Origin of the sequence: Mesorhizobium sp. CCNWLY176 (assembly GCF_037153935.1) — a bacterium.
GTDB classification, from domain to species: Bacteria; Pseudomonadota; Alphaproteobacteria; order Rhizobiales; family Rhizobiaceae; genus Mesorhizobium_M; species Mesorhizobium_M zhangyense.
Genome location: NZ_JBBBDZ010000001.1, coordinates 104524 through 161041, shown reverse-complemented (window position 1 = coordinate 161041; position 56518 = coordinate 104524). Strand labels below are relative to the sequence as shown.

Annotated in this window: 57 protein-coding genes and 1 pseudogene; 22 read left to right on the top strand and 36 right to left on the bottom strand. The window is 61.5% G+C overall.

Going from position 1 to position 56518, the window contains the following annotated elements; genetic code table 11:
- Positions 1 to 126: 126 nt before the first annotated feature.
- Positions 127 to 1833 (top strand): winged helix-turn-helix domain-containing protein, encoded by a 1707-nt coding sequence (locus tag WBQ96_RS00770; protein WP_336547101.1) that lies wholly within the window; start codon positions 127 to 129, stop codon positions 1831 to 1833.
- Between the two features lie 13 nt (positions 1834 to 1846).
- Here the strand turns inward: WBQ96_RS00770 and WBQ96_RS00765 are convergent, their stop codons facing one another.
- The 6 genes from WBQ96_RS00765 to WBQ96_RS00740 are packed head-to-tail and all read right to left on the bottom strand — an operon-like array spanning position 1847 to position 8265.
- A complete protein-coding gene (locus WBQ96_RS00765; protein ID WP_336547103.1) occupies positions 1847 to 2488 on the bottom strand; it encodes a dihydroxyacetone kinase family protein in 642 nt (213 codons plus the stop codon).
- Positions 2489 to 2500: 12 nt separating this feature from the next.
- Complete coding sequence (locus WBQ96_RS00760) at positions 2501 to 3502, bottom strand: dihydroxyacetone kinase subunit DhaK (RefSeq protein WP_336547105.1); 1002 nt, start codon at positions 3500 to 3502, stop codon at positions 2501 to 2503.
- 22 nt (positions 3503 to 3524) lie between these two features.
- Complete coding sequence (locus WBQ96_RS00755; protein ID WP_336547107.1) at positions 3525 to 4553, bottom strand: ABC transporter permease; 1029 nt, start codon at positions 4551 to 4553, stop codon at positions 3525 to 3527.
- Complete coding sequence (locus WBQ96_RS00750; RefSeq protein WP_442920787.1) at positions 4550 to 6139, bottom strand: sugar ABC transporter ATP-binding protein; 1590 nt, start codon at positions 6137 to 6139, stop codon at positions 4550 to 4552. The genes WBQ96_RS00755 and WBQ96_RS00750 overlap by 4 nt, the downstream gene beginning before the upstream one ends.
- Positions 6140 to 6198: 59 nt before the next feature.
- On the bottom strand, positions 6199 to 7209 hold the full coding sequence (locus WBQ96_RS00745) for a substrate-binding domain-containing protein (protein WP_165117554.1): 1011 nt from the start codon (positions 7207 to 7209) through the stop codon (positions 6199 to 6201).
- 24 nt (positions 7210 to 7233) lie between these two features.
- Entirely contained in the window at positions 7234 to 8265 is a 1032-nt protein-coding gene (locus WBQ96_RS00740) for an ABC transporter permease (RefSeq protein WP_165117556.1), read from the bottom strand.
- 197 nt (positions 8266 to 8462) lie between these two features.
- Between WBQ96_RS00740 and WBQ96_RS00735 the strand changes: the two genes are divergently transcribed.
- The 16 genes from WBQ96_RS00735 to rpiB all read left to right on the top strand — a co-directional run bounded on the left by WBQ96_RS00735 (position 8463) and on the right by rpiB (position 24419).
- Positions 8463 to 9551, top strand: a complete 1089-nt coding sequence (locus WBQ96_RS00735; protein ID WP_336547110.1) for a LacI family DNA-binding transcriptional regulator — start codon at positions 8463 to 8465, stop codon at positions 9549 to 9551.
- A 162-nt stretch (positions 9552 to 9713) separates the two neighbouring features.
- Entirely contained in the window at positions 9714 to 10775 is a 1062-nt protein-coding gene (locus WBQ96_RS00730) for an aldo/keto reductase (RefSeq protein WP_336547111.1), read from the top strand.
- Positions 10776 to 11368: 593 nt separating this feature from the next.
- Positions 11369 to 12250 carry a glycine betaine ABC transporter substrate-binding protein gene (locus WBQ96_RS00725; RefSeq protein WP_165117562.1) on the top strand — a complete coding sequence of 294 codons (882 nt, stop codon included), beginning with the start codon at positions 11369 to 11371 and terminating at the stop codon, positions 12248 to 12250.
- A 112-nt stretch (positions 12251 to 12362) separates the two neighbouring features.
- Complete coding sequence (locus tag WBQ96_RS00720; RefSeq protein ID WP_336547113.1) at positions 12363 to 12986, top strand: ABC transporter permease; 624 nt, start codon at positions 12363 to 12365, stop codon at positions 12984 to 12986.
- Positions 12987 to 12988: 2 nt separating this feature from the next.
- Positions 12989 to 13630 (top strand): ABC transporter permease, encoded by a 642-nt coding sequence (locus WBQ96_RS00715; protein WP_336547115.1) that lies wholly within the window; start codon positions 12989 to 12991, stop codon positions 13628 to 13630.
- Positions 13627 to 14556 (top strand): ABC transporter ATP-binding protein, encoded by a 930-nt coding sequence (locus WBQ96_RS00710; protein ID WP_336547116.1) that lies wholly within the window; start codon positions 13627 to 13629, stop codon positions 14554 to 14556. Before WBQ96_RS00715 ends, WBQ96_RS00710 begins: the two co-directional genes overlap by 4 nt.
- Positions 14557 to 14586: 30 nt before the next feature.
- Positions 14587 to 15561, top strand: a complete 975-nt coding sequence (locus WBQ96_RS00705) for an LLM class flavin-dependent oxidoreductase (RefSeq protein ID WP_442920788.1) — start codon at positions 14587 to 14589, stop codon at positions 15559 to 15561.
- Entirely contained in the window at positions 15558 to 16823 is a 1266-nt protein-coding gene (locus WBQ96_RS00700) for an LLM class flavin-dependent oxidoreductase (RefSeq protein WP_336547117.1), read from the top strand. Before WBQ96_RS00705 ends, WBQ96_RS00700 begins: the two co-directional genes overlap by 4 nt.
- Positions 16823 to 17611: a 2-keto-4-pentenoate hydratase gene (locus WBQ96_RS00695; RefSeq protein ID WP_336547118.1), complete on the top strand. Its 789-nt coding sequence runs from the start codon at positions 16823 to 16825 to the stop codon at positions 17609 to 17611. Before WBQ96_RS00700 ends, WBQ96_RS00695 begins: the two co-directional genes overlap by 1 nt.
- A gap of 71 nt (positions 17612 to 17682) precedes the next feature.
- Entirely contained in the window at positions 17683 to 18687 is a 1005-nt protein-coding gene (locus tag WBQ96_RS00690) for an ornithine cyclodeaminase family protein (RefSeq protein WP_165117574.1), read from the top strand.
- Positions 18684 to 20240: an HAL/PAL/TAL family ammonia-lyase gene (locus tag WBQ96_RS00685; protein WP_165117577.1), complete on the top strand. Its 1557-nt coding sequence runs from the start codon at positions 18684 to 18686 to the stop codon at positions 20238 to 20240. The genes WBQ96_RS00690 and WBQ96_RS00685 overlap by 4 nt, the downstream gene beginning before the upstream one ends.
- A gap of 118 nt (positions 20241 to 20358) precedes the next feature.
- Positions 20359 to 21090: a FadR/GntR family transcriptional regulator gene (locus WBQ96_RS00680; RefSeq protein WP_336547122.1), complete on the top strand. Its 732-nt coding sequence runs from the start codon at positions 20359 to 20361 to the stop codon at positions 21088 to 21090.
- A gap of 34 nt (positions 21091 to 21124) precedes the next feature.
- Positions 21125 to 22114 carry a TRAP transporter substrate-binding protein gene (locus WBQ96_RS00675; protein ID WP_336547124.1) on the top strand — a complete coding sequence of 330 codons (990 nt, stop codon included), beginning with the start codon at positions 21125 to 21127 and terminating at the stop codon, positions 22112 to 22114.
- Between the two features lie 74 nt (positions 22115 to 22188).
- Entirely contained in the window at positions 22189 to 22656 is a 468-nt protein-coding gene (locus WBQ96_RS00670) for a TRAP transporter small permease (RefSeq protein WP_336547126.1), read from the top strand.
- 11 nt (positions 22657 to 22667) lie between these two features.
- Positions 22668 to 23945: a TRAP transporter large permease gene (locus WBQ96_RS00665; protein ID WP_336547128.1), complete on the top strand. Its 1278-nt coding sequence runs from the start codon at positions 22668 to 22670 to the stop codon at positions 23943 to 23945.
- A gap of 24 nt (positions 23946 to 23969) precedes the next feature.
- Positions 23970 to 24419, top strand: a complete 450-nt coding sequence (gene rpiB / locus WBQ96_RS00660; protein WP_336547130.1) for a ribose 5-phosphate isomerase B — start codon at positions 23970 to 23972, stop codon at positions 24417 to 24419.
- A gap of 26 nt (positions 24420 to 24445) precedes the next feature.
- Here the strand turns inward: rpiB and WBQ96_RS00655 are convergent.
- Positions 24446 to 24634, bottom strand: a pseudogene (locus WBQ96_RS00655) (hypothetical protein); the annotation flags it as partial.
- Positions 24635 to 24710: 76 nt separating this feature from the next.
- On the opposite strand from WBQ96_RS00655, the gene WBQ96_RS00650 reads away from it, so the two are divergent.
- From WBQ96_RS00650 to WBQ96_RS00640, 3 genes are all read left to right on the top strand, one after another.
- Entirely contained in the window at positions 24711 to 24917 is a 207-nt protein-coding gene (locus WBQ96_RS00650) for a ParD-like family protein (protein WP_165117589.1), read from the top strand.
- A 1-nt stretch (position 24918) separates the two neighbouring features.
- Complete coding sequence (gene map, locus WBQ96_RS00645; RefSeq protein ID WP_336547132.1) at positions 24919 to 25698, top strand: type I methionyl aminopeptidase; 780 nt, start codon at positions 24919 to 24921, stop codon at positions 25696 to 25698.
- A 125-nt stretch (positions 25699 to 25823) separates the two neighbouring features.
- Entirely contained in the window at positions 25824 to 26057 is a 234-nt protein-coding gene (locus tag WBQ96_RS00640; RefSeq protein ID WP_337035851.1) for a hypothetical protein, read from the top strand.
- A 113-nt stretch (positions 26058 to 26170) separates the two neighbouring features.
- Here the strand turns inward: WBQ96_RS00640 and WBQ96_RS00635 are convergent, their stop codons facing one another.
- From WBQ96_RS00635 to WBQ96_RS00540, 20 genes are all read right to left on the bottom strand, one after another.
- Positions 26171 to 26479 (bottom strand): ABC transporter ATP-binding protein, encoded by a 309-nt coding sequence (locus WBQ96_RS00635; RefSeq protein WP_336547136.1) that lies wholly within the window; start codon positions 26477 to 26479, stop codon positions 26171 to 26173.
- Positions 26412 to 27140, bottom strand: a complete 729-nt coding sequence (locus WBQ96_RS00630; RefSeq protein ID WP_336547138.1) for an ATP-binding cassette domain-containing protein — start codon at positions 27138 to 27140, stop codon at positions 26412 to 26414. Before WBQ96_RS00630 ends, WBQ96_RS00635 begins: the two co-directional genes overlap by 68 nt.
- On the bottom strand, positions 27059 to 27628 hold the full coding sequence (locus WBQ96_RS00625) for an ATP-binding cassette domain-containing protein (RefSeq protein ID WP_336547140.1): 570 nt from the start codon (positions 27626 to 27628) through the stop codon (positions 27059 to 27061). The genes WBQ96_RS00630 and WBQ96_RS00625 overlap by 82 nt, the downstream gene beginning before the upstream one ends.
- 278 nt (positions 27629 to 27906) lie before the next feature.
- Positions 27907 to 28299, bottom strand: a complete 393-nt coding sequence (locus tag WBQ96_RS00620; protein ID WP_336547142.1) for a hypothetical protein — start codon at positions 28297 to 28299, stop codon at positions 27907 to 27909.
- Between the two features lie 40 nt (positions 28300 to 28339).
- Complete coding sequence (gene msuE / locus WBQ96_RS00615) at positions 28340 to 28903, bottom strand: FMN reductase (protein WP_336547144.1); 564 nt, start codon at positions 28901 to 28903, stop codon at positions 28340 to 28342.
- A gap of 154 nt (positions 28904 to 29057) precedes the next feature.
- The gene (locus tag WBQ96_RS00610) at positions 29058 to 29864 is read right to left on the bottom strand and encodes a 3-methyl-2-oxobutanoate hydroxymethyltransferase (RefSeq protein ID WP_336547146.1); all 807 of its coding nucleotides are present in this window, start codon (positions 29862 to 29864) and stop codon (positions 29058 to 29060) included.
- A 7-nt stretch (positions 29865 to 29871) separates the two neighbouring features.
- Complete coding sequence (locus tag WBQ96_RS00605) at positions 29872 to 31104, bottom strand: NAD(P)/FAD-dependent oxidoreductase (RefSeq protein WP_336547148.1); 1233 nt, start codon at positions 31102 to 31104, stop codon at positions 29872 to 29874.
- Positions 31105 to 31187: 83 nt separating this feature from the next.
- Positions 31188 to 31502, bottom strand: coding sequence for a MocE family 2Fe-2S type ferredoxin (locus WBQ96_RS00600; protein WP_091910889.1), 315 nt, complete (start codon positions 31500 to 31502; stop codon positions 31188 to 31190).
- Between the two features lie 58 nt (positions 31503 to 31560).
- Positions 31561 to 32658 carry a fatty acid desaturase family protein gene (locus WBQ96_RS00595; protein WP_165117604.1) on the bottom strand — a complete coding sequence of 366 codons (1098 nt, stop codon included), beginning with the start codon at positions 32656 to 32658 and terminating at the stop codon, positions 31561 to 31563.
- 106 nt (positions 32659 to 32764) lie between these two features.
- Complete coding sequence (locus WBQ96_RS00590) at positions 32765 to 33946, bottom strand: aldose 1-epimerase family protein (RefSeq protein ID WP_165117606.1); 1182 nt, start codon at positions 33944 to 33946, stop codon at positions 32765 to 32767.
- Positions 33946 to 34728: an ATP-binding cassette domain-containing protein gene (locus WBQ96_RS00585; RefSeq protein WP_165117608.1), complete on the bottom strand. Its 783-nt coding sequence runs from the start codon at positions 34726 to 34728 to the stop codon at positions 33946 to 33948. The genes WBQ96_RS00590 and WBQ96_RS00585 overlap by 1 nt, the downstream gene beginning before the upstream one ends.
- Positions 34725 to 35720 (bottom strand): ABC transporter permease, encoded by a 996-nt coding sequence (locus WBQ96_RS00580; RefSeq protein WP_336547152.1) that lies wholly within the window; start codon positions 35718 to 35720, stop codon positions 34725 to 34727. The genes WBQ96_RS00585 and WBQ96_RS00580 overlap by 4 nt, the downstream gene beginning before the upstream one ends.
- 31 nt (positions 35721 to 35751) lie before the next feature.
- Positions 35752 to 36687 (bottom strand): sugar ABC transporter substrate-binding protein, encoded by a 936-nt coding sequence (locus tag WBQ96_RS00575; RefSeq protein ID WP_336547154.1) that lies wholly within the window; start codon positions 36685 to 36687, stop codon positions 35752 to 35754.
- Positions 36688 to 36699: 12 nt separating this feature from the next.
- The gene (locus WBQ96_RS00570) at positions 36700 to 37614 is read right to left on the bottom strand and encodes a sugar phosphate isomerase/epimerase family protein (protein ID WP_165117614.1); all 915 of its coding nucleotides are present in this window, start codon (positions 37612 to 37614) and stop codon (positions 36700 to 36702) included.
- Between the two features lie 23 nt (positions 37615 to 37637).
- The gene (locus WBQ96_RS00565; RefSeq protein ID WP_336547155.1) at positions 37638 to 38744 is read right to left on the bottom strand and encodes a Gfo/Idh/MocA family protein; all 1107 of its coding nucleotides are present in this window, start codon (positions 38742 to 38744) and stop codon (positions 37638 to 37640) included.
- Between the two features lie 35 nt (positions 38745 to 38779).
- Positions 38780 to 39841, bottom strand: a complete 1062-nt coding sequence (locus WBQ96_RS00560; protein ID WP_165117618.1) for an ABC transporter ATP-binding protein — start codon at positions 39839 to 39841, stop codon at positions 38780 to 38782.
- Positions 39834 to 40931, bottom strand: a complete 1098-nt coding sequence (locus WBQ96_RS00555) for an ABC transporter ATP-binding protein (protein WP_336547156.1) — start codon at positions 40929 to 40931, stop codon at positions 39834 to 39836. The genes WBQ96_RS00560 and WBQ96_RS00555 overlap by 8 nt, the downstream gene beginning before the upstream one ends.
- Positions 40928 to 41887 (bottom strand): carbohydrate ABC transporter permease, encoded by a 960-nt coding sequence (locus tag WBQ96_RS00550; RefSeq protein ID WP_336547157.1) that lies wholly within the window; start codon positions 41885 to 41887, stop codon positions 40928 to 40930. Before WBQ96_RS00550 ends, WBQ96_RS00555 begins: the two co-directional genes overlap by 4 nt.
- Complete coding sequence (locus WBQ96_RS00545) at positions 41884 to 42744, bottom strand: carbohydrate ABC transporter permease (RefSeq protein ID WP_165117639.1); 861 nt, start codon at positions 42742 to 42744, stop codon at positions 41884 to 41886. The genes WBQ96_RS00550 and WBQ96_RS00545 overlap by 4 nt, the downstream gene beginning before the upstream one ends.
- A gap of 80 nt (positions 42745 to 42824) precedes the next feature.
- Positions 42825 to 44432, bottom strand: coding sequence for an extracellular solute-binding protein (locus tag WBQ96_RS00540; RefSeq protein ID WP_165117641.1), 1608 nt, complete (start codon positions 44430 to 44432; stop codon positions 42825 to 42827).
- Between the two features lie 319 nt (positions 44433 to 44751).
- Between WBQ96_RS00540 and WBQ96_RS00535 the strand changes: the two genes are divergently transcribed.
- Positions 44752 to 45774, top strand: a complete 1023-nt coding sequence (locus WBQ96_RS00535; protein WP_165117643.1) for a LacI family DNA-binding transcriptional regulator — start codon at positions 44752 to 44754, stop codon at positions 45772 to 45774.
- Between the two features lie 272 nt (positions 45775 to 46046).
- Here WBQ96_RS00535 and WBQ96_RS00530 read toward each other — a convergent pair whose 3' ends face one another.
- The 9 genes from WBQ96_RS00530 to WBQ96_RS00490 all read right to left on the bottom strand — a co-directional run bounded on the left by WBQ96_RS00530 (position 46047) and on the right by WBQ96_RS00490 (position 55065).
- Positions 46047 to 46982 (bottom strand): LysR substrate-binding domain-containing protein, encoded by a 936-nt coding sequence (locus WBQ96_RS00530; RefSeq protein WP_165117646.1) that lies wholly within the window; start codon positions 46980 to 46982, stop codon positions 46047 to 46049.
- Positions 46983 to 47031: 49 nt separating this feature from the next.
- The gene (locus WBQ96_RS00525; protein ID WP_165117648.1) at positions 47032 to 48522 is read right to left on the bottom strand and encodes an aldehyde dehydrogenase; all 1491 of its coding nucleotides are present in this window, start codon (positions 48520 to 48522) and stop codon (positions 47032 to 47034) included.
- A 21-nt stretch (positions 48523 to 48543) separates the two neighbouring features.
- On the bottom strand, positions 48544 to 49215 hold the full coding sequence (locus WBQ96_RS00520) for a DUF1028 domain-containing protein (RefSeq protein ID WP_336547158.1): 672 nt from the start codon (positions 49213 to 49215) through the stop codon (positions 48544 to 48546).
- 5 nt (positions 49216 to 49220) lie between these two features.
- On the bottom strand, positions 49221 to 49637 hold the full coding sequence (locus WBQ96_RS00515) for a RidA family protein (protein WP_165117652.1): 417 nt from the start codon (positions 49635 to 49637) through the stop codon (positions 49221 to 49223).
- Positions 49638 to 49840: 203 nt separating this feature from the next.
- Positions 49841 to 51115: a flavin-containing monooxygenase gene (locus WBQ96_RS00510; RefSeq protein WP_165117654.1), complete on the bottom strand. Its 1275-nt coding sequence runs from the start codon at positions 51113 to 51115 to the stop codon at positions 49841 to 49843.
- A 376-nt stretch (positions 51116 to 51491) separates the two neighbouring features.
- The gene (locus WBQ96_RS00505) at positions 51492 to 52193 is read right to left on the bottom strand and encodes an ABC transporter ATP-binding protein (RefSeq protein ID WP_165117656.1); all 702 of its coding nucleotides are present in this window, start codon (positions 52191 to 52193) and stop codon (positions 51492 to 51494) included.
- Positions 52186 to 52971, bottom strand: a complete 786-nt coding sequence (locus WBQ96_RS00500) for an ABC transporter ATP-binding protein (protein WP_165117658.1) — start codon at positions 52969 to 52971, stop codon at positions 52186 to 52188. The genes WBQ96_RS00505 and WBQ96_RS00500 overlap by 8 nt, the downstream gene beginning before the upstream one ends.
- Entirely contained in the window at positions 52971 to 54146 is a 1176-nt protein-coding gene (locus tag WBQ96_RS00495; protein ID WP_336547159.1) for a branched-chain amino acid ABC transporter permease, read from the bottom strand. The genes WBQ96_RS00500 and WBQ96_RS00495 overlap by 1 nt, the downstream gene beginning before the upstream one ends.
- A gap of 1 nt (position 54147) precedes the next feature.
- Entirely contained in the window at positions 54148 to 55065 is a 918-nt protein-coding gene (locus tag WBQ96_RS00490) for a branched-chain amino acid ABC transporter permease (RefSeq protein ID WP_165117662.1), read from the bottom strand.
- Between the two features lie 194 nt (positions 55066 to 55259).
- Here WBQ96_RS00490 and WBQ96_RS00485 point away from each other — a divergent pair, with 194 nt between their 5' ends.
- Entirely contained in the window at positions 55260 to 56390 is a 1131-nt protein-coding gene (locus WBQ96_RS00485) for a branched-chain amino acid ABC transporter substrate-binding protein (protein ID WP_165117663.1), read from the top strand.
- Positions 56391 to 56518 lie beyond the last annotated feature (128 nt).

The following is a 56518-nucleotide window of genomic DNA, read 5'->3' as shown; positions in this document are numbered from 1 at the left end:
ACTACCCAAAGTAGCAATCTCGACACGTCATCTCATGAAAGGGCGCAAGGTGTCCTGAAGGGGCAATGATGACATTCTGAAGTTTTTCTGATATTTGCACCGTCCCTAATATGGGGTGGGGATACAGTGCTCCGGTTTGCCGGCTTTGAGCTTGACCAGCAGCGTGCCGAGCTGCGTGGTCCCGATGGCGAGCCTATACGGCTGCGGCCGAAGCCTTTTGCCATGCTGCATTTGCTCGCCACCAATGCCCGGCGCGTCGTCAGCAAGCAGGAGCTGATGGAAGCGGTCTGGCCGAACATTCATGTCGGCGAAGACAGCCTGTTCCAGTGCATCCGCGAGATCCGCTCCGCCCTCGGAGACGATCAGCGACAACTGCTCAAGGTGATCTCCGGCCGAGGCTATCTGTTTGAGGCCGAGGTGTCGGGCAGGCCGAGCGCCATTTCGGACCAGAAAGAGCCGACGCTTGTCGTCGAGGACAGTGAAGGAATAACAGGCGCGGCTTCCGAGCCAGAGCCAGTCGGGCAAAGACAACGATATCGTTTCGGCCTGCGCAGTCCGGCGGCAGTCGCCACAGGGACAGCGCTTTGCGCCATCATCGGATTTGCCATCTGGATCCTAGCGCCAAACCTCTTGTTCAAGCGCGAAGCACCGACAATCGCGATGCTGCCGATAGTCGTCGCCAGTGACGATCGTCTGGCGACCGTAATCGCCAATAGTGTAACCGAACACCTCATCAACGGCCTGGCCAAGATCGACAATATCCGCGTGGTAGCGCCGCGATCGGGCGCACCGGCGGCCAACCCCTCACCAACGCCCTCTTCCACGCAATCGGACTTCGTATTGCAGGGCGAACTACAGAAAGGCCCGCAATCCTGGGTCTTGCAGGCGCGCGTGATCGAAGCTGCTACCGGCGAGGTCCAGTCGGTCGCCACAGCGTCGATAGACGTCAACGAGCCTGACGCACAATTGCTGCAATCGCGGCTTGCGGCAGGGGTCGGCGACACGCTGACGCGTCGCCTCAATGCGCTTCTGGAAGCTGGTACCACGGCTGGCGGCAACGCCAAAGTCGTCATCGAACAGGCGATGGCTTCCATCAACCAAACCTCGCGAGAACGTTTTCTGGCATCGCAAACGATGCTGGAAAACGCGCTTGCCGGCGAACCCGACAATATCGATCTGCAAGTCGCGCTTGCCGCACTTCAGACGCGCGGGATTCAGATGGTCTGGTACGGTCCGGTCGAGAATGCCGTGGCAGAGAGCAATGCCAGATCGCTGCTGGAGAGCGCATTGCAGGCCAGGCCGCGATACATTCCCGTGCTGGAAGCATACTGCCGCTTTCTCAGCGCAACCAACCACTTCATAGACAGCCTGGTCGCCTGCGCGGAGGTTCTGGATTTCGCGCCATGGAATGGATCGGCTCTTTACCAGTTGGGTCTCACGCAGATCCAACTGGGGCGCTTCGAGGACGCGCTGGCAACCTTCAAGCAGGCCGATCGGTTCGACACACCGGTGGTCTCGCGCTGGACCTGGCTGCTTGGCATAGGATGGGCCAACCTGCTACTGGGCCACAACGAAGAAGCGGTGCGCTGGCTGGAACGCTCGATCGCCATCACGCCGGCATCGGGGAGGCCCTACATGCTGTTGGCCTCGGCCTATCAGCGCCTCGGCCGACCTGGCGAGGCAAGCGCGGCCATGGCGAAAGCCCTGGAATTGCGGCCCGGTTCGACGGCACTCAACGTTGCATCACCGACCGATAATGTCAGCCCGATTTTTCTTGAGGCTAGCAAGCAACTCCAGCAGACGATGATCGAGGCCGGATTACCGGAACGCTAGAGCCACCTGGCCGCTAGGCCTCCGCGACAAACTCCGCCATCCGCCTGACCAGGAAATAACCAACGGTCGCTCCCGCATCCTGCAGGCCGATCGTCTTCTGCTGGAAGGCCGCCGCCTTGCCATGCTGCGCCAGCATGGACTCCGTCGCCTTAAGCGCCTGCTCGGCCGCGGCAGCCGCCGCAGCCAGCGCCTCGGCGAGCGGCGCGGCGCTTTCGGCCTGTGCCTCGAGGGCCACGGCAATCGGGTCAAGGACATCGAGCAATGTCTTGTCGCCGACCTTGGCCTTGCCGCGCTCGGCGACGCCATCACGAAAGGCGCGCCAGAAGGCGGCGACTTCAGTTGCCCCGAGTGCCTCCTTTCCGTCGACCGCCTTGCTTGCGCGTAAAAATCCGGTCGCGGTCAGGGTTCCCATCGTGGACGGCGCCGTGCGGGCCATGGTGGCGCCCGCGGTCCGAAGCAGCTTTGCGATACCCGCCACCTCGCCTTCCCCGTGGAGTGCCTCGGCAGCTGCGGCGAAAGACTTGCTCATGGTGATGCCGAGGTCGCTATCGCCGACCTTGCCGTCGAGCGCTATGAGAAACTCCCGCTGCTCGGCGAACAGCGTTTTCCATGCGTCGAAAAGCCGGATGATATCGGAAGGCGTGATCTTATCCATGATTGGCCTGCCTCAGTCCGCGACATGCTTGAAGAAGGGTGTATTCGCGGGTGCTGCGACCAGCCGGTCCAATTCCTCGTCGAGATGCAGGATCGAGACGGAAGCTCCGGCCATCTCCATGGAAGTGGCAAATTCGCCGACCCAGACGTGCTTCGCCTTGACGCCGCGCGCTTCCAGAAGCTGTGAGACACGACGGAAGAGGATGTAGAGCTCTTCCATCGGCGTGCCGCCGAGACCGTTGACGAGAACGGCTACGTCGTCACCGTTCCTGTAGTCCTGCTCGGCAAAGATACGCTCCATCATCTCGTCGATGACCTGATCGGCAGGGGCGAGCTTCTTGCGGATGATTCCGGGTTCGCCGTGAATGCCCATGCCGATCTCCATCTCGTCTTCGCCGATGGAAAAGGTCGCGTGGCCGATTTCCGGCACGACACAGCTGGAAAGGGCGACGCCCATGGTCCGGGTTCTCAGGCGCGCCTTGTCTGCCAGGCGGGTCACCTCGTCAAGCGACAGCCCCTCGGCTGCGGCGGCTCCCGCAGCCTTGTAGACGAAGAATATGCCGGCGACGCCACGGCGCTTGTGCTCTTCGCCGACGACGGAAGAGGCGACGTCGTCATTGCCGATGACCTGCTTGACCTGAATGCCGTCGAGATCGGCCAGTTCGGCGGCCATATCGAAATTGATGATGTCGCCGCTGTAATTGCCGAAGATGTAGAGAACGCCGGCACCCTGATCGATATGCTTGGTCACCTGGTACATCTGCTCGGCGCTGGGCGACTGGAAGACGCCACCGACCGCAGCGCCGTCGAGCATGCCGTCGCCGACATAGCCGAGGAACAATGGAAGATGGCCGGAGCCACCGCCGGTTGCGATCCCGACCTTGCCGGCCTTGAGCTTGCTGGTCACGAGGCAGCGCTTGTCGTCGGCCACATAGGTGACGGCTGGATGCGCCTTGTATATGCCCTCCAGCATCTCGTCGGCGAAATCGACCGGGTCGTTCAAAAACTTCTTCATAGGTTCCTCTTTGGGTAAGGGCTTATTTCTTGCGCTGGCGCGTGACGAAGAAGGCGGCGGCAAGCAGGATGAAGCTGCCCACGACCAGCCGCTGCCACGTGCTGGGAATACCGACCATGACCAGCACGCTGTTGATGACGACGATCAGAAGCACGCCGAGGATGGTGCCGAGCACCGTGCCGGTGCCGCCGGTTATCCGCGCACCGCCGAGCACGACCGCGGCAATCACGTTGATTTCCGTTCCTACCAGATCGAAGGGGTTGGCCTGCCGGTTTGCGCAGACATGGATAATGCCGGCAAGACCAGCCAGTGCACCGGCATAGCCGAACAGGAAGACGTGCACGGTGCGCAAATTGTAGCCGAGACGGCTTGCTATGTTGGCGTCGCCCCCGACCGCGAAGATCGCCCGCCCCATCAGCGTTCGGTTCAGAATCCACCAGGTCACGAGCGCCGCAATCGGCAGGATCAGGAAATAGACAGGCAGCGTGACGAGCGCGCCATTGGCGGATTCAAACTGGAAGAGCGGCATGCGGCCAAAGGCGCCCATCTGCGGCGGCAGCGACATGATCCACACCGTTCCGATGAAAGAAAGCAGGAAACCGCGGAACAGATATTGCGTGCCGATCGTGACGATCAGCGACGGAACCTTCAGGTGATGAACCAGCAGGCCATTGATGATGCCGAGAAGCGCACCGCCGGCGACTGCGATCAGCATGATTACCGCCATCGGCATGCCGGGGAAATGATTAAGCACCAGCACCGTCAGCGAATACATGGTGAAGGCGGCAATCGCCGTGAACGAGACGTCGATACCGCCGGCGGCCAATATGATGAAGACGCCGAGTGCGAAGAGCCCCATGACAACGCTTGCGCGGCCGATGTCGATGAGCGTCGAGGGCTGCAGGAAGGCAGGATTGACGATCGCGACGATCACGCAGATCGCGACCAGCAGCAGGAAAGTAATCGTTTCCGGCCTTCTGCGTACGAGGTCTCCCAGGCTGAAGGACCGGGATGTGTTTTCGGCGAGCCCGTCGATCCGTGAAGTGCTCATTGGACGGCCTCCAGTTCCGAGGTCAGCATGGCCTTGTAAACCTGGTCCTCGGTCGCCCGCTCTGCTTCGAATTCAGCGACGACACGGCCACTGTTCATGACCAGTATGCGATCGGCGTTCTGCAGCAACTCCGGCAGGTCGTCGCTGACGATGACAAGACCCATGCCGGCTTCGGCGAGAGACTGGATCGCACGATAGATCATGTCCTTGGAGCCGACGTCGACGCCAACCGTCGGACCGTGCAGCACGAGGAGTTTCGGCGCTATGCTGAGCCAGCGGCCGATCAGCACGCGCTGCTGGTTGCCTCCGGAAAGAGCCCCGACCGGCAGGTCGAGATCCTTCGTGTTGAGGCGCATCTCTTCGGAAAGGCGCGCGGCAATGGCACGGCCCTTGCTCTTGTCGATGATGCCGAACGCGTTGCTGAGTTTGGTCAGGATCAGCGCGATCTCGTTCTCGAAGATCGACTTGTCGAGGAAAAGCCCTTCGGCGAGACGATCCTCCGGAACATAGCCGATGCCGTGGCCAATCGCGTCCGCAGGGCGGCGGATCGCAACCTTGCGCCCATCAAGCGAGATGGTGCCGCCGCTGGCGGGCTCGATACCGGTGATGGCCATGGCAAGTTCGTTGCGGCCTGAATCCGCAAGCCCGGTGATCCCTAGGATTTCGCCCTTGCGGACCTTGAAGCTGATATCGTGCACGCCGGGCGCCACGAGGCCGGACGCTGCGAAGAGTTCGGCCTCCGCCGGCGTGCCCGTCCGGTAGCGTTCGGAACCGATCGACCGGCCGGTCATCAGCTCGGTGAGTTCCTTTTTGGTATATTGCTCGATCAACCCCTGGGCCACGCATTGGCCGTCGCGAAAAACGACGGCATGGCCGCCGATGCGGTAGCACTCATCGAGCTTGTGGGTCACGAACAGGACGGCGACGTTTTCAGAGCGGAGGCGCTCGACGACCTTAATGAGATTGTCGACCTCCCGCCGGGTGAGCGACGTTGTCGGTTCATCCATGATGACGAGCTTCGCCCGGGTGGCGATAGCGCGGGCGATGGCGACAAGCTGGCGCGTGGCAAGCGGCAGGTCGGAAACAGTGGTGCCAAGGAAAGCGCGGTCGGTCGGCAGGCTGACCATGGCAAGCGCCCTTTCGGCGGTCTGCCTGAGGCGGGAGCGGTCGAAGAGGCGGGCGAGGCGTCCATTCGCGCTGACGAGTTGCTCGTTCAGCGCAACGTTTTCGGCAACGGTCAGGTTAGGCAGGAGCGAGAGGTCCTGGTAGACGGTCTCGATACCTGCTGCCAGCGACTGGATCGGCGAAAGCGAAGAAAAGGTCTGGCCATCCAGCACGATCTCTCCATCGCTCGGCTCCAGCGCTCCGGACATGATCTTGATAACCGTGCTCTTGCCGCAGCCGTTCTCGCCCAGCAGGTGGTAGGCCTCGCCGAGGTCAAGCGTCAGGGATATGCCGCGAAGGGCATGCACACCACCGAACCGCTTGTGGATGTTCCTGAGCTCCAGGAACCGGCCGGAGGCTTGTTCGCTGTATTCTTTTGCCGACACGTCGGGATCCTTCGTGAATTGACAGCGCCACGCCATACGAGGCGCTGACGGCCGGAGTGCTTGTCGAAAGCACCCCGGCCGGCTTGGAAGAGCGACTAGAACAGGTAGTCCTTGTAGGTAGCCTTGTCGGCCAGGACCATACCATTGCCGATGATCAGCAGGCCCTCACCCGCACCCTTTTTCACCGCTACCTTGTTGTAGCCTTCGACACCGAGGTCCATGCCGTCCGTGAGTTCCTTCTTTTCGATAAGGAGCTTGGCGACAGCGTTCATGGCCATGCCGGCCTTCTGGGGATCCCAGAAGCCGATCGCCGTGATGGCACCGGTTTCGAGCAGGTCGGCCGAGGGGTTCGGCAGGCCGGTACCAACCAGGCAAATCTTGCCCGACAGGCCGGCTTCGTCGATCGCGCGGCCGACGCCGAGCACGTCATTGCCAGCGGAAGTCTGGAAGCCCTTGATGTCCGGATGCTTGCGCAGGATCTCCTTGGCCTTCTCATAGGTGCCGTTGGCATCGTCGAAGGATTCATTGTTCGGATCGACGAGCTGCATGCCGGAGTATTTCTTGGCGTTCTCCTCGCCAGCACCGACCCACTGCATGTGCGTACGGCTGCCGAGCGAACCGACGAAGGTCGTCCACTTGCCTTCGTTGTTCATGCATTTTGCGAGGCGTTCGTTGAGCGCTGCGCCATAGTCGGCATTGTCGAAGGCCTCGACGTCGGCCTGGGTATTGATCTGGTTGTCAGCCTCATGCGTCACCACCACGATGCCGCGCTCCATGGCACGCTTGAGCGTGCCTTCCAGAACGGCCGGATCCATCGGCACGACGGCAAGTGCGCTGACGCCCTTCGCAACGAGATCCTGGATGATCTGAAGCTGCTGCGCGGAATCGGCAGTTGCCGGACCGCTCTGGCTTGCGACGACATCCGGGTTCGCCTCGGCGAAAGCCTGGACGCCGGTGCTCATGCGGTCGAACCACGGAATGCCACTGATCTTCACCACAGTGGCGATGACAGGTTTATCTTGCGCCAGGAGCGTGCCGATCGAACCGGTAAGCATCGCTGCCGCAACCGCGGTGCCTGCCAGAAACTTCTTGGATAGCGTTTTCATTCTCTCCTCCACATTAGATCTCCCTCAGTTGTCTTGCTTCGGCGCGTGAGGGACAGGCACCGAAGAAACCGTTTGGCGAATGCCAGGGAACAGGAAGCCCGTGAGGTCGTATCGACCTACCGCCAGGAACGTCAGAAGCAGCAGGCCCCAGGCGAAGTCGCGCACGAAATTCGAGAGTCCGCCGAAGTTGAGAAGGCTGGACATCAGCTGCAGCGCCACCGCGCTCAGCACCACGCAGACCACCCGTCCGTAACCACCCTCGGGCTTCACGCCGGCCATGACGGCGATGAGGATCGCGATAAGCAGATATGAGCTGCCATAGTCGAACTTCACATTGACGTTGCGCGCAGCGATGATGATGCCTGCAAGTCCGGAAAGCAGGCCGCTGATCGCATAGGTTGCGACCAGAACGCCGGTCTTCGGGAAGCCGGCATAGACCGCGGCTTTAGGATTGGTGCCCATCAGCATCAACCACAGCCCATAGGGCGTAAACTTCAGGACAGCCGCAATCAGGCCAGCCACGATCACGAAGAGGAGGAAGCTGATCGGCACTGCGAGGAACATGTCGTTGCCGATGCTGGAAAGCAGTGCCGGACTGCCGACCATCACGGCCTTTCCGCCTGAGACGACGATCGCGAGCCCCATGAACGCCATCTGTGTGCCGAGCGTGCACAGGATGGGGGTGATGTTCAGCTTCGAGATCAGAAGACCGTTGATCACACCCCCGAGAAAGCCGATCGCCAATGCGCCGAAGATGAACGCCAGGCTGAAGGCCGTCTCGCTTTCCCCACTCGAAATGAAGGCCGAGACTATCACTGCCGAAAGGACGCCGGAGAGATTCGCAAGCGCAATGCCGGAAAGGTCGATACCGCCATTGCCCGCGCACATGGCAAGCATGACGCCGATCGCCAGCAGACCAATTTCCGGCAGTTGGCTCGCCATGGACTGGAGATTGAACAGCGAAAGAAAGGAGCCGCCGGAAATGGCGGCGCCAAGAACCAGCAGCAGGCCATTGATCGCAACGAGCATGACCAGCTGCCCGCCGGCTTTCTGCATGGTCTCCTCCCATGTTTAGTAAACAAGTGCGAGCTTTAGTAAAGAGTTAGCAAAGCAATTTAGCCAGCGCAAGCCCGTTATCGTTGAAACCTTCTTGTGAACGGGTCGGTTTTGGCCTACCTCTCGCGAGCCGGAGCGAATACGTTTACTAAACTTCCTCGCAGCCGCAGCATAAATTGGGGGCCATTCGGGTACGCATGAAGGGCAAGAAAACACGGACGATCCGGGACATTGCAGGTGCGGCAGGTGTATCGCCGGCCACGGTTTCGCTTGTCCTGAACGGAAAGGGCGACATTTCCGGCGTCACGCGGGCCCGTGTGCTCGAGGCGGTCGCAAGCCTCAACTACGTGCCGCGCGTATCGAAGAGCGGCTCGGAGCCGGGGGCGACGCTGCGCTTCCTGAAAATTGCCAAGCATGGCCATACCGTGAACCGGGATCACAGCGTTTTCATCTCCGATTACATCGACGGCATGTCGGCCGAGGCCACGCGGCGTAACTACACGCTCGAAGTCGTGAGCTTCGAGGGGCAGCCGATCAGCACCGTGGCGGAGTCGCTTGCCGGCGCGCCCATAGCCGGCGTCATTGCGCTTGGCACGGAACTCACCGAGGCCGACATCCGGCTGATCCAGGGGCTCGGCCTGCCGACCGTGTTCATCGACACGTTCTATCAGGTGGTCGACGCCAACTTCGTCGACATGAACAACGAGGATGCAGTGCACAAGGTGCTCGCCCGCTTTCAAAAGCAGGGTTACGAGCGCATCGGCTTCGTCGCCTCGCATGTCGACACGACCAATTTCCGGCTCAGGCGCGACGCCTTCTTCACCAACATGGCGCGGCTCGGCCTCAAGGTGCGCGAGGCTGACGTGCTATCGGTGGAGTCGACCTATGACGGCGCCTATGTCGATACCCGCGCGTTGCTCGAGGACGGCCTTGACCTTGCCGAATGCTATTTCTGCACCAACGACATTATTGCCTACGGTTTCATTCGGGCACTCAAGGAGCACGGCGTCGCGATCCCCGACGACCTCTCGATCATCGGCTTCGACAATCTGCCGCAAAGCGCGACCATGGAGCCCGGGCTGTCGACGATCGAAGTCTCCAAGCGCAAGATAGGCTATCTCGCCGTGACGATGCTCGACGACCTGATCAGCGCCGCAGAGCCACAGCCACCGGTGAAAATCCTGGTCGGCGCCGATCTGGTGCTGCGTGCAAGCCACGAGCGGGGCGCGACCCATCCCATCGGCCGCCGCGCCCCGAAAATTGCGGCAAAGCTGCCTGCGGACTGAGGTCCAGGCGGCGGAACGAGGAGGCGTTCCCATACCGCAGATCGCATTCATCCACACCACAGCCGATCTAGCCACGCGCTTGCGCCCACTCGCGGCGGAAAGCCCTGCCCGGCTGAACCATCACGACAGACGACAATCAAACTATTCTCGGGAGTCAGAACCATGGAATACAGGACGCTGGGACGCTCGGGCCTCAAGGTCTCGGCCATTGCGATGGGCACCTTCTCGTTCGGCGGCGTCGGGGGTTTTTCCAAGGTCGCCAGCCAGGGCGTGAATGAGGCCAGGCGGCTTGTCGACACTTGCATCGAAGGCGGCGTGAACCTCTTCGATACCGCCAACATGTATTCGCTGGGCCGTTCGGAGGAGATCCTCGGGGAAGCACTGGGAGAAAAACGCAACCGCGTTCTCATTTCGTCCAAGGCACGCATGCGCATCGGCGACGGGCCGAATGACGAGGGCGTCTCGCGCTACCATCTGATACGCGAATGCGAACTGAGCCTGAAGCGGCTCCGGACCGACCACATCGACATCTATTTCATGCATGAATGGGATGGGCTGACGCCGGTAGACGAAATGCTCTCGGCGCTCGATACATTGATGCAGCAAGGCAAGATCCGCTACATCGGCTGCTCGAACTATTCGGGCTGGCACATCATGAAGGCGCTGGGCGCGTCTGAAGCAAAGAACCTGCCGCGCTTCGTTACCCAGCAAATCCACTACACGCTCGAGGCGCGCGAGGCGGAATACGAACTCCTGCCGATCTCGGTGGACCAGGGTCTCGGCGTCATGGTCTGGAGCCCGCTGGCCGCAGGCTTGCTTTCGGGCGCCTTCGGCCGCAACAGGACGCCCGCCGACTCGCGCCAGGCCGCCGGCTGGACCGAACCACCGATCCGCGATGAGGAGCGGCTCTGGACGATTGTCGACGTATTGGAAGAGATCGCCAGAGATCGTGGCGTGTCGGTTGCCCAGGTCTCGCTTGCCTGGACGCTCTCGCGTCCGGCAATCTCCAGCCTCGTGGTCGGTGGCCTGAGCGAACAGCAGTTCAAGGAGAATATCGCAGCCGTCGACCTGAAGCTCGGTGAAGAGGAACTCAAAAGGCTCAATCTGGCGAGCCGCCCTGCCTACATCTATCCGTACTGGCACCAGCACAACTTCGCCCGAGATCGCTTCTGCCAAGGCGACTGGGCGCTCCATGCAAGTTATGAGGATGTTGGAATGGTTTGACCGGGCGGCTGGTGCGCGCCGGAAGAGCCCGCGCCAGCGACGATGAGGTCATACTTCCGCTGCCACGGGTGTTGGCTCCACTCCTCGATCAATCATGCGGCCGCTGGTGGTCGCTTTCACTGACGCCGACCAGGCTCGGCAGACCGTTCGGAGTGCCCTGCGAATCTGGTCTTTCCTTTTGCTAGCGAGCCCGAAACTTTCCGCCCTGAGCGGCAAATCAAAAAGCTCAAGCTGCTCAAGCGGCAGATGCAAGGCGGCGAAAAACTCTCACTGTTAGAAGCCCGCGGCATCGGAACACCTTCAACATCATCAAATGCGTCAGAGCCCTTATTCCACGCCGAAACACAGGTTCGGCGGAGCTCTCGTTTCGATGGCAGGAAACCGACGCTGGACGGATTGCGATATGTATAGGCATAATGCTTCAGGTACAGACATTCTGCTTAAATGGTAGGCAAAATTCAGCAAATATTTTCCCGTTACCACAACTAAATAGGAAAAATCGACTATCAGATGTCGCATTTTCCTTATAATTTACTAGTGCACTTGGGATTTTATCATCTGCAGGCAACCCTTCCAACTCCTCGGAGACAGTCATGATTTTCAACTTACTGAAAGCCGCCGGGCTCGGCGCCCTGGCCTCTCTCGCCATCACGTCTTCGAGCTTCGCGGACGCCGTCAAGATCGGCAGCAAGAACTTTACCGAACAGTTCGTCGTCGCTGAAATCTATGCCCAGGCACTCGAGAAGGCTGGCATCGAGGTCGAGCGTCGCCTCAACCTCGGCGCAACGCTTATCGCGCATGGCGCGCTGACCAATGGCGACATCGATCTCTATCCCGAATACACCGGCACAGCACTTGCCGCGGTGGTCAAGGGCGACCTGTCCGGCAGTGCCGACAAGATCTACGGCGAGGTCAAGGACTACTACGAAAAGAACCTCAAGCTGACGCTGCTCGATCCGACCAAGATCAACAACGGCTACGCCATCATCCTGCTTCCCGAGACGGCGGAAAAGTACAAGCTGAAGACGCTGACCGACCTTGGACCGGCATCCAAAGACCTCACCTTCGGCGCTGAAGGCACGTTCGGTGAACGCAAGGACGGGCTGCCGGGACTGGAAAAGGTCTATGGGATCAAGTTCAAGGAGTTCGTCAAATTCGCCAAGCTCGGCATCCGCTACAGCGCGCTGACCAGCAAGCAGATCGACGTCTCCTTCGGCTTCACCACCGACTGGCAGATCGCCGACAGCAAGCTGGCCGTGCTCGATGACGACAAGGCGCTTTTCCCGCCCTACTACCTCGTTCCGGTCGTGCGGCAGGATGCGCTGGAAAAGAACCCCAAGATCGCCGAGGTGCTGAACAAGATCAGCCCGCTTCTCAACAATGAGAACATGCGCGAACTGAATGCCGCCGTGGAACGCGACCGCAAGGAGCCTGCCGAAGTTGCGACCGAATTTCTGGCAGCCAACGGCATCTGAAGACTTCCGGGCCATGGCGAGATAGGATTCCCGCCGGCCAAATCATCAGACCCGGGCGCGATGACGGCCTATCCGTCTCCATCGCGCCCGGTTTTCATCAGCGGGCGGACTTGTGACCTGGGCACCTAAGCACATACCCGAAATACTGGCGGCGGCAGGGCAGCATCTCGTGCTTTCGCTGCTTTCGGTGCTTATCGGCGGCATCATCGCGGTGGCGCTGGGCATCGTGTGCGCGCGCCGGCCGCGGCTCTATGCGTTTGCCCTTACGATTACCGGCATTATCTTCGTCATTCCGAGCCTTGCGCTGTTTGCGCTGATGATCCCGTTCCTGGGACTTGGTATGAAGCCGGCCCTGGTTGGGCTTTCGTCCTATTGCCTGCTCATTCTGCTGCGCAATGTGGTGACGGGCCTGCGTGGCGTTCCCGAAGACATTCTCGATGCCGCCGACGGCATGGGCTATGGGCCGTGGCAGCGGCTCATCCGCATCGAACTGCCTTTGGCGCTGCCTTTGATCCTCTCGGGCATCCGCATCGCACTCGTCACCGTCATCGGCATTGCGACGGTGGCAGCCTTCATCGATGCTGGTGGCTTGGGCACCATCATCCTGATGGGAATAGACCAGAATTATCCCGAAAAGATCCTCGTCGGCGGGCTCCTGACGGCATTCATCGCGACCTTCTTCGATGTCCTGCTGAGTCGGACCGAGAAGGCTATCGTTCGCTGGCGGGGCGACTGACGATGATCCAGCAGGCTTTCAACTGGGTCCTGGAGCATCCGGACGAATTCAATCGCGCGCTTTGGCAGCACCTGTTGATGTCGGGCGCGTCAATGGCCTTTGCCTTGTGCATCGGCATCCCGCTGGCGATCGTCATACTCGGCCGCGAGAGGCTGGCCTTCATCGCGATCAATACGGTCAACGCGATCCGCACCCTGCCGAGCCTGGCTATCCTGGCAATCATGATGCCGCTGCTTGGCATCGGCCTCTGGCCGTCGATCGTCGCGCTGACCTTCCTCGCCTTGCCGCCGATCCTGCTCAATGCGCACGTCGGCCTGCGCAATGTCGATGCCGACGCAGTCGAGGCGGCGATCGGCATGGGCATGAGCCGCTGGCAATTGCTGCGGCGAATCCAGGTTCCGCTTGCAGCCCCCGCGATGTTTGCCGGCGCGCGCACAGCCGCCGTGCAGGTGCTGGCCGGCGCAACGCTCGCGCCATTCATCGGCGGCGGCGGTCTTGGCGACTTCATCGCCGTCGGTGTCGCCGGGATGGACATGTCGCGGCTGCTTGTCGGCGCCGTCCCGATCGCGTTGCTGGCGCTCGCGACCGAATTCCTGCTCGGCCGCACCGAGAAAGTCCTGTTCGGAGAAAGAACGGCCGCATGATCACGATGGAACACGTCACCAAACGCTATGGCGAAGGCGCGGCCGCTTCCGTCGACGATCTCAGCATCGAGATCCCCGAGGGCGTGACCGTGGCGCTGGTCGGGCCGTCCGGTTGCGGCAAGACCACGACAATGCGGATGATCAACCGCCTGATCGACCCGACAGAAGGGCGGATCGTCGTCAATGGCGCCGATGTCCGTTCCGTCGATCCGGTGATCTTCCGCCGTCATATCGGCTACGTCATCCAGCAGGTCGGCCTGTTCCCGCATATGACGATCGCGCAGAATGTCGGCGCGGTGCCGAAGCTGCTTGGCTGGTCCGCCGACAGGATAGCAAAACGCAACGACGAACTGATGCAACTGGTAGGCCTCGACCCGGAAATGCTGCGCCGCTATCCACGCCAGCTTTCCGGCGGCCAGCGCCAGCGCGTCGGCGTTGCGCGTGCGCTCGCGGCCGACCCGCCGGTGCTTCTGATGGACGAACCCTTCGGCGCCATCGACCCGATCGCCCGCGCGCGACTGCAGGAAGAGTTCCGGCAGATCCTGCGCCGCGTCAGGAAGACCGTCGTCCTCGTCACCCACGATCTCGATGAGGCGATCAGGCTTGGCGACAGGCTGGCGATCATGCGCGACGGCAAGATCGTGCAGTATGATACGCCCGATGCCATCCTCTCGCATCCGGCAGATGAATTCGTGGAGAACTTCGTCGGCGTCGACCGCGCCTTGAAGCGGCTCAGCCTGTTTACCGTCGAGACGGCCATGACCAAAGGTGCACCGAAGGGCAAAGCCGGCAAGGTTGCAGCGGGCACGAACCTGCGCGATGCGCTGGCGCTGATGGCGGCGGACAACAGCGAGGTGCTGGCGGTGACCGACGCCTCGGGCGCCGTGCTCGGACAGCTGAAACGCGACGCGATCTTCGCGGTCTGAGCCGGAATTCGGGAGGAGGAACAAGCGCCGATGAGCCGCGAACGGACAATGCATCTCGGTATTTCTTTCTCCCCCGGAAGCGGTTCTGCCGCAGCCGCCGGACTGGATTTCGGCCTGCTCGCGCAACTGGTCCGAAAGGCCGAGGCGAACGCGCTCGACATGGTGGTGTTTGCCGATGCCGCGCCCTTCGAGGCTACGACGCTGGTGGCGGCGCTCGCCACGGTGACCAGCAGGATCGGGCTAGTTGCCGCAGCGTCGACAGTCGCGCATCAGCCCTACAATCTCGCGCGCCGTTTTGCCTCGCTCGACGTCATCAGCCATGGCCGCGCCGGCTGGAAAGTCTCCATGGCGCAAAACCTGCTCGAGGCGCCGAATTTCAGCCGCTCGGACGGTTTTTCTCCCGACGACTTTCGCCGGCGGACAGAGGAATACATCGATATCGTCCGGGGCCTGTGGAAAGGCTGGGACACTGATGCGCTGCTCTTCGACAAGGCGGGCGGGCGTTTCCACGATCCAGAAAGAATGCACCTGCTCGATCACAAGGGCGAATTCTTTTCAGTCCGCGGGCCTCTGAATGTCGCGCGGTCTCCGCAGGATACGCCCGCGCTGGTGATGTCCAGCCTGTCGGCGTCGGACTTGGGCATTGCCGCCCGCACGGCCGATGTCGTGCTGACGGACGAAGTATCACCCGAAAGCGCCAAGCTGTTCCATGACGATCTGACTGCCCGCGCCGCAGCATGCCGACGCGAGCCCGATGCGGTGAAGATATTCGTCACGCTGGAGCCGTCAGCCACGCCGGCCGAAACCGCCGACCGGCTCGAAGCGCAATTCCGGACGGGCGACTGTGACGGCTTCAACATCGTCCTGCCGCCGCAGGTTGCCGCTCTCGACGATTTCGTCGGCCATGTCCTGCCGGAGCTGCGGCAGCGCGGGCTCGCCCGGCACGACTATGCCGGCGCTACGTTGCGCGCAAATCTTGGCCTTGCCGGGGGAGGCGCATCATGACAGCCGATCGCAGGCAGATGAAACTCGGCGCCTTTCTGTGGGCGACCGGACATCACATCGCCGCGTGGCGTCACCCCAAGTCGCATATCATGGCTGGCATAGACATCGATCATTACATCCAGCTTGCACGCACGGCGGAGGCCGCCAAATTCGATCTCATCTTCTGCGAGGATGCCGCCGGCCTGCGCGAGGCCAATGTCGCGATCGCCAGCCAGACCTCGCGCTCGATCGGCTTCGAACCCATCAGCCTGCTCGCAGCCCTTGCAGCCCAGACCAGCCATATCGGTCTCGTCGCAACGGCCTCGACCAGCTACAACGAACCCTACGGTCTGGCCCGCACCTTCTCCTCGCTCGACCAGATCAGCGGCGGCCGCTCCGGCTGGAATCTCGTAACATCGGCCAGCCACATAGAAGCGGCGAATTTCGGCTCGACCGGCCTGCGCCCGCATTCCGACCGTTATGAACGCGCTCGCGAATTCGCAACCGTGGTTGCCGGCCTGTGGCATGGTGACGGTAATGCGCTCAACCATGACGGCCGGAATTTTTCGGTGCGTGACCCGCTGGACCTGCCGCGCTCGCCGCAGGGAGCGCCGGTGATGGTGCAGGCCGGGGCCTCGGATGAAGGCCGCGATCTCGCCGCCCGCACCGCCGATGTGGTGTTCACCGCCGCACAGACCTTCGAGGAGGCGAAGGCCTTCTACGACGATCTCAAGACGCGTCTGGTTGCCTGCGGGCGCGAACCGGACGACATCAAGATCATGCCCGGCGTCGCGCCCGTGGTGGCGGCAACCGAAGCGGAGGCCCGCGCCAAGGTTGACGAGTTGCAGGAGCTGATCCCCGACGATGTCGGCGTGGCGCTCCTGTCCAGCTATCTCAGCACCGACCTGTCGGGCTATCCTGTCGACGGCCCGCTGCCTGAGCTACCGGCCACCGAGGGAATGCAGAGCCGGCAAGCCCTTGTCGTCGAACAGTCGCGCCGCGACAATCTCTCGATAAGGGATCTGGCGCGCCACTTTGCCGGCACACGCGGGCACTGGCGCGTGGTTGGAACACCGGCCCAGATCGCGGATGAGCTCCAGGCACGGTTTGAAGGCGGCGCGGCCGATGGCTTTAATGTCATGCCGTCCTACTTCCCCGGAGAGCTGGATGCCTTCGCCACGCTCGTCGTGCCGGAATTGCAGCGCCGCGGCCTGTTTCGGCTGGACTACGACGGACGCACGCTGCGTGAACATCTTGGCCTGAAAAAACCGGTACGGAAATAATGACAAGTTCCACGAGTATTGCTTCTCTCTCGAGCGCTATCGCCGGCGAAATCCTCGAAAAGCGCACCTTCGACCGGCATGTCGGCTCGATCGGCACCGATCTCGGCCTAGCCTATGAGGTGCAGCACGAAGTCGTGCAGCAGCTTCATGCAATCAAACCGAACCGTAAGATCGGCGGTTACAAGATCGCCTTCAACAAGGCGTCGTCGCTGCAATATTATGGGCTCAACGAGCCTTGTATCGCACCGGTTTTCGCCGACCTGATCGTGCCGAGCGGCGCGATGCTCGATGGCGCCAATTACCGCGACCTTATCATCGAACCGGAACTCATCCTCACCCTTTCGCGCGATCTGCCGGCAAGGCAATGCAGTCGCGACGAAATCCTGGCCAGTCTGGAACTCGTGCGGCCCGGCTTCGAATTGTTGGACCCGCGCAATGCTTTCGCGCTCGACCCGACTGCGGCGCAAGCGGTGGCTCAGGGCATATACAATGTCGGCGCGGTCATCGGCGGTCCGGGCATCGCGATCGAAAGTCTCGATCTGGCGACGCTGACGACAAGCGTATCAATCGACGGGAAAGTAGTCGCCGAGGCAACGGGTGCTGCGCCGCAGGACCCGTTGGAGGTTGTCGCCTGGATGACGCGCGTTTTGGCCGACAGAGGTGAACAGCTGCGGGCCGGAATGTCGGTCCTGTGTGGAACGCATCTGCCGACCCGCTCCGTCGCCGCGCCCTCCGAGGTCTCCGTCTCCATGACCAGCGTCGGACACGCGTCGTTCAGGTTGCGGTAGTCCGCGGCGATATATTCCCGGCTGGGGTGACGCGAGCCGCGATGCCGGGTTCGATTTTTCAAGGAGTGCCCATGCAGCCGATCTACCTGACCTACCTGAACCGGCACGATATCGAGGCGGCAGCACTTTCGGACGCCGAAATACTGGCGGCCATCGAGGCGAGCCTTGGCATGCAGGGACGCGGCGAAACGGTGATCGAGCCTCGCGTGCATCTGGAGCCGAAGGCCGGCGTCGAGGGCCACTTCAACGTCCTGCGCGGCTGGATCGGCGGCGAGATCGATGCGGCGGGTGTGAAGGTGGTCGGCGATTTCGTCGACAACTACAAGCAGGGCCTGCCGTCGGAATTCGGGATCTTGAACCTGTTCGATCCGCGCACCGGCATGCCCACCGCCATCATGGATGCCAGCGGCATCACCGACATGCGCACCGGAGCGGTGACTGCGGTCGGTGCCAAATACCTCGCCCGCAAGGGATCGAAGACGCTCGGTCACATCGGTGCACGCGGCACGGCCTATTGGAACGTCAGACTGCTGGACAGCCTGTTCGATTTCGAAACGATCCGCGTCCATTCGCGCCGGCCCGAAAGCCGCAACGCCTTTGCCGAGAAGCTCAGCCGCGACCTCGGCAAGGAGGTCATCGCCACCGACGACTGGCGCTCCTGCGTCGAGGACGCGGATATCGTGGTGGAGGCCTCACGGCTCAGCGCGCCGCAACCCATGCTGAAGACCGAATGGATCAAGCCGGGCGCATTCGTCGTGCCTTATGGCACGATGAGCGCGGTGGAGCTTTCGCTGACCGATATCATGTCCAAGATGGTCGTCGACGATTGGGGTCAGTGCAAGGGTGGCAAGTTCGGGTCGCTGCGCGCTCATGTCGAGGCAGGCAAACTGTCGGAAGCGACGCTCCATGCCGAACTCGGGCAGATCGTGGCCGGTCTCAAGCCCGGGCGCGAGAAAGATGCCGAGACCATCCTGTTCTGGCATCGCGGCCTGTCGCTGTCCGATATCGCGCTCGGCCATGCCATTTTGAAGAAAGCCGCCGGTATGGGCGCCGGCCACAGGTTGCGCTACGCATGAGCGTGCCCGATTTCCATCTTGGCGCCCGCCCGCTGAGCATCGCGGATGTGGTGAACGCCGCGCACACGCCGCTGCGGGTCGTGCTGAGCCCAGAAATCCGCGCCCGCATGCAGGCTTCGCGCGCGGTGGTCGACGATCATCTGGCGCGCAATATCCCGGTCTACGGGCTCAACACGGGTCTTGGCGGCAATGTCGGGCATCGCATCACGCAGGACGAGATACCGGCGTTTCAGGAGCAGATGGTGCGCGGCCGCATCGCCGGTGTCGGCGACCCGCTGCCCATCGAGACCTGCCGGGCCGCTCTGTTCTGCCGCATCGCCACGCTGGCGCAGGGTGGAGCCGGAGTGTCGCCGCATGTCCATGATCTGATGATCGCGATGCTGGAGCGGGACGTCGTTCCGGTCATTCCATCGCGCGGGTCGCTCGGCACCGGCGATCTGGTCCTCATGATGAGTGTCGCTGCGGTGCTGATCGGGCGAGGTCGCGCCTATTTCCGCGGGAGAGTCCTTTCCGGCGCGGAAGCCTTGAAAGCGGCTGGGCTCGCGCCGGTCAAACTCGGCTCCAAGGATGGCCTCGCCGTCGGCAATGCCTCGTCTGTCACCTGCGCCATGGCAGCCCTTTCCCTCGAGGCGGTGCGCGCGCTGTTGACTGTCCATATCGCGACAGCCGCCTTTGCCTGCGAAGGCTATGCCGCCAATGCGCTGATCTTCCACCCGCGCCTGGTGGCGGCGCGACCGGCCAACGGCCAGCAACAGGCGGCAACGCTGTTCCGCAAAGCCATGGAAGGCAGCAGCCAGACGCAGGCTGCGGCCTCGCGGCAGATACAGGACGCCATCTCCTTCCGCACGCTGCCGCAAATAACTGGAACGGTCCTCGGTGCTTTCGAGGCCGCGCGCGATGCCGTCGAAATCGAGCTGAATGCGGTTGCGGATAATCCGCTGGTTCTGCCTGAAACCGGCGAGATCCATTCCTCCGCCAATTTCCACACGCCCTCCATAGCGCTGGCGTTCGACACACTGGCCATCGCGCTTGTGCATCTCGCCACCGCCTCGGCGCAGCGGTCGATCAAGCTGATGACCGGGCGGCTTTCAGGTTTGCCGAACTATCTGTCGCCGGTCGGCGGCGCGGCCGCCGGTTTCGTTCCCATGCAGAAGTCTATCGCGGCACTCCACGCGGAAATCCGGCTGAAGGCGCAGCCCGCCAGTCTAGATGCAATCGTCGTTTCCGACACCGTCGAGGACCTCGCGCCGCAGACCACTCTCACCATCCGCAAACTCGACGAGCAGATCGAACTTGTCCGCTGGCTGGTCTCGATCGAGGCGCTTCTGTCAGCTCAGGCTTGCGACCTGCGCGTGGCGGCGGAACCGGAACGCAAACTCGGAGATGCCGGCAGTCTCCTTCACAAGATGGTGCGCGCGGTGGCGGCAGAACTGGTGGAAGACCACGAGACCGGCCCCGATGCCGCAGCGGTCCATGACATGCTGTGGAAGAGGGATACGATAAAGGCGATCGACGCCCTGTTTTCCGGCATTCCCTCAATCATATCCGCGTAAGCGGGAAAACTTAGGCGATCTGCGCCGAGATGCCCAACGAGACATAGCCTCTATTGACAACATGCAATGCGTTTGATTGAAGTGGTCTTACCACTGTCATTCCAGTTGAATGTGACCCATGCTTGCTCAAAGTGAAGACCTGTCCGGCGCTGAGAAGGTATTTGCCTTCTTCCGTAATGCGCTGCTCGACGGGACCCTAAAAACAGGAGAGCGATTGCTGGGCGAGCGTGAACTGGCGCTCAAATTGGGAGTGTCCCGTCCCATGCTGCGCGAGGCCCTGCGCTCGCTGTCCATGCTGGGTTTCCTCGATATTCAGCATGGCCGCGGCGCTTTCGTGCGCCACGCGGACATCTCCGTGCTTTCGGATTTTTTCACTTTCAGTCTGGCGCAGCAGCCCGACATTCTCGATGACGTAATGCAGGCGCGCATCGCCATCGAATGCCAGGCAATCAGGCTTGCATGCGACCGGGCGAGCGAGACCGATCTCAAGGGTATCGGCTCCAAGCTGACCCGACTGATGGACACGCTGCATGACCCTGCCGAGGGCGGCGCGGCTGACTTCGCTTTCCACCAGGCGATAGTCGACGCCAGCCACAGCGAGGCTCTGAACACGCTCTACCGCGCGATTGGCGACCTCCTGCGCCGCAGCCACATACAGCGCCGCGAGGTGACTGCCTCCGAGCCCGGCATCATCGACTACCTGGTCGACGCACACCGCGAGGTCTTCCTGTCCATCGTCGACAGGGACCCTGATGCAGCCGACCGGAAGCTTCGTGAGCATTTCGCCATCGGCGACGCATTCCGTCGTCGCAGCCTGATCTCGGCCTTCTCGAGGAGGCCGCCGACTTAACCAAAAGCATGAAACCAATGGGAGGAGTTACAACATGCTGCACAACAGAATTCTAAGTGTATTGGCTGGCGTGACCATCGCGCTCGCCGCCACGACCGCCACGCAAGCCGCCGAATTACGTTATGCCCATGTCGGCGCGGAAGGCGATATCCAGACGGTATATGCCGCGCAGGCGGCACAGGGCATTGCGGCCGCCACCAACGGCGACGTCACCGTTACCGTCTATCCGGCCAGCCAGCTCGGCGGTGTGGCCGAGATGGTGGACGGTGTCCGCATAGGCTCCATATCGATGGGCCATCATGACTTCGCTTCGCTAGCCCGCCTCGTACCTGAGGTGGCGGTTTTCAACGCACCGTTTATCTATCGCGACGGCGCGCATGCGCTTGCGGCAACCGATCCGGACACATCGCCTGCGCTCCAGGCGATAAACGAGAAACTTGTGGCGCAGGGTATCCGCATCATAGGCCGCATCTATCGCGGCGACCGGCACATCTCTTCGAACTTCGCCGTCAAGACGCCGGAAGATCTCGCCGGCAGGCCTTTCAGGGCCGTGCCGCTCGAGCTTTGGGTCTCCATGGTCAAGGGTTTCGGCGCCATTCCGACCCCCGTTGAGGTCGCGGAACTGCCGACTGCGCTGATGACGGGTGTGGTCGTCGGCCAGGAGAACCCACTGACCATGATCGCTTCCAACAACCTCAATGAGGTCCAATCGCATCTGTCCATGACAGGCCATATGCGTGCCGTGCTTGCCGTCTTCGTCAATGAGGATGTCTGGCAAGGACTTGGCGAGGAACAGCGCGCAGCCATCACGAAGGTTCTCGATGATGAGGCCGAAAAGTCACTGAAGATGGCAACCGAGTCCGAGGCCAAGCTGGTCGAAGATCTCAAGGGCCGCGGCATGACCGTCATCACCGAAGCAGACGGCCTCGACGTAGCCGCCTTTCGTGAAAAGGTCGGCGCGCAGATCAGCCAGGACTTTCCAAACTTCACGCCGCTCATCGAACAGATCGCAACGGTCAAGTAACACGGTCGCACCGCAAGGACGCGGCTCCTCGCCGCGTCCTGCCTGCCGTTTTCAGAAATCTTGGGAGATACGAGATGCGCGTGCCAGAACGTATCCTGACGGTCATCGTTGTTGCCGTCATGGCGGGGCTGATAATCGTTCCGACCGCTCAGGTCATCATGCGCGGGGTGTTTACGCTGCCCTTCATCGGCGCTGAGGAACTGACGCGCTTTCTGCTCATTTGCCTTGTTTTCCTCGCCTATCCGCTGGTGATCGAGCACGGCGAGAACATCGTAATGGGAGAATTCAAGGCGGCGATGCCCAGAAAGCTGCGTGCGGTGGTGAACTTCACGATCTCCATCAGCGCTGTTGCGATCACCGGTTTCATCGCCTGGGTGACTGCGGCAAATATTTCCAGGAACCTCGCAAACGCGACGCCAACACTGGGCATCCCCTTCTGGATATTCCTGGGCGCGACACTGTTCGGCTTCGCAGGAGCCGCTCTGGTCCACCTCGTCCATCTGCGGAAACCACCGCAGGCCGACACGAACATCGCGATCTGAGGACGATTGACATGGGCTTTCTCGTCGTCATCGCCTTTCTCGCGCTTTTCATGCTAGGCTTCCCCGTTGTCTACGCCATTCTGTTGCCCTCGATCGCCTACATCCTCATCGAAGGGCTGCCGCTGGGACTGCTGGCCCAACGCATCACCTATGCGCTCGACTCCTTTCCGCTAGTCGCCGTCCCCCTCTTCATCTTCGTCGGCAACCTGATGAACCTCTCGGGCATAACGGATCGTATCTTCCGTTTCGCCTACACGCTGGTCGGGCGGGTGCCGGGCGGTCTTGCCCAGGTGAACGTCTTCGGAAGCCTCGTCTTCTCCGGCATGTCCGGTGCGGCACTTGCCGATATCGGCGGGCTCGGCCGTATCGAGATCGACGCCATGAAGAAACGCGGTTTCGATCCGTCCTTTGCCGGTGCGGTAACCGCAGCCTCCGCCACGCTGGGACCGATCTTCCCGCCTTCGATCCCGCTTATCGTTTATGGCTCGGTCACAAGCGTATCGATCGTCCAGCTTCTCGTCGCAGGTATCATGCCGGCTATCGCCTGCACGATATTGCTTATGCTCACCGTGCTGATCGTGGCTGTCCGGCACGGTCATCCCCGCGCCGAACGCTGGCCAACCGTCGGCGAGGTCGTGGCCGCACTCCTGCCGGCGCTTCCGGCAATCGTCGCTCCGGTCCTCATGGTGGCGGGAATGACGGCCGGAGCCTTTACGCCCACCGAAGCTGCCGCGATCACGGCAGTTTATGTCATCTTCATCAGCGGCGCCTTCTACCGGGAATTGACGCTCGCGCATCTCTGGAACTCGGCTGTTCTGACAGCCCGCAGTTCCAGCGCGATCCTGATCATCGTAGCCTCGGCTGCACTTTTCGGCTGGATTCTCGCCGTCGAACAGGTGCCTCAGGTTTTTGCAGCCACCTTGCTCGACTGGTCGAAGGACCCGTTGATGCTGCTCATCATCGCAAACCTGATCTTCTTCATTGCCGGGATGTTCCTGGACTCGACAACGGCGACCCTGCTCCTGGTGCCGATCATCGCACCGCCATTGGTTCTCGCAGGCGTCGATCCGGTCCAGCTTGGTATCGTGACGATCTTCAATCTGATGATCGGCCTGCTGACGCCGCCCATGGGCCTCTCGCTGTTCCTTGTCTCGGACATCGCGAAAGTGTCCATAAAACAGCTGCTGAAAGCCCTTCTGCCCTTCTACATTCCGCTGCTGACCACGCTTGCCATCCTGACCTTCGCCAAGGATTTCACGCTGTGGCTGCCGCGCATGATCGCTCAATAATCCCAATCCGTGGAGATATCCCCTATGCGCATCGTCATCGGCTCGGACCACGCCGGCTTTGCCCTCAAGGCCACCATCGTCGACCATATCAAGTCGCTCGGCCACGAGGTTCACGACGCCGGCTCATACGACCCGAACCCCGTCGACTTCCCCGATATCGCCAAGATGGTCACATCCTCTATAAATGAGGGAAAGGCCGACCGCGGGGTCATGGTTTGCGGCACCGGCGTCGGCGCGTCGATCGCTGCAAACAAAGTCAAGGGCATCCGCGCTGCCGTCTGCCACGACGTCCATTCAGCACACCAGTCGGTCGAGCACGATGACGTCAACGTCATGTGTATCGGCGCGCAGATCGTTGGCGCCTGGCTCGCCAAGGATCTGGTCACCGCATATTTGCAAGCGGAATTCTCGACAGACGAGGATTTCCGCCGGCGAGTACGCAAGCTAGCCGAAATGGATGAAGCTCGGAAGTGACGGCCTTCAAGCAGCCCTCGCCCTTCCTAAACGATGCGGCGGAATTGAAAACAACGCCGCCGCATGGGACCACCTAGTTGGCTGGCGCGTGGTTGATCCCCGCATCGGTCCATAATCGCGCGGGCGAGGATCACCGCCCCTACCATCGCCGCCCAGCTTCCGATTGCAGCACAGCGCCTGTCGGCCGCGCGCACCCCTGGAAGCGCCTCACTGATACCCTGAGTATCCGATTGACTCAAAAACATACGAACCATATATGGTTCGTATGTTCACTAAATATCAGAGACACCCATGGGCCTCGTGAAAATCGACGACGACCTGCATGAGGAAGCCCGTCGGGCCAGCACAGTGATGTGCCGGTCCATCAATGCGCAGGCCGAGTTCTGGATGAAGATCGGCATGCTGGCTGAAGCCAATCCAACCTTGTCCTTCAACGAAATCGTGAAGGTGCAGTTCGCGACTGCGCATGTGAGTGTCGCGGATTTAGCGGTCGCCTAACGTGGTAAAGACCCCGGACGAACTGGCGCTCATGCGCGTATCGGGCAGGATGCTGGCGTCCGTCTTCGAGATGCTGGACGGGCAGGAGCTCGTCGGTATGTCGACATTGCAGGTCAACGATCTGGTCGACCGCTTCATCACCGTGGATCTTGCCGCACGTCCAGCCAGCAAGGGACAATATGGCTTCAAATATGTCCTGAACTGTTCGATCAATCATGTCGTTTGCCACGGCGTGCCGGGTCCGAGCGAGATCATCCGCGACGGCGACATCGTCAACTTCGACATCACGCTCGAAAAGAACGGCTTCATTGCCGATTCGAGCAAGACCTACCTGGTCGGCAATGCCCCGCCCGCCGCGAGGCGGCTGGTGCGGGTCGCCCAGGAGGCGATGTGGAGAGGCATAAGACAGGTCCGGCCCGGAGCACATCTGGGCGACATCGGTTTCGCGATCGAACGGCATGCCAAAAGGAACGGCTATTCGGTTGTACGGGAATATTGCGGGCATGGCATCGGCCGCGAGATGCACGAGGAACCGCAGGTGCTGAATTTCGGACGGCCGGGAACGGGCTTGAAGCTGCGCGAGGGCATGGTCTTCACCATCGAGCCGATGGTCAACCAGGGCACCCGCAAGGTCTCGACGACAAGCGACGGATGGACGGTCGTGACCAACGACCGGAAGCTCTCCGCCCAATTCGAACATACGGTCGCCGTCACGAGAACTGGCGTCGATGTCTTGACCCTGCGCCAAGACGAGACGCCGATGCTGGAAAGCAGGGCGTGATCATTGGTCCGTACCTGCCTTGGGTGGGACGAGAACGCGATGAAAGCAGGCGGCAAGCGAGCGGCTCGAACGGCTAGCGCCGCCATCAACGTCGACTGTGGTGCATCACAGGCGAGGCCCAATTGATGTGCTTGGAAGGCAGGCGCCATCTTTTGTGCCCCGACAAGCAACGTATCCTGGATGAAGCGCGTGCGGCATGGGAGACCAATGTGTTTGGCGTCCTCACCTGTCCAACGATGTTTTCGATTGCCGTGATGAAACACGCCCTCAAGGCAGAGGGTCTGGATACAGCCGGGCTGGCAGACGGCACATGGCGTGACCAGATGAAGGCAATCGGAGAAGCTTTGTCCGACAGCTGATTGCCGGCGGCTATCGTGCGTTGCTTGTCAGAAGCTTCGCCCCGGGCGCGTCCGAGGGCGATCTAACCTCGTGCTCTGGAGCTGCCTTGGGCAGCAACAGGCCACCTCTGGTCTCACGCAGCAGCAGCGATCAAAGTACGCGTGTATTCGTGATTTGGGGCTTCCCAGATTGTTTCGGTGCTGCCGCGTTCCAGAATCTTGCCGGAACGCATCACCATTACTTCGTCGGAAATGTAGCGAACAATCGCAAGGTCGTGGGAGATGAACAGGTAGGTCAGCCTGAGCTCGTGCTTCAGGTCTGCCAGCAAATTCAGGATTTGCGCCTGGACCGAGACATCCAGGGCCGAGGTCGGTTCATCGCAGATCACCAGTTCCGGGCGCAGGATGAGCGCGCGCGATCGCAATGCGCTGTCTTTGGCCACCGGAAAACTCATGTGGCAGACGATGGATGGAATTGTATGTCAGACCCACTTGATCGAGCGTTTCGCGAATACGCGTTTGACGCTCGGCACTGGACGATATGCCATTTGCATGCAGCACTCCGCCAAGGATCGTGCCCACCGCATGACGAGGATTGAGAGAGGCGAAGGGATCCTGAAAGATCATCTGCAGCCTCCTGCGATGGGGTCGCATGGCCCGGCTCGACAAACCGGACAGGGTGTCTTCGCCTAGAACGACCTCACCCGAGGTGGGCCTGACGAGGCCCATGATCGCGCGTGACAAGGAAGACTTGCCGCAGCCAGATTCCCCCACCAGCCCCAGCGTGCGTCCCTTCGGAATGGCAAAGGAAACGCCGTCGACAGCCCTGGCGCCCTCATATTGGATAACCAGATCGCGAACTGTCAGTGCGGGTTCTTTAGTGGGAAGCACCCCAGTCGTAGCAGGAACGGCCTGCTTCAGCGTGAAGTCGAACTCGCCATCCGGCTTGCGCACCGCCTGCACCTCGGCAAGGCGGGCCCTGTCGTAGCGCTTGCCGTCATCGAGGCGGATAGACGCTCCGATCAGCCCGCGCGTATAGGGATGGCGCCCGGCCTTGAACAATTCGGGTGACGGCAATGCCTCCATGGCCTTGCCGTGATGCATGATGATTCCCTGTCGGTCCATCGGCTGACCAGCGGCAGATCATGCGAGATCAGCAGTACCGCCATATTGAGCTCGCCGCGCAAGCGGTCGATAAGGCTTAGGATCTGCTCCCGGACCGACGCATCCAGCGCCGTTGTCGGTTCATCCGCGATCAAGAGCTGTGGCTTCAAGGCAATGGCCATGGCGATCATCACGCGCTGACGCTGACCGCCTGTGGCCGCCTCGTCGAGGACGCGCGCTGCCGCGAGTACGATCGCCTCGGTGGCGAAAGCATCGGCATGGCGCTCACCGATTGAGGCGAGCAGCAAGGGGTCGTCCTTCGCGTTTTCGGCCGGGGCAAAATAGAAGGTCCGTTCGCGACTGCCGAGAACCTCTCGGGCATCTTCGGCAATCGCTGCGGTGACGCCGGCAATGACTGTTGTCAGGAAGAGCTGCGCAATCGTGGACGAGAAGAATTTTCCCTGCGGATGCAATTCCTCGTCCCGCATGACCTCCTCCGGCGCGACTTCGACGTCGTGGAATATGGTGGCCAGTGCCTGTCAGGCGCAGGCCCATTCCGTCCCAGTCGTCGACCAGTTCGAGACCCTTTCGATCACGCGGCAGGAGCACGCTGGCGTTTGTTCCGTCCTCCAGAGCCGCGTAGGTTGAGATCCAGTCGGCGAAGATCGAGCCGGTGGAATAGAACTTCCTGCCCGACAGGCGATAGCCTGCACCATGCCTGACCAACTTGCTGCTCAGCGGGGATGCGCCGCCGGTCTGCTTGCGGTCAAGCTCGATGCCAGCGAGGCCGATCAGCTCGCCCTGGCTGACCCACTCGCGAAGCCTCTGCAGAAAGGGATCGGTGGTCGGATATACGACAAGCCGCTCGATCAGCATGAAGTGGTTGCGCCAGATATGAGTTGCTATCGGCCTTTGCGAGCTTAAGAGCCGCGGCAAAGGACCGCTCCAGGCTCGCGCCTCCGCCACCTGCCCGCTTGGGCAGTCGGTATGCGCCAAAACGCAGTTTCTTCAGGGTCTCGACGGAATCGAACGGCAGATCGCGGCCGGCATCGCGCGCCGAAGCATCCTGCGCAAACCTGGCAAGCACGTCTTCGGGGATGGGAGCAGCCCCTTCCCCGATCTCGACCGGCGCAGCAATATTCTTGACGGCGACATTCATGGCTCGGTCCTGTCGATTGAAACGGCTTCGTGTTCGCTGCCTATTCGGCAGCGACTGCAGCTATGGCCGAACGTGCGCCAAGAAGTAGCGCCGCCTCTTCGACGGCCTGCGCCGTACGCGCCTGGATTGCTTCTGATGATAAGGTGCCGTCGATGAAATCCCGGTCCGAAGCATAGATCGCAGTCGGCAGAACGAACGCCTCAAAGAACCCGAAAAGTGGCCGCAGTTGGTGTTCGACGATCAGCGAATGACGATCGCCACCACCCGTGGCAGTGAGCACGACCGGCTTGCCGCGCAGCGCCGCAGGATCGATCAGGTCGAAGAAATGCTTGAAGAGCCCGGTATAGCTGCCCTTATAGGTGGGTGAGCCGACAACAAGGACATCAGCATCAACGATCGCGCGCAAAATATCCGCAGCACCGGAATCGAGATCACGTTGCCAACGAGCGGTTGCGAGCGACGGGCCGAGGTCCTCAATATCAAAAACATTAGCCGACAAAGCTGATCGCGCGGAGATCGATCTTACAACGTGATCAACGAAACCACGCGTCTTTGAGGGGCGCGTGATATTGCCTGAAAAGCCGACAACGGTGCGATTGGACATCCACAAACTCCCAACACTCAATATCCACTAACTTTATAGACATTGAACATCGGAAGAAGGAACGAAATGCCTTCCTCATCATCCGTTGGGAGAAATTCTTACGGTCTTGATGGCCCTGACCGATAATAATGCCGGGGGAATAAAGCCTTTCTGCTCAGGCGACGTCGAGTTGCTTCATGAACTTGTCGAGTTCCGCAGGATCCATGCGCACGATGTGTTTTTCCTCGGGATAGACCCCGCTTTCGACATCGGCGACGTACTCCTGGAATGCTGCCACCCTCTCCTGCTGCAAACGCTCATACTCGGCAGCGAAGTTGCGGTAGACCTTGGAGTGGCGCGGCATGTGACCCCGATTTGTGCCGAGGATGTCTTCGGCAAACAGGTACTGCGCATCGCAACCCGTGCCGGCCCCCATCGACAGCATGAAGAGCGAAGTGCGCTTCGAAATGGCTTCGGCGACCTCAACGGGAACCACCTCTATCTCAGCCCCGAAGGCACCTGCGGCCTCAAGCTGCTTCACCGCCTCCATGATTTCCATTCCGCTGTCGGCGGTCTTCCCGACAGCCTTGAAGCCACCGGTCCAGGTCTTGCGCGACGGAATAAGTCCGACATGGCCGACGACGGGAATGGCTTCATCGGCCATTCGCTTGATCGTGGCGTAGCTGGCGCTGCAATAGACGCAGTCGGCGCCGGCCTTGAACATCCTGAACGCCCAGCGAACGAAATCATCGCCGGTGCCGATCTCGAAGAAGTTGTCGCCGGGCATGGAGAAAAGCGTCGGTGCCGCGTCGCGGTACTGAGGGTTCAGGATGAGTTCCGGCGGGATGGACACGATGTCGATGCCTGCGCGCTCGGCAGCCTCGGCCTCCTCGAGCGTCATGACGCGCAGCATCGTTAGCTGGCGCTTGCCCTTCATCTCGCGCAGATCGGCGACGGTCGGTCTCTTGCGGCTTGTACTCATGGTATCCTCATGCGGCGAGAAGTGATTTCAGTTTCGTGTCCGATGCGGCCAGCTTGTCACCCGGCGGCTTCGCGCCCCTGGCAATCAGCATCTCGGCGAGCCGGATATCGCGAGCCACAGCATTGCCCGGGCCAATACCACTGGCCGCGACGAGCCGCCCATCGGCAGCGAGGTGGAAGAGTATGAAAGCATCCGCGCCGACCTCCCGACGGACGGTCGTCACGCCTTCATCGACCAGACCCGCGATCTGCATTGAGAGGTCGTATTGATCCGACCAGAACCAGGGGACCGCGCTATGCTGCTCGCCTTTGCTCAACATGTTTCTGGCGGCAAGCGCGCCCTGTTCCTGCGCGTTTCGCCAGGCTTCAAGGCGGACACGACGACCGCCATAGATTACCAGCGGGAACGAGGCGCAATCGCCCGCAGCGAAGATGTTCGGATCGGATGTCGCCATGGTCTCGTCGACGCGGATGCCATTCTCGACGGCAAGGCCTGAATCGCTTGCTATTTCGGTGTTCGGGACAGCGCCAATGCCCACAATACAAAGGTCCGCCTCGATCCTTGCGCCGTCGACCACCAGCGAGACGGCGCGTGTCGAGTCATCAGCTGTCATTTCGGAAATGGAGACCCCGCAACGGATAACGACACCGCTTCTTCCGTGCGCCTCAGCGATGATATCGGCGATCTCGGCGGGCACGCCGCGCATGAGAATGCGCGGCTGGGTTTCCAGCACCGTGACCCTGCAGCCTCGCATCGACGCTGCCGCAGCAAGCTCCAGACCGATAAATCCCCCGCCGATAATGGCGACGTGGGCGTCGGGACGCAGGCGGGCGCGGATCGCTTCGGCATCGTCGTGGGTGCGAAGATAGACGCAACCGCCGATGCCTTCCGCCATCGGCAGGCGGCGCGGGCGCGCGCCGGTTGCGAGCAGAAGCTTGTCATAGGGAATGACGCGACCGCCGCCGAGCGCAAGCGTTCGAGCATTCCGGTCGATCCTGACGACCTCGCTGGAGAGCATCAGGTCGATACGGGCTTCCAGCAGGCGCGCGTCATCGGCAATGACCTTCGCGCCGATGGCCTCTGCCGCCATTCCGTCCTTCGACAGCGGCGGGCGCTCGTATGGCAAATGCCGCTCGGCACCGATCAGCGTGACCGGACCGTCATAACCTTCTTCGCGCAGCGCCAGCGTCGCGCGCGCGCCGCACTCGCCAGCACCAACGATCACCATGCCGGGCGTCATCGGGACATCTCCCGCAGGCCCGCCTGAGACGTAGACCGGGCAACGATCTTACGGTTATGGATTCGTGCCGTTTCCATAGCCCTTCAACCGATCTGGACCAGAACCTTCCCGGATTCCACCTTCACCGGGTAGGTCTGCAGGTTGACACAGACCGGCGCACCCTTGGCCGCACCGGTCTTGTAGTTGAAGCGGCCATTGTGCTTGGGGCACTCGATGATGTCGTCCATCACCAGTCCGTCGGCAAGATGCACCTTCTCATGCGTGCACAATCCATCGGTGGCGAAGAACTCGTCGTCGGGCGAGCGATAGATCGCGAACGTCTTTCCCGCGTGGTCGAAGCGGATGACATCCTCCTCGTCGACATCGTCTACCTCGCAGGCTTCTATCCATTCACTCATGTCACTATTCCAGGTCGTTGGGAGGAATGCCGGCCGGGCCGGCGGTCTGTCGGGCGGCCTATTCGGCGGCCGCTGGAATCACGAAATTGTGGTATTCGTCGCGATAGGGTTTTGCCGTCGGCGGCAGTTCGCGCTTGAGGTAGAAATCCTCGTAGCGCAGCTGCTTCTTGAGGACCGGCCACACTTCCTTGTAGGCGTGCCAAATCGAAGGGTTTGGCGTCGGAAGGTCGTGCTTGATCATCTCGTGCAGCCTTGGCAGCGCATGATACGGCACCATCGGGAACATGTGGTGCTCGACATGGTAGTTCATGTTCCAGTAGATGAACCGGCTGATCGGGTTCATATAGACGGTGCGCGTGTTGAGCCGATGGTCAACGACATTGTCGGCCAGCCCGATGTGCTGCAGCAAGCCGGTCATGACCATGTGCCAGCTACCGTAGATGCGCGGCAGGCCGATCAACATGAGTGGCAGCCAGGAACGCAGGTAGACCGCCAGCGCCACGGTGGCTATGTAGATGGCAACGTGCCAGCGGGCGGCGACAACGGCCTTGTAGTGCTCCATCTCGGGAATGTAGCTCTTCTCCTCGTCGTTCAGGCCGACAAAGGCCTGCCGGAACAGGCCGGGCAGCGAGTAGCGGAAGTCCAGCAGGCCCGTGAACATCAGCGCGACCTTCAGGAGATCCGGAGGGCGCATCACGGCGATCTCCGCGTCCCGGCCGACGATGATCGTGTCGGTATGGTGACGCGCATGGCTCCAGCGCCACTGGGTCGGGTTGCGCATCAGCATGAAGCTGGCGATCTGATAGACCACGTCGTTCATCCAGCGCGTGCGGAACGCCGTGCCATGGCCGCATTCATGCCAGCGGGAGTCGCTCGACGATCCATAGAGCACGCCATAGACGAAGAAGAACGGCACGCACCACCAGGTGCCCCAGAAATAGATGCCTCCGACTGCAGAGGCCAGGATTGCCGCGAACCAGATAACGGTGTCACGGATTGCGGGACCGTCGCTGCGCTGCATCAGTTCCTTTATGGCCTTGCGCGGCACATCCGTATGATACCACTCGGCCGAAGCCAGTCCGGTTTCAACGGCCTTGCGCGAGCTTTCGCCCACGAGGCTGTAGTCTCGAACCGTCTTTGATGTCGCTGCCGTCATCTCATTCTCCATCTCGTCCTCGGTTGTCCTGCGCTCCTCCTCAACTGCCTGGGGCGTGCGGCACCATGCCGACCGACCTCGGTGTGCGCGTTCAAGCCTCTCCCTGTCATGTACGTCGCTCCAGGGGCACGAAATTGCCCGAAGGAAGCGGAAAATCGGTGTCGGGCTGACGCACGATCGACGCGATGCGCTTTTCCGCATCGGCGATGTCGCCCGCTCCGCTCAGCACGCGCAGCGTCGCGTCGTAGGCGCGCTCCTCGCCATGCTCGAGCCAGATCATCTCGCCGCGCTCGCGTGCAGCCAGATCCCCCAGCACGTGGTGGGTCGAAGGCTCGATGCCCAATGCGTACTGGCCGGCCTGGAAATTCTCCCACTGGTAGGCGCAGGGCAGCTGGTCCTTGCGCGTCACGACCTCAAGGCCAAGGCCGAGCTTGTCGTTCACGATCGCGACCGGAACCGTTCCGTCAGCGGCAGCGGCCATCTCGTGCTGCCACACCTGCTCGCGGAAGTTCATCTGCGGCGCAGGTATGGTGCGATAGCCGACCTTCTGCACCTCGTAGGCGTCGCCGGCATGCCCTGCCCAGACCACGTCGCGGATTGGCGCGAGATAGCGCGACCCTTTGTCGAGCACGGGATAGCTGACATTCACATGGTAGAAGAACATGTGAGGCGTGCGCGAGAACCCGTGGTTCACCACGCGGTCGCAGATGCGGATCTCGTTGCCGCCTACATCCGCCTCGATGCGGCGGATGAGATGCAGGTCCTCGGCGAAGACGGCAGATTGCTGGACGATGCCCTCTGCCCACAGAACGCAGTCGTCGCCGGTCCACGTCTCGCCATAGCCGGTAAGCCGCGCCGGGATTCCGCCGATCCGGCCATGCAGCGAATGGCGTACGGTCTTCTTGCCGGGATAATTGTATTCGTCGGCCGGCACTTCTTCCGGTCCGAGGATGTGGTCGAGACCGCAGGTGGTGAGCAGGCCCGAGAAGGACCGCGCCCAGGCGAAACCGTTCTCGCCTTCATACTCGTGCAGGCCGGGGTGGCGGAAACCTGCCGGCGAATGCCAGCCGATCGCCTTGCCCTGGAATTCGCAGTCGGCAATGTCGAGCGCGCGATCTAGAAGCGCTGTGAAACGCAGGCCGGTGCCGGTGCGGAATTCGAGCATGCGGATGCCCCGCTCGACACCGTCTCCGAGAGTCATCAGACGCACACCGGCGAATTGCGAAAGCATGCCGGAGCGCTCCGCCACCTGCCGCCGCGTCAATGTCTGGCCGTACAGGCTTACCATCAATGCACCTTCGCCTGCTCGGCCAGCGTTGCCGCATCGACCCCCATGATCAGCGCTTCGACGCTCAGGAGGTCCGTGTCGCCGACAGTCTGCTCCGCTACGACCTCACCCCGACGCATCACGATGATCCGGTCGGCGACCTGGAACACATGGTGGATGTTGTGGGTGATGAAGAGCACCGTATGGCCTGCCGCGCGCATTTCCTTAACGAAGCGCAGCACGCCATGCGTTTCCTCGACGCCCAGATTGTTGGTCGGCTCGTCGAGGATGATCACCTTGGCGGCGAATTGCATGGCGCGTGAGATCGCGATCGACTGGCGCTCGCCGCCCGACAGCGTGTTCACGGCCGCATCGGCGTCGAGCTTCTTGGAGATGCCGACGCGCTTCAACAGCGTCGACGCCGCCTGCCGCAGCAAGGGGAAGTCGATCGGGGCGAACACGCCGAGAAAGGGCAGCTTCACCGGCTCGCGGCCGAGGAAGAGATTGCGTGCGATCGACAGGTCGGGCGCCAGCGATGTGTCCTGGTGGATCGTCTCGATGCCCAGTTCGATCGCATCGCGGGCAGAGCGGATCGTCGCCTTCTCCCCCCGGACATAGATCGCGCCGCCATCGGCGGGATGCACGCCGGAGATCGCTTTGATGAGCGTCGACTTGCCCGCGCCATTGTCGCCGAGCAGCGCAACGACCTCGCCCTCGCGGAGCGTCATCGACGCGCTTTTTAGCGCCTTCACGCTGCCGAAGGATTTGCGGATGCCTTCCAGCCGCAGGACTTCCACGCTCATCGCCGTGCTCCCCGCTTGCTGAGCATCGCGTGAAGCACGAGCATGACGAGGATGAGCGCGCCAACGAAGATATTGAAGGCAAGGCCGGGCACTCCGATCAACACGATGCCGTTTCGGATCGCGCGCAGCATGAATGCGCCCACTACGGTCCCGAGGATCGTGCCGTAGCCGCCGGTCAGCGCCGTGCCGCCGACGACCACCATGGCGATGACCTCGAGCTCATATCCCGTCCCTGCCACCGGCGACGCCGCCGAAATGCGAAAGGCGCTGATCATGCCGGCAAGGCCCGACAAGACGGAAGCGGCGATGAAGAGCCCGATCTTAACAGCGTCGGCAGGCACGCCGCGCGCGATGGCCGCATTGCGGTTCGAGCCGATCGCGCTGATCCAGTTGCCCAGTTTCGACCAGTTGAGGATGTAGGCGGCGATCAGGGTCAGGCCGATGAACCAGAACAGCGACACGTAAAGCTTGAACGGCCCGAGCTGGAAGCTACCCGCCAGAAGAGAGACGAAGATGCCAGGTTCGTTCCAGGATTTCAGCGGAAACCCCTGCGTGACGTAGAGCGCCGTTCCGCGCACGATGAGAAGCATCGAAAGCGTCACCAGGAAGGACGAGATGCCGATCTTGGTGACGATGACGCCGTTGACGGCGCCGATCGCAATGCAGACGGCGAGGCCAACGAGAAGCGCGAAGCCGATATCGATGCCCGCCTGCTGTGCCAGCAGCATGACGATGACAGGGCCGAGCGCGAACACCGCGCCGACCGAGAGGTCGAACTCGCCCGCCGTAAGCAGGAGCGTCATGGCGAGCGCCATAATGCCGAGCTCCGGCAGGAACGCCATCATGTTGGAGATGTTGAGCGGCGACAGAAAGTTCGGATTGGCGATCGAGAAGCCGGCCAGAACCACCGCCAGGATGATGAGAGACGTCACCTGGGGCGAGGCCGAAAGGCCTTGCCACCAGTTCCGACGTTCCTCGAGTCTTTCAGTCACTGTCGCCATTATTCAGCCGCCGCTCCCCACGTCATTTGCTGTAGAGCTTGAGGATCGGTTCGACGCTGTCCTTGTCGTACAGGCTGAACGTCTGGATGTCGTAGACGATCGGCTCGCCCGAGGCGGCGAGGTTCAGCAGCGCGACGGGCATGAAGCCCTGTGCGGAAGGGAACTGCCAGGCAGCCGCGTTGAAGTAGCCGGCCTTGACGGCCTCCGCTGTCTCCTTCGAGTTGCCCCAGCCCACGACCGGGATCGAGCCCGCCGCCATGCCGGCATTTTCCATGACCGGCTTTACGGCTGCCGCGACGGAATCGCCCAGCGCGATGATCGCCGGCGGATTGTTGGCGAGCATGTAGTCGCTCATCTTGGCGATGATGCCGGCCGGATCGGTGCCCGCGTCCACGACGTCATAGGTGATCTTCAACGGATCGAAGACGCTAGCGATGCCTTCCGTCTCCAGTTGCTGATAGCTGGCGCCTGGCACTTCGACCGGCAGGAAGACCTTGTCGCCCTCCTTCACCAGCTTGTTGTCGACGAGATACTTCGCCCAGATCACGCCAGCCTGCCGGAGGTCCGCACCTACATAGGCCTGGCGGCCGGTCGCCGTGTCGTCCGTGTTGAAGAAGACAACCGGGATGCCGGCAGCCTTGGCCACCTTCACTTCCTCATTCCAGAGGCCCGGCTGCGCGGATGTCGTGCCGATGCCGTCCGGCTTGGCGGCGATGGCCGAGTTGAAGGCCTCCTTCTGCGCGGCCATGTCGCCGCCTGAGAAGGAAATCTTGCAGTCGACGGCAAGCTGCGTGCACGCCTTCTCGGCTCCTGCATTCCAGTCAAGCCAGAACGCATCGGACGGACCGCCGTGCGAAAGAAGATAGAATGTCTTCTTGCCGTCCTGCGCGCCTGCGACGCCCGTGAAGGCGGCGCAGGCGAGGAGTGCAGTGGCTGCGAGTTTCAGAACGAATTTCATCTTTTCCTCCCTTTACAGACCATTCGACCGGAATTTGCCGTCGAGGAACTTCTTGGCGCGCGGCACGTCGTCCTCGCTCAGATGTTCGATGATGACCGGGATGTTCGGGTGCTTCTCGGCGAGGCGTTGCAGATAGAGGTCGTAGTTGAGCGAACCGAGGCCGGGGGCTGGCAGTTCGATTTCGCCGACGCCGCGGAAGGTGTGGCTCTCGAGCGCGTCCGCATCGCCGATGTCGGCATGCTTCTCGGTCTTGTCGTCGCCCGAGCGCTTCACATCCTTGGCGTGAGCGATCTTGATCTTGTCCGTCAGCGTGTCGAACACCTGATCGAGGATCTGGTCCATGCGATCGATGTTGTGGGTCTCGAAATAGTTGGTCGGGTCCATCAGCAGGCCGAGGCCCGGATGGTCGACCTGGGCGAACATCTTCACCGTCTCTTCGACCGAGCCGACGACATTGTTCACATAGGTTTCGAGCAGGAACACTGCGCCATGATCATAGGCGGTCTGCGAGAGGTCGGCGATGACCTTGCGGCATTCCTCAAAACCTTCCTCAGTCTTGTTCTTCTCGTGGTGAACCCAGTCCGACTCGGTGTTGTAGGTGCCGGTCTCCGAGATGACATAGGGCGTGCCGAAATGGCGCGCGTTGCGGATGATCTCCTTGAGGTAGCCAACGCGCTTGTCGCGCTCGGCCTTGTCGGGATGAATGATGTTGGTGTAGCCGGAGATGCAGCAGATCGGCAGGTGATGGTCGCGGAACGTGTCGCGCACCTTCCTGGCCTTGTCCTTCGTGATCTGCCCCGCCGACAGGTCGACATCCTTGAAATGAAGGTCGAGCTGGACGGTGTTGAAATCCAGCTCACGGATCTTCTTGGCTGTCTCTTCGAGGCCGTACGGGAAATATCCTGTGAAAATACCGGCTTGCATCATGGTGTAATTCCTCCCTTGGAAATTCAGTCGATTGCGATTTCGGAAAGCCGCACAGTGCGGCCTTCAGCGATGGAGCGGTAACCGGCCTCGATCAGGGCCATGGTCTTCACATTGTCGGCGACGGTGAGCGCGGGCGCCTCGCCCGATTTCAACGCGTGCTGAAGCTGCTCCATCACACCGATGAAGGCATGCGGGAACCACATCGTCTCCCAGCTCGGCGAAACCCACTCGCCGCCGGTCGTCGTAGCCGATGCATAGCTGAGCGTGGACGCCGTACCCGTCGGCCAGCCGATCGTTCCCTTGGCGGTGCCGAGCGTGCCTTCGACGCGCCAGGTGATGTGCTGGTCGTCCTTGTAGCCCTCCTGGCGCGGACCCGACCACACATCCTCCAGCGACAAAGCGAGCACGCCGGACGGAAAGCGTAGTGTCGAGACGACGATGCCATCCGAATGGTCGAATGTCGTGCGCGGATCCTTGCGCGTCAGCGTGGTGATCTCGTCGGGATCACCGAACAGGAAGCGCAGCGCATCGAGATGATGCACGCTCATGTTGGAAAGTGTCAGCCGGTCATATTCCTCGAGGAAACCCTGCCAGTGCGGGATCGCATGCATGTCGATCTGCGCGAAAACGATCTCGCCGAGCGCGCCCTGCTCGATGATCTGCTTGAGCACGCGCATCGACTGGTCGTAGCGCATGTTCTGGTTGACGGAGAGGATCTTGCCCGCCGCCTTGGCCTCGTCGCGCAGCTTCCTTGCCTCGTCGAGTGACAGCGCCAGAGGCTTCTGCGCGAGGATCGCCTTCACATGCGGCTGCTTCAGCGCGTGGCGGATCAACGCCGGCTGCTGATCAGGCGGGAAGGCCAGATCGATGATCTCGACCTGCGTATCCTCGATCAGTTTCTCAGGCGTGTCATGGACGGTCGGGATGCTCCATCGGTCAGCCACCTTCTGCGCGTTCGCCCTGGTGCGCGAGGCAATGGCGACGACCGGGAAGTCCGCTTCCTTATAGGCGGCAAGATGGCACTCGGCCATGATCATGCCGGCGCCGATGCACCCGATCCTGAATTCCTTTGCACGGACTTTGACGTCCGGCTCGAAGCCACCATTCGCTGAGCCATTGGCATTCGCCATTCGATCCTCCCCCTCGATTTTTCCCACGGCCTGGCTCATCGCTGAAGCGCGCTCCCATCGCTTGCGAAACGGTGGACGCGCGCAGCCTCGCAGGACAGCGCGACCATCGCGTCGGGCCGGATGTCGGGCTGGCCACGCACCAAGGCACGCACCCGCGACGACCCGGCATCGACCGTCACCACCGTATAGCCGCCCAGCGGCTCGACCTCGTAGACCTTCGATGGCGGCGTAGCAGCACCCTCGCTCCAGGCTGCGACCTTGATGTCTTCGGGGCGCAGGCCCACCTCTGCAATCTCGCCACCTCCGGCAAGGCCGGGCACGGCGATTGCGCCGCCGGCGACGTCGATCGCACCGGCGCGTGGCTGCGAGGGCAGGATGTTCATCATCGGCGAACCGAGCAGCCGGGCGACATAGACACTCGCCGGGCGGTCATAGATGCCGCGCGGGGTGTCGATCTGGCGGATCGTGCCGGCTTCCAGAATGGCCATGCGGTCGGCGACCGACATCGCCTCCTCCTGGTCGTGGGTGACGTAGATCAGCGTCTTGCCGAGCTCGCGCTGGATGCGCTTCAGCTCGACGCGGGTTTCCTCGCGCAGCCGCGCGTCAAGCGCGGAGATCGGATCGTCCATCAGATAGGCGACCGGATCGCGAACGAGCGCCCGGGCGATTGCCACGCGCTGGCGCTCGCCACCGGAAAGCTGTGCCGGCGGCTTGTGCAGGATGTGGCGGATATGGAGCTTTTCGGACACCTGGTCGAGCTTGCGAGTGATCTCAGCCTCGGGAACACGCCGCTCGGCCAGGGGAAAGCGAATGTTTTCGGCCGCGCTCATATGCGGGAAAAGTGCGAGGTTCTGGAACACCATCGCCACATTGCGCTCGGCCGGCGAAACCCGATTGACCGGGCGCCCGTCGATCAGGATTTCGCCCGCATCCGGCGTCTCCAGCCCGAGGATCAGGCGCAGGATTGTCGACTTGCCCGACAGCGGCGGACCGAAGAAGCAGAAGAATTCGTTGTCCTCGACCGTAAAACTGGCGTCGGACAATGCGACCGTCCCGCCATAACGCTTGGACACGTTGCGAAATGCGATCTCAGCCATGACGACCTCCGACGGCCTTGCCGGTTGCAACATCGAAGATGCGCACGGAGGCGGCATCAGGGGCGAGCACCATCATTTCGCCCACCGCGACGCGCAAATTATTGTCGAAGACCGCCTTCACCGCGCTGCCACCCTGCCCCATATGCACGATGGTACGCGCACCGATGCGCTCGACGAAAGTGACCGGCAGCGTCAAACCCTCGCCATCTTCGGCGATAGCCGCCTGCTCCGGCCGGAAACCGTAGAGCACCGCGGCATTGGACCGGCGCAGCGCGGCCGCGAGATGGTCGGGCAAAGGCGGCGTGACACCTAGCGGCCCCAGATCTACGACCAGCCCGCGATCGCTTTCGGCCGGGCGGCCGGGGATCAGGTTCATGCCGGGCGCGCCAATGAACTTGGCGACGAAGACATTGGCGGGGTTGTTGTAGACCTCGATGGGCGTGCCCACTTGCTGCAGCACGCCATGGTCCATCACCGCGATGCGGTCGGCCATCGTCATCGCTTCAAGTTGGTCATGCGTGACATAGACCATGGTCTGCCTGAACTCGCGCTGGAGGTGCTTGAGTTCGGTGCGCATGACTGCCCGGAAGGCGGCGTCGACATTGGACAGCGGCTCGTCGAGCAGGAAGATCGCTGGCTCCATGATGGCCGAGCGCCCGATCGCCACGCGCTGGAGGATGTTCACCGAGAGACGGCCGGCGCGGCGGTCGAGGAGCGGCGTCAATTGCAGCAGTTCTGCAATCGCACCGACGCGGCGGTCGATCTCGGCCTTCGGCTTGCCATGCATCCTCGGCCCGTAGGCGAGGTTCTGGCGAACCGTCATGTGGGTGAAGATCGCGTAGTTCTGGAAGACGAAGCCGACCCCGCGGCGCCCCATCGGCACACCCGTCATGTCGCGGTCGCCGAAGAGGATGCGCCCTTCGGTCGGCTCCTCCATGCCGGCGATCATGTTCATCGTCGTCGACTTGCCGCAGCCGGAAGGGCCGAGCAGCGCCATGAACTCGCCGTCGGCGATTTCGAGGTCCATGGTCTTCAGCGCGGTGAAATTGCCGAACGTCTTGACCAGGTTCTGGAGATGGATCGCGCTCATGCCCGCACCTCGCGCACCGCGGCCATGCGCTTCATGGCAAAGACCGTAGCGATGGAGAGCACGATGAGGATGGCGAGCGCGATGGCCGCGACATAGCCCCAGATCAGGTCCTGCGTGGTCACCTTGTAGATGTAGACTGAGATCGTCTCGGTCGCGACGCCCGGGCCGCCACCAGTCATGATGTAGAGCGTGTCGAAGATCTTGAAGTTCTCGATCACCCGGATCGCCAGCGCGATGATGATGATCGTCTTCATCTTCGGCAGCACGATCGTGGTGAAGCGCTGCCATGGATTGGCCCCAAGCAATGTCGCGGCCTTGATCTGATCCTGCGGCACGCCGACGAGGCCCGCGAGAAGGATCAGGAACATCAACGGCGTCCACTGCCAGATATCGGCGATCATGACTGCGATCAGCGCCAGCGTCGGATCCGAAAGCCATGCGATGGCAACGCGCGTGCCGGTCAGCGTCGAGAGAATGTCGTTGAGCGGCCCTCCCGACTGGAACAGCATGAAAAACATGTAGCCGGCCACCGCCGGTACCACCATCATCGGCATCAGCAGGATGGAATAGAAGAAGCGCTTTCCGGGAAAGTCGTCGGCAAATAGCGTCGCCAGGGCGAGCCCGAGCAGGAACTCGGCCGGCACGCAGACGACCATGACCACGGCGGTGCGCCAGAGCGCACCCCAGAAGCGGTTGTCTGACGCGAGATCGGAGTAATTGGCGAAGCCGTTCCATAGCTCCCAGGCGCCCCACCAGTCCAGGCCGGAGAGCGGCGACCAGTCGGTCAGGCTGATATAGAGCTGCATCAAAAGCGGGAACACCGCGATGAACAGAACAAGAATTTGCGCGGGCAGCGTCAGCCGGAAGCCGAGCCGTGCGGACTCGTCGTGCCTGCTTATTGCCGCCTCCGGCGTCGACTTCGCCATGGCAGCCTCCGATGTGGTCAGGGCGCTCATTGCTTCAGCGCTCCGAAGGTGAGCCCGCGCACGAGGTGGCGCTGGATGGCGATGCCCATGACGACCGGCGGGATGGCTGCGATGAGACCCAGCGCTGCCTTGGCGCCATAGAGCTGGCCCGTCATCGAGGAAGACAGCGAGGCCATGTAGACCGGCACCGTCACCCATTCGCGCGTCGTCAGCAGAAGCGCGATCAGATAGTCGGACCAGTTCAGAATGAAGACGAAGAGAGCAGCGGACGCGAGCGGCGCGCGCATCATCGGCAGTGTGATTTTTGTGAAGACGCGCCAGCGCGAGCAACCTTCGACAAGGCCCGCCTCCTCGATCTCGCGCGGCATGTCGTCGAAGAAGGTCTTCATCAGCCAGAAGGCGAAGGGCAGGGTGACGATGCCATAGACCAGCGCCAGGCCCCACCAGGTGTCGGTGAGGTTGAGGAAAGCCCACATGATCATAACCGGGATCATGACCGCCATCGGCGGGAAGAGACGAAGCTGCGTCAGCGCCAGCGGCAGGTTCTGGCCCGAACCGAAACGCGACAGCCCATAGGCTGCGGCCGTGCCGGCCGCCATCGCGATCAGCGTACCGAACGTCGCAGATAGCAGCGAGGACAGGATGGGCTTCATCGCAGTCCTGTCCAGCGCGACGATGAGGCTGGAATCCGACTCGCCGAAGATGAAGCGGAAGTTGGAGAGAGTCGGCTCCTTGGGCCACCATGTCAGGGCAGTTCCCGTCGCGGACCACTCGCCGATCGGCTTGAACGCCATGGACACCATCCACAGGATGGGTACCAGGGTCACGCCAAGCGCCAGCAGGATCGCGGCATAGCGGAAGATTTCGAAAGGGACTGAACGCTTCATCTTGCGGTTTCGCTGGAGTGGCTTGTTGCTGAGGGGGAGGAACCTTCGTACCTCCCCCTCATTGGTTCGGCTTGGGAGGATCAGCCGATCGGATCGGTAACTGTCGGCCAGGCTTCCTTGTTGGTCTTGATCGCCTCGAGAAGCTTGTCCTCGCCGGTGCGGCGGGCGATGCGCTTCCATTCGCGCTCGGTGTCGGCCATGGCCTGTTCCGGCGTCTTCGCCTTGGTGCATGCGGCGACGAGGTTTTCGTCGAGTGCGTTGTGGAAGGCGGTCGCGCCCGGGTAGTTGATCGAAGGCACGGTGCGCGCCACCGTCTCCCGCACGACATCCATGTGGTAGTCATGATAGGTATGGCGCACCAATGGATCGGCAAAGTCCGACAGGCGGAACGGATCAAAGTAGCCGCCCGGGTTTGCAGTCATCCAGGCATAGATGCGGGCCGAGCCGACCCACTGCAGGAAGAGGTAGCAGAGCTCCGGATTTTTCGCCTGCGACGAGACCGAGGCCGACAGGTTGAGCCAAAGGACCGAGCGGCTGATCAGCTTGCCATCGACCTCTCGGCCGGGCGGCAGCATGGAACCGATCTTGCCGGTGACCTTTGAGTCCTTGTTGCCCGGGTTGTCGAGGAATTTCGGCAGGTTCGAGAAGGCGCAGGTCATGGCCGCGCCGCCATTGGCGAAATTGCCGTACTGTTCCGGCCAGCCCCAAGACACGGCGTCCGGCGACTTGTAGGCGAGGGAGTCGACATATTCCTTCGTCGCCATGATTCCGGCTTCGGAATTGATCAGCGGCGCGCCGGCGTCATCGAACAGGAACTGGTTCGGGTTGCCCATCGAAACATAGCGCTGATACCAGTTGGTATAGCCCCAGCCTTGGTTGCGGATATCCGTCGAGCCGAGCAAGCCTTTGTCTGGCCGATGGAAGAATGTCCCGATCTCGTCGAGCTGTTTCCACGTCTTCGGCGGCGCGAGGTCGTAGCCGTATTTGTCCTTGAACGCCTTCTTCTCGGCTTCGTCGCCGAACAGGTCGGTGCGATAGACCCAGGTCTGGAAATCGCCATCGAGCGACACGCCATAGGTCGAGCCGCGATACTGATTGAGCAACGAGACGCCTTGGGCGCCATTGACGTAACCGGTCTTGGGATCGTCCCACTCCGGCTTGTGCTTCGCGACGAAATCGTCGAGCTTCAGGATGCCGCCGGTCTCGGCGAGGTCGCCGAGACGGTTCCATTCCACGGCATAGATGTCATAGGCCCCACCCTTGGTGGAGATGTCCTGCATCGTCTTGGTGAATTCCTGGCCGTTCGGAACGCCGACGATCTCCAGCGTGATGCCTGTCTCTTTCTCCCAGAGCTCCTTGATGGACGGCGCACCCGCCGGAAACGGCTGGGTGAGCTGCCCGATCGAACCATCGGAAAGGCCGAGCACGATCTTGTCGGCGCCGGCTGCCTTAAGCGCCTTGGCCGCCTCGACCGCCCTGCCCTCGGGCGTATCGGCTCCGTACTGATAGCGCTCGGCGCCGTCGAAGCCCGTTGGCCCCCCGATCATGCCCGGCGAAAGCGCGTCCGCCGCATAGGCGCGGCCCGGACGAATGAACTTCGGCGCAATTCCCACCGCACTCACCCACAGTGCGGCCTTCCCCCCAGACGCAAGCAAGCCGCGTCGCGAAATGCGAACCAGATCTGACATTGATTTTCCTCCCAGTGGACCATGTCGGGCCCAATATGATGAATATTGACGTTCACAAATGATGATGTCAACATCAAATCAACTCATAACACATCATATCTAGGATCTGGATAAAAACTATTGCGGAATCAGCGGCCTCCCGCATCGCACCATCTACCCTTCGCAGTCGCGATGATGGCTTTTGATGCACTTCCCCGATTGCGCTTTTCACTTCATTCGACGGCAAAACGCCGCGCGTCGCTTGCAAGCACCGCCAGTGCGGCTACATCAATTTCAATCAGATTCGCCCATCGCCGGGGCGGTGAAGCAGGGAAATGACATGCGTTCAACCCTCATAGACGTTGCCCGGGAGGCGGGCGTTTCCGCAGCGACAGTGGACCGCGTCCTGAACAATCGTCCTGGTGTACGTGTGCGGACGCGCGAGATCGTCTTCGATACGGCCCGCAGGCTGGGCTACATTGCGGAGGTCAAGCCCATGTCGGCACACCGAGCTGCGGACACGATCCGACTCGACTTCGTACTGCCGGTGGGCACGAATACCTTTATTCGGAAACTGAACGAGCAGTTGGGCAGTCAGGCCGCTCTTCGGCCGGACATTGACGTACGTATTCATGCAATCGAAGGGTTCAACCCCGACACGCTCGCCCAGACGCTGCGCGACCTGCACGGCCATACCCAAGGCGTTGGCCTTATCGCCCTCGACCACCCGACGGTGCGCGAGGCAATCCGCGAATTGTCGACCAACGATATAAAGGTCGTGACACTGGCGACCGATATTCTGCACGTACCGCGCGTCGCCTATGTCGGGATAGATAATCGCCAGGCAGGACGCCTTGCCGGACATGTCGTCGGACGCTTGCTGGGGACGGAGGCGCCCGGAAAGGTCGCAATGTTCGCGGGCTCCCTGTCCTATCGCGGCCATCAGGAGCGCGAAATGGGCTTTCGCCACATCCTCGCCGAAGAGTTTCCAAAGCTTGAGATCGTGGAACTGCGCGAAATGGGTGACGACCGCGAGCGCGCTTACTCGGAAGCCACCACACTACTCGACCGCCACCGCGACCTCGCAGCCATCTATAATATCGGCGCCGGCAATCAAGGCATTGCCCAGGCAATGCGCGAGCATAACAAAGAAAGTGACATCGTCTTCATCGGCCATGAATTGACCGAAGGCACGAAGCGGTTTCTCCTTGACGGCACGATGGATGCAGTGATCGACCAGAATCCACGCGTGGAAGCTCGCGAGGCGCTGAACATTCTCACCCACTCTGTCCGGGGACTGCCTTATGAAGGCCACCCTCCACGCCTGCATCTGATCCTCAAGGAAAACATCCCCGAAGTTTGACCTCTTCCGGGAAGTTAATCCGGTCAATGACGCAAGGCGGCCGTGCGAACCCGCTGTTTATTTCTGCGTATCGGCGCGCCAACAAGCCACGCACAGGCAACAGGACTTCTTGAACGGTGCAGTCGAAAAGCCGCACAAAAGTTTCGCCGCTTGCGACCGACCAGCCATCCAGCCCCTGCCCGACTGACAGTGCAAGCCAGACCACAATGGGCAACGGTGCAATCAGGAGAGCAATAGCGATCAAGGGCATTTGCGACAAAGCCCTTTAGAACCTACGCCACGACGCGCTCGCTGCCGAACACGCCCTGCTCCACGACGAAACGCCGGCAATGCTCGATGAACGCCTGCACTGTCTGGGTGCGATGTTCGGCGTTCGGCAGGGCAACGCCCATGGTGAGCGGCCGAAGATCGCCTGCCAGCGGCACGAAAACCAGCGGCTTGCCATCCGGGGCCAGCGTATTGAGAGGCCTCATATTGGCGATGCCGTAGCCGAAACCATTGGCCACCATCGAGCGCATGACGGCGATGTCGCCCGTCCGCTCGGCGATGTAGGGCCTCAGCCCCTTCTGTTGAAAAGCCGATAGAAAATATTCTCGGCTGAAGGGCAGATCCAGAAGCACCATTGGTTCACCAGCGAGCTCTTCCGGCGTTATCGACGCCTTGCCCGCAAAGCGATGTCCCGGCGGCAGCATGACATAGGCGGGGACCAACATCAGCGGCTCGAAGGTCAGATCCTGTGAAAGCTCGAGATCGTATGTCAGCGCGAGATCGACTTCGCCACGTTGTAGCATCTCGAGAAGCTGGCCCTGGTTGCGCTCGAATTGCCTGACCCGCACATCCGGATAAGCGTGCTCGAACTTGGTTCGCAATGCCGGCAGGACGATCTGCGCGAAAGTCAGCAGGCATCCCACCGCCAGCGGACCGCGCACCCTTTCGGCGATGTCGCCAGCGATATCGTGAAGGGCATCCGCATCGTTGAGCAGGCGCGCGGCTTCCTTCAGGAACACGCGCCCGCCCGCCGTCAGCGACAGGCCATGCGAATGTTTGCGAACAAAAAGCTGGATGCCGAACTCGGCTTCCAGCTGGGCGATGGATGCGGAAATCGACGGCGGCGAGACATTGACCTGCTCGGCCGCCTTGGCAATGCTGCCGGCTTCGCCGACGGCAACGAAATATTCCAACTGTCTGAGCGTGAAGCGTAATGGCATGGGCCGCTATGTTGCGCGTTCACGCTTGTCGATCAAGCCTTTGCGCCCATCAGTATTTGATCCACGTCGTTTTCAGCGCCGTATATTTGTTCAGCGCATGAAGCGACAGGTCGCGACCGAAGCCGGATTGCTTGAAACCGCCGAACGGTGTCATCGGGCTCAGCGCATCTACGGTGTTTACCGAGACAGTTCCTGCATGGAGCCGGCCGGCAACGCGATGCGCGCGCGAAAGGCTGTCGGTCCAGAGAGACGCCGCCAGCCCATAGGGGCTGTCGTTGGCGATGCGGATCGCTTCGTCTTCGTCATCGAACGCAATGACCGACAGGACCGGACCGAATATTTCGTCGCGCGCCAGCGAGTCCTGATGCGCGACATCGTCGAAAATGGTGGGCTGAACGAAGCTGCCGCGACCGTTCACCGTCACCTGCTCGCCGCCCGCAACAAGCCGCGCGGTCTTCTTGCCGGACTCGATGAAGCGCATGACGTTGGCTGTGTGGCCGGCATCGACCATGGCGCCCATCTTCGAGCCCGGATCGAGCGGATCGCCGGGTTGCGTGGAGGCCGCGCGTTCCACCAGCTTTTCGACCAGCGCGTCTTTGATGCTACGCTGGACCAGCAGCCGCGAATTGGCCGAACAGACCTCGCCCTGGTTGAAGAAGATGCCGAAGGCGGCCATGTCGGCTGCCGCATCGAGATTGTTGCAATCGGCAAAGACCAGGTTCGGACTTTTGCCACCAGTCTCCAGCCAGACCTGCTTCATGTTCGACTGACCGGAATACTGCAGGAACAGCTTGCCGACAGCGGTCGAGCCCGTGAAGGCGAGGCAGTCAACATCCATGTGCCGGCCCAGAGCCTGCCCGGCGGTCTCGCCAAGGCCGGGTACAACATTGAGGACACCGGCGGGAAGCCCTGCTTCCATCGCAAGTTCTGCCAGACGAAGCGCGGAGAAAGGCGACTGCTCCGCAGGCTTCAGCACGATGGAATTGCCGGCGGCAAGTGCCGGAGCGCATTTCCACGTTGCCATGTCGAGCGGGAAATTCCACGGCACGACCGCGCCGATGACGCCGAGCGGTTCGCGCCGCACGAGTACGAGATCGCCCTCGCCAGTCGGGGCGACCTCGTCATAGATCTTGTCGATCGCTTCCGCATACCACTGGAAGATCGCCGCTGAACCCGGCACATCGACGGTGGATGCGTCGTTGACCAGCTTGCCCATGTCGAGCGATTCCAGAAGGGCGAGCTCATGCAGATTGTCGCGCAGCAATTGCGCGAGACGCAGAAGTACTTCCTTGCGATGCGCGGGCTTTGCGCGAGACCACACGCCGGACTCGAAGCTGCGCCGCGCGGCCGCAACCGCCAGCTCGATATCCTCTTCGCCGCAGGAAGCGACCTCGGCCAGCGTCTCGCCAGTTGCGGGATTGATGCTGGCGAATGTTCTGCCGGACCGTGCCGGCACAAATTTGCCGTCGATGAAAGCCTTGTCGCGGAAGCGGATCACAGCCGCCTTGCTGATCCAGTCCTTGTGGCTGAGTTCGCTCATGACGGTCCTTGTCCCTGGTCTTTATTCGTCGCCCGGTACGCCGTAGCTCGGAGCATCCGATGGGTTGATCGCACGGGTCACGTAGGCGTCGAGCTGCGGCTTGTAGAGTTCCCACAGCATCGCCACCTGCTCGATGGGGCATTCTTCGGTCCAGTCGCAGCGCAGGTCGGCAACAGGCCATGAAACGTCACGCACCAGCTTCATGCCGGCAGAGCGAACCGGGCCAGCCTCGCCGCCAGCCTTGAGCGCAGCGCGCATCGTGGCAATGAGGCGATCGCCCAGATGACCTTCCGATGCCAGAAACGCATTGACCATTGCCTGCGGAATGCCGTCATTGGCCAGAAGATTGCCGCCGCATACGACGTTTTCCGCGCGGGCTTCCGCCCAAATTCCAAGTGCCTTGGGGCCGGAGTGAATCGCACTCATTCCTGTCGCGTCCACAGCCAATACCTGACGGTATTCGCTGTAGGTGGTGCGCTTCAGAATAGCGATGGCTTCCGCAGCCGAAGCGCCGCGCGCCAGAAGCTCCAACCCACGGATGCCCAAAGTCGGGTCGGTAATGTTCTGGCTCGCCACGGCACCGACACCGGCCTGCGCATAGGCGCAACGCGCGGCAACAGCAGGCGACGAGGACGACACGGCAACGCCGAACATGCCGGTCTTGCTGCAGCGTGCTACGATGGAGAAAGTCATGCCGGTCAGTCCGGAATGACGGCGGTGCCGTCGATCTCGACCAGCCAATCCGGGCGCGCCAGCGCCTGAACGACGAGGCCCGTCGAGACGGGATGAACGCCCTTGATATACTCGCCCATGGTGCGATAGACCGCCTCGCGATGGCGGACGTCGGTGATGTAGACGACAACCTTGACGAGATGCTCCATCGTGCCGCCGCACTCTTCGATGAGCTGCCTGATGTTCTGCATGACCTTGTGGGTTTGCTCGACCGGATCGTGGCTTTCGATGTTCTTGGCCGTATCCAGATCCTGCGGGCACTGGCCGCGCAGATAGACGGTTTTGCCACCCCGCGTAATCACCGCCTGGCAAAGGTCGTTGTCCAGCTTCTGCTCGGGATAGGTGTCCTTGGTGTTGAACGTACGAATTCGATCATGTGCCATCTTGGTCTCCATCGGGTCGGCTCGGGTCAAGGCGTCCGTTGCGCGAATTTTGGCTCAACGGCTCCGTTTGCGAAAAGCACCGGGACCGCAATCCGCATTTCGCGGTGATGTTTCCACAGCGCTGATGAACTTTGAAGAATAGTCTTTCTCATCCTTGCTAAGGGCGCTCCTAATCGGTCGCATCCTTTTCAAGCCGGAGTTGGCTATGCCTCTTCAGTCACGCGTTTAGCGGACTCGTGATATTCCAGATACTTTCGCTGCGTGGAAATATGGTCCGCCACGAACTTGGCATCATGCCAGACGCCCCAGATGAAGCTGGACCCTCTGCGCGATTGCCATGGCAATCCAAGGAAGTAGATTCCAGGCTCGGATGACACCCCGCGCTGATGCTTCGGCCGGCCTTTCTCGTCGAACACATCAACCTTCAGCCAGCTGTAGTCGACGGTGAAGCCGGTGGCCCAGATGATGGAGGTTATTCCGGCGTCGGCCAGGTTCAGTTCGAGGATGGGATCGGTCACGCATTTCGGCTCTGGTTCGATCCGGCGGGCTTCAGGGTCTTCCGGCAAGTCCACGCCGTTGCGAACAACATAGGCGTCGGCCTCGTCCAGCAGAGACATGTAATTGGCATCGCCCCGCGCAAGATTCTCGGCAAGATCGGGCGCGAAGGTCAGCCCGCCTTCCTTGTAGTCTTCCGTTCGGCCAAGCAGGATCATCCCCTGCCCGGCAAGGCGCCGGAAGTCGATCGTCTCGCCACCGCGAGCGCCGCTCACCGCGATCGTGACATGTTCCGTGCCAGGACCCGGCGTTGCGGCATCCCACTTGCCGAGAACGCCCAGCCACCAGCAGAAGTCGCGGCCGCGATAGGCGCGCGGAGGCCGATCGTGCGGGCCGACCGAGAGGTAGACGCGCTTGCCGGCGCGCAGAAGTTCGTCCGCTATCTGCACGCCCGAAGATCCGGCACCCACCACCAGCACCGCGCCCTCAGGCAATTGGCCGGGATTGCGATAGGAGCTGGAATGGATCTGCATCAAACCTGCATCTTCAGGCACTACGGCCGGAATGACCGGGTTCTGGAAAGGACCGGTGGAGGCAACGATGTTGCGGGCCTCGATCACACCGTCCGAGGTTTCCACACGGAAACCCGGCCGGCCGACATTACGTCGCACTTCTCTCACCTCGACGCCACAGCGGATGGGGGCAGCGATCTTTTCCGCATAAGCAACAAAATAGTCCGCAACCTTCTCCTTGGCGACGAAGGCGTCGGGACCGGCACCCGGAAACTCCATTCCCGGAAAACGGTCATGCCAGGCGGGACCATTGGCAACCAGCGAATCCCATCTTCCCGAGCGCCAGCGTTCGGCGATCCGGTCCCGCTCCAAGACGAGATAAGGGACGCCGCTTTTGCCGAGATGCTCGCTCATAGCCACCCCTGCCTGGCCAGCACCAACCACAAGCGTGTCTACCTTTTCAACTGACATTTCTGCTCCCTTTCTGGCTGTCCGAGCGTTTCTGCAGATGCAACGGCGGCCTTGTCTTTGGTTTACTGGAGGGGCTGGCTTGCGAAAATTACGATTTTTTGTGGCAACGGTTAGCTTGTCCCTAAATGCTGGAAGAGCAGTCGCATATGGAATTCGACCCCCACTCCGTCTCGGCTTCGCCGAGCAACCTCTCCCCGTTCGACGGGGGAGAGGAAACGCCGTCCGCAAGGCTGGCACCCTTCCTCCCCCTTTTGAGGGGGAGAGGTGCCGAGCGAAGCGAAGCGGAGTGAGGGTCGGCTGTGCCATATGCGTTAGCCCTGCTGATCGCCGGGAGAGGTTGGCCGGTGCAGAAAATACGGGGGCGGGATCGAAACGCTCAGAGATAGAGGCTTTTCGCCACTTTCGAGGACAGAAGTTCCTTCGCCGGACCTTCCTGAGCGACCTTGCCCTTGACGAGCACGTAGCCGCGATCCGCGATGCTGAGACCCATCTCGGCGTTCTGCTCGATCAACAGGATTGTCGTTCCGCGACGATGGATTTCCTGCGTGATCTCGAAATACTCGCCGATAAGCTTTGGCGACAAACCGAGCGAAGGCTCGTCCATGATCACCAGTTTCGGCTCGCCGATCAGGGCACGCGCCAGCGCAACCATGGCCTGCTCACCGCCCGACAGAGTTCCGGCCAGCTGACGCAGACGCTCGCGGATACGCGGAAACAGAGCGCACATTTTTTCGAGTTGCGGCTCGAAATTCGGGCCGCGAGCCGAGACGGCATCATAGCCGAGCCGCAGATTCTCCAGAACCGTCAGGCCGGGGAACAGGCGGCGGCCTTCCGGCACGAGTCCCACGCCAAGTGAAGCAAGGTTTTCCGTGCCAAGTACCGCGATGTCCTTGCCCATCACGCTGACCTTGCCGCGTTGCGCGCGCACCACGCCGCAGACCGTCATGAAGGTCGTAGTCTTGCCCGCACCATTGGGGCCGAGTAGGCAGACCAGCTCACCCGCCTGCACGCTCATCACCACGTTGCGCAGCATCGGAACTGCGCCGTAAGCCGTGTCGACATCGTTCAGTTCAAGCATGGACAGCCGCCTTTCCGAGATAGGCTTCCTGAACGCGCGGATCGGCGCGCACGGTGGCGTAATCGCCCTCGGCGATACGGCTTCCATAGTCGATGCACATCACATGCTGCGGGAAAGCATCGACAACGCGCATGTCGTGCTCGATGAGAATGACCGACAAGTCAGGATTTTCTTTTCGTAGCCGAATGATGTCTGACACGAGCGCATCAGTTTCCGTTTCGTCCATCCCGACGGATGGTTCATCTAGGAGCAACAGCTTGGGTTGCGAGGCAAGCGCGCGGGCGATTTCCAGCCTGCGGCGGTCGGCCTGCGCCAACGTTCCGGCAGGGCGATAGCGCTGCTCGAACAGATCGCCGGAGCCGAGCTTCAGCAGGGATTCGGCCTTGCGGACGCATTCATCCATCTCGCGGCGCGCAACGCCTGGACGAAACAGCGCGGTCAGCACGCCCGTTCGCGTTCGCGTGTGCATGCCGATGATGACGTTATCGAGCACACTCAGATCGGAGAACAGGCGCGACGACTGGAAGGTGCGGGCAATGCCGCGCTCGACCACTTCGTAGGATGGACGCCCGGTGATCTCCGTGCCGTCGAATGTCACGCGGCCGGAGGTCGGCTTGTAGACGCCGGTGACGACGTTGAAGAGCGTAGATTTGCCGGCACCATTAGGCCCGATCACCGCCAGAACGGAGCCTTTTTCAATCGAAAAGCTCACATCGTTCAGCGCAACGAGCCCGCCGAACTGGATCGTTACATTTTCGACTTTCAGAAGCGTACTCACTATTCGCCTCCATAACGGCGCATGCGCTGCGGGAACAATCCTTGCGGCCGGATCATGAGGAAGCCGATGATGACCACGCCGAAGAAAAGCAGGCGGTAGTCGGAGAAAGCGCGCAGCTTTTCAGGCAGGATCGTCAGCAGGAATGCGCCGACGATGACGCCGAAAATATTGTCCATGCCGCCGACGATAACCATCGTCATGATCGTGACCGAGACGAGGAATGTAAAATTGTCGGGCGAAATATAGGATACGTAGAAAGCGTAGATCGTACCGGCAAAGGCCGCCAGAAACGCATCAACCGCGAAAGCCAGGACCTTGTACCAGGCAACATTGATGCCTTGCGCCTTGGCTGCGATTTCGTCGGCGCGCAAGGCGTTCCAGGCAAGGCCGATCCGGGAGGAATGAAGACGGTGCGCGGTAATGATCGCCACGACCACCAACGCGGCGGAGAGGTAATAGAAATTCGCCTGGCTCGGCAGTTTCCAGCCGAAAACAACGAGCGGATCGGCAAAGGAATGGCCGAACAGGCTTGGTGCGGGAATGCCAACCAGACCGTTGGGACCGCCGGTCCATTCGAAATTGTTCAGCAATTGCTGGACCACGACACCGAATGCGATGGTGACGAGCGCCAAATACGTATCACGCGTCCGCATCGACGGAATACCGATGATGAAGCCGAACAGCGTCGCCGCAAGTGCTGCGACCGGCAGCGTCAGCCAGAAGCTGAGGCCGAAATTGATCGCCAGCAGCGCCGAAACATAGGCGCCGATGCCATAGGAAGCGCCGGTCGCGAAGTTCGGAATGTTTGCGCTGCCGAGCTGGAAATTGAGCGCGAGCGCCAGCACCGCATAAAGCTGCGCCACGATCAGCAGATGCAGAATATAGGTGTTGGACCCGACGATGAAGGGAAATCCGACGACGATTATGCCTGCGGTAATCATGGAGACAAGCGGAACGCGGGCAAAGCTCGCCATCGCCTGTTCGGCAATCCAGGGCTGCTTTTCCAGAATGAAGAAACCGAGCCCGAGCAGTGCCAGCAGACCGACGATCTGCAAGCCGCCATCGGCCTTCAATATGAGATAGAGGAAAACCGCGCCGACGAGTTGGGAGGCGACGGTGAATGCGACCGCGGCAGACTTGCCTGGCGACGCCGATGAAGCGATGTCCTGCCGCATGTCAGACTTTCTCCATCACGGTGCGGCCGAGAAGGCCGGCTGGCCGGAATATCAGAACCGCGATGACGAGGAGGAAGACGAATACCAGCCTGTAAGACGCCCCATCCGGCACGAAGGTCTGCGCCAGCACCTCTATGCCGGCGATAATCAGGCCGCCGAGGATTGCTCCCGGCATCGAACCCAGACCGCCGATAACGGCAGCGGAAAAGCCGAGAAGCCCGGCCATGACACCGAAATCGAAGCGCGTCACGCCGGCATAGCTTGCGAAAAGCAGGCCGGCGATTGCACCGATGGCGGATGCAATGAAGAAGGTCGCGCGGAAAACGCGTGAATCGCGAATGCCCATCATGCGGGCCACGACCCGGTCTTCGGAGGCGGCGCGAATGCGCAGGCCAAGCGCCGTCATGCGCAGGAATACGAAAAGGAGCGTTACCAGTATTGCGGTAATCGCCACCACGAGCAGCGCAAACCAGCTTACCGAAACGCCGGCGACTTCAAACGCCATTCCCGACACCAGGCGCGGGAAAGCATGCGGATTAGACCCCTGCGGGTAGAGATGACGGATCAGTTCGCGAATGACGATGCCGAGCGCCACCGTCGCGACCAGCGCCATCATTGCCGGTGCATCGCGGAAACGCCGGATCACGATCTTGTCGAGCGCGATGCCGATCACGCCGACCGCAAGCACCGCCACCACGACCGCAAGCAGCAGCCAGGCAGGGCCGGTCACGCCGACAACCGCCATCGACCCCTGGACCAGAGCCAAAGCTATGAAGGGCGCCGTCATGGCAACGTCGCCATGCGAGAAATGGATAACGTTCAAAACGCCGAAAATCAGACTGAAGCCGATAGCCAGCAACGCATAGATACAGCCAAGGGTTATCCAGTTCACCAATTGCTGGACCAGCAGTTCCGCCATCCGATCAGTCTCTCATTTAAGTTGAAACGACTATCAGTGCGTTTTGTGAGGGCACATAATGAATCTCCGAAGTCACGGATAGCAATTTCCGAATTTCCAGACCAAATACGCGGAAATAGGCTGATGCTCAGCCGACGATCATGATCGGCCGGGCCGTTACGTTGGCGGCAAGACAAGACCTTTGAGGTGGAACCATGCATAACAGGCGCAGCGCGATCGTCCGCGTATCATCACTTATTGCCGGATCTCTGTTCGCCGTGGCGCTGGGCGCCGCCCAGGCTCAGGCAGACCAGATCAAGCTCGGCTTCATCGGACCGCTTTCCGGCGGCAATGCACAGCAGGGCCTTGGCGCCCGCAACGGCTTTCTCCTGGCAATCGAACAAGCGAATGCCAGCGGCTACCCGCATCAGGTGGAAGGCGTCGTTCTCGACGATGCTTCCGATCCGGCCGTCGGCGTTTCTGCCGCCCAGAAGCTGGTGAACGACCCCGCGGTCGTCGCCGCCACGGGCCACTGGAACAGCTCGGTCGCGCTGGCGACCATCCCGGTCTTCAACCGTTCGCAGATGCCGTTCATCGTCTGGGGCGCAGTCAGCCCGAAGATCACGGAACAGAACTTCGCCAATGTAACGCGCGTCACGCCGACACTCGTCAATGAGAACAAGCCACTGGCCGAGGCGATCGCCAAGGAAGGCAAGGTCAAGAAGATCGCGATCATTTCGGACACGACCGACTATGGCGCGGCCAATGCGAAATGGTTCGGCGATTTCTTCAAAGAAGCCGGCGGTGAAATCGTCGCTTCGGATTCCGCAGCGGTCGGCACCACCGACTTCCGCGCGATGCTGACGACCGCGAAGGCCGCTGGCCCGGATGCGATCTATTTCGGCGGCGTTGTCACCGAAGCGGCACTCGTGCGCAGCCAGATGGCCGATCTCGGCATGGGCAGCCTGCCGATGTACGGCATTTCCGGCATCTACGATCCCAAGTTCATCGAGATCGCAGGCGCTGCGGCCGAAGGCACGATCGTCGGCACGCCGGCAGTCCAAAGCAACCCGAAGCTGGAGGAATTCTACAAGGCCTATGAGGCGAAGGGCTACACCGACCCTGCCGGCTCCTATGCGAAATATGCCTATGAGGCCGCCCAGATCCTGCTGGAAGTCATCAAGGAAAAGGGCATCGAGGACAAGGAAGCGCTGAGCGCCGCGATCCGCGGGATCAAGCATGACGGTATCCTCGGCGAAGTCTCCTTCGACGACAACGGCCAGACCAATATGGCGGTCGAGATCGACAGGTATGTCGTACGCGACGGCAAGTGGGAAAAGATGTAATCAAAAACATCGTGTATTGGGGGGGAGAACCCCCCCCTCGGTAATGCCCTGTTTTTTCCGCGGCCGCCCCCCCCCCCCCCAAACAGCACCCCCCCCCCCCAAACACCTTCCCACACAAACAAAAAAGA

Bases quoted from the DNA above. Each gene is read 5' to 3' on its own strand.
- WBQ96_RS00525 (WP_165117648.1), bottom strand. From the start codon at position 48,522: ATGAGCGAACTCAGCCACAAGGACTGGATCAGCAAGGCGGCTGTGATC.
- WBQ96_RS00495 (WP_336547159.1), bottom strand. From the start codon at position 54,146: ATGCGGCAGGACATCGCTTCATCGGCGTCGCCAGGCAAGTCTGCCGCG.
- WBQ96_RS00740 (WP_165117556.1), bottom strand. From the start codon at position 8,265: ATGCAGAAAGCCGGCGGGCAGCTGGTCATGCTCGTTGCGATCAATGGC.
- WBQ96_RS00565 (WP_336547155.1), bottom strand. From the start codon at position 38,744: ATGGCGAATGCCAATGGCTCAGCGAATGGTGGCTTCGAGCCGGACGTC.
- WBQ96_RS00575 (WP_336547154.1), bottom strand. From the start codon at position 36,687: ATGAAATTCGTTCTGAAACTCGCAGCCACTGCACTCCTCGCCTGCGCC.
- WBQ96_RS00530 (WP_165117646.1), bottom strand. From the start codon at position 46,982: ATGCCATTACGCTTCACGCTCAGACAGTTGGAATATTTCGTTGCCGTC.
- WBQ96_RS00590 (WP_165117606.1), bottom strand. From the start codon at position 33,946: ATGGTAAGCCTGTACGGCCAGACATTGACGCGGCGGCAGGTGGCGGAG.
- WBQ96_RS00675 (WP_336547124.1), top strand. From the start codon at position 21,125: ATGCTGCACAACAGAATTCTAAGTGTATTGGCTGGCGTGACCATCGCG.
- WBQ96_RS00745 (WP_165117554.1), bottom strand. From the start codon at position 7,209: ATGAAAACGCTATCCAAGAAGTTTCTGGCAGGCACCGCGGTTGCGGCA.
- WBQ96_RS00490 (WP_165117662.1), bottom strand. From the start codon at position 55,065: ATGGCGGAACTGCTGGTCCAGCAATTGGTGAACTGGATAACCCTTGGC.
- rpiB (WP_336547130.1), top strand. From the start codon at position 23,970: ATGCGCATCGTCATCGGCTCGGACCACGCCGGCTTTGCCCTCAAGGCC.
- WBQ96_RS00555 (WP_336547156.1), bottom strand. From the start codon at position 40,931: ATGAGCGCGATCCATCTCCAGAACCTGGTCAAGACGTTCGGCAATTTC.
- WBQ96_RS00570 (WP_165117614.1), bottom strand. From the start codon at position 37,614: ATGATGCAAGCCGGTATTTTCACAGGATATTTCCCGTACGGCCTCGAA.
- WBQ96_RS00545 (WP_165117639.1), bottom strand. From the start codon at position 42,744: ATGAAGCGTTCAGTCCCTTTCGAAATCTTCCGCTATGCCGCGATCCTG.
- WBQ96_RS00605 (WP_336547148.1), bottom strand. From the start codon at position 31,104: ATGACGCCCGGCATGGTGATCGTTGGTGCTGGCGAGTGCGGCGCGCGC.
- WBQ96_RS00695 (WP_336547118.1), top strand. From the start codon at position 16,823: ATGACAAGTTCCACGAGTATTGCTTCTCTCTCGAGCGCTATCGCCGGC.
- WBQ96_RS00690 (WP_165117574.1), top strand. From the start codon at position 17,683: ATGCAGCCGATCTACCTGACCTACCTGAACCGGCACGATATCGAGGCG.
- WBQ96_RS00765 (WP_336547103.1), bottom strand. From the start codon at position 2,488: ATGGATAAGATCACGCCTTCCGATATCATCCGGCTTTTCGACGCATGG.
- WBQ96_RS00670 (WP_336547126.1), top strand. From the start codon at position 22,189: ATGCGCGTGCCAGAACGTATCCTGACGGTCATCGTTGTTGCCGTCATG.
- WBQ96_RS00585 (WP_165117608.1), bottom strand. From the start codon at position 34,728: ATGAGCGTGGAAGTCCTGCGGCTGGAAGGCATCCGCAAATCCTTCGGC.
- WBQ96_RS00665 (WP_336547128.1), top strand. From the start codon at position 22,668: ATGGGCTTTCTCGTCGTCATCGCCTTTCTCGCGCTTTTCATGCTAGGC.
- WBQ96_RS00735 (WP_336547110.1), top strand. From the start codon at position 8,463: ATGAAGGGCAAGAAAACACGGACGATCCGGGACATTGCAGGTGCGGCA.
- WBQ96_RS00625 (WP_336547140.1), bottom strand. From the start codon at position 27,628: ATGCGGGACGAGGAATTGCATCCGCAGGGAAAATTCTTCTCGTCCACG.
- WBQ96_RS00520 (WP_336547158.1), bottom strand. From the start codon at position 49,215: ATGACTTTCTCCATCGTAGCACGCTGCAGCAAGACCGGCATGTTCGGC.
- WBQ96_RS00715 (WP_336547115.1), top strand. From the start codon at position 12,989: ATGATCCAGCAGGCTTTCAACTGGGTCCTGGAGCATCCGGACGAATTC.
- WBQ96_RS00515 (WP_165117652.1), bottom strand. From the start codon at position 49,637: ATGGCACATGATCGAATTCGTACGTTCAACACCAAGGACACCTATCCC.
- WBQ96_RS00600 (WP_091910889.1), bottom strand. From the start codon at position 31,502: ATGAGTGAATGGATAGAAGCCTGCGAGGTAGACGATGTCGACGAGGAG.
- WBQ96_RS00750 (WP_442920787.1), bottom strand. From the start codon at position 6,139: ATGGCGTGGCGCTGTCAATTCACGAAGGATCCCGACGTGTCGGCAAAA.
- WBQ96_RS00755 (WP_336547107.1), bottom strand. From the start codon at position 4,553: ATGAGCACTTCACGGATCGACGGGCTCGCCGAAAACACATCCCGGTCC.
- WBQ96_RS00550 (WP_336547157.1), bottom strand. From the start codon at position 41,887: ATGAGCGCCCTGACCACATCGGAGGCTGCCATGGCGAAGTCGACGCCG.
- WBQ96_RS00595 (WP_165117604.1), bottom strand. From the start codon at position 32,658: ATGACGGCAGCGACATCAAAGACGGTTCGAGACTACAGCCTCGTGGGC.
- WBQ96_RS00760 (WP_336547105.1), bottom strand. From the start codon at position 3,502: ATGAAGAAGTTTTTGAACGACCCGGTCGATTTCGCCGACGAGATGCTG.
- WBQ96_RS00640 (WP_337035851.1), top strand. From the start codon at position 25,824: ATGTGCTTGGAAGGCAGGCGCCATCTTTTGTGCCCCGACAAGCAACGT.
- WBQ96_RS00485 (WP_165117663.1), top strand. From the start codon at position 55,260: ATGCATAACAGGCGCAGCGCGATCGTCCGCGTATCATCACTTATTGCC.
- WBQ96_RS00505 (WP_165117656.1), bottom strand. From the start codon at position 52,193: ATGCTTGAACTGAACGATGTCGACACGGCTTACGGCGCAGTTCCGATG.
- WBQ96_RS00710 (WP_336547116.1), top strand. From the start codon at position 13,627: ATGATCACGATGGAACACGTCACCAAACGCTATGGCGAAGGCGCGGCC.
- WBQ96_RS00535 (WP_165117643.1), top strand. From the start codon at position 44,752: ATGCGTTCAACCCTCATAGACGTTGCCCGGGAGGCGGGCGTTTCCGCA.
- WBQ96_RS00680 (WP_336547122.1), top strand. From the start codon at position 20,359: ATGCTTGCTCAAAGTGAAGACCTGTCCGGCGCTGAGAAGGTATTTGCC.
- WBQ96_RS00685 (WP_165117577.1), top strand. From the start codon at position 18,684: ATGAGCGTGCCCGATTTCCATCTTGGCGCCCGCCCGCTGAGCATCGCG.
- WBQ96_RS00725 (WP_165117562.1), top strand. From the start codon at position 11,369: ATGATTTTCAACTTACTGAAAGCCGCCGGGCTCGGCGCCCTGGCCTCT.
- WBQ96_RS00510 (WP_165117654.1), bottom strand. From the start codon at position 51,115: ATGTCAGTTGAAAAGGTAGACACGCTTGTGGTTGGTGCTGGCCAGGCA.
- WBQ96_RS00620 (WP_336547142.1), bottom strand. From the start codon at position 28,299: ATGAATGTCGCCGTCAAGAATATTGCTGCGCCGGTCGAGATCGGGGAA.
- msuE (WP_336547144.1), bottom strand. From the start codon at position 28,903: ATGTCCAATCGCACCGTTGTCGGCTTTTCAGGCAATATCACGCGCCCC.
- WBQ96_RS00705 (WP_442920788.1), top strand. From the start codon at position 14,587: ATGAGCCGCGAACGGACAATGCATCTCGGTATTTCTTTCTCCCCCGGA.
- WBQ96_RS00560 (WP_165117618.1), bottom strand. From the start codon at position 39,841: ATGGCTGAGATCGCATTTCGCAACGTGTCCAAGCGTTATGGCGGGACG.
- WBQ96_RS00630 (WP_336547138.1), bottom strand. From the start codon at position 27,140: ATGCATCACGGCAAGGCCATGGAGGCATTGCCGTCACCCGAATTGTTC.
- WBQ96_RS00650 (WP_165117589.1), top strand. From the start codon at position 24,711: ATGGGCCTCGTGAAAATCGACGACGACCTGCATGAGGAAGCCCGTCGG.
- WBQ96_RS00540 (WP_165117641.1), bottom strand. From the start codon at position 44,432: ATGTCAGATCTGGTTCGCATTTCGCGACGCGGCTTGCTTGCGTCTGGG.
- WBQ96_RS00610 (WP_336547146.1), bottom strand. From the start codon at position 29,864: ATGAGTACAAGCCGCAAGAGACCGACCGTCGCCGATCTGCGCGAGATG.
- WBQ96_RS00730 (WP_336547111.1), top strand. From the start codon at position 9,714: ATGGAATACAGGACGCTGGGACGCTCGGGCCTCAAGGTCTCGGCCATT.
- WBQ96_RS00700 (WP_336547117.1), top strand. From the start codon at position 15,558: ATGACAGCCGATCGCAGGCAGATGAAACTCGGCGCCTTTCTGTGGGCG.